54 protein-coding genes and 1 tRNA gene (1 of these 55 only partly in view) are annotated in these 57,671 nt (G+C 61.2%); 8 read left to right on the top strand and 47 right to left on the bottom strand.

Going from position 1 to position 57,671, the window contains the following annotated elements:
* Positions 1-165 carry the 3' portion of a hypothetical protein gene (locus RIN56_10415; GenBank protein ID MDR7867223.1) on the top strand. The gene continues 30 nt to the left of window position 1, outside the view, so the window shows 165 of its 195 coding nt (coding positions 31-195); its start codon lies beyond the left edge, outside the window; its stop codon occupies positions 163-165.
* Positions 166-244: 79 nt separating this feature from the next.
* Here RIN56_10415 and RIN56_10410 read toward each other — a convergent pair whose 3' ends face one another.
* From RIN56_10410 to RIN56_10360, 11 genes are all read right to left on the bottom strand, one after another.
* On the bottom strand, positions 245-1,528 hold the full coding sequence (locus RIN56_10410; protein MDR7867222.1) for an SLC13 family permease: 1,284 nt from the start codon (positions 1,526-1,528) through the stop codon (positions 245-247).
* Between the two features lie 196 nt (positions 1,529-1,724).
* Positions 1,725-2,855 carry a sodium ion-translocating decarboxylase subunit beta gene (locus tag RIN56_10405; protein MDR7867221.1) on the bottom strand — a complete coding sequence of 377 codons (1,131 nt, stop codon included), beginning with the start codon at positions 2,853-2,855 and terminating at the stop codon, positions 1,725-1,727.
* A gap of 27 nt (positions 2,856-2,882) precedes the next feature.
* On the bottom strand, positions 2,883-3,281 hold the full coding sequence (locus tag RIN56_10400; protein MDR7867220.1) for a biotin/lipoyl-containing protein: 399 nt from the start codon (positions 3,279-3,281) through the stop codon (positions 2,883-2,885).
* 28 nt (positions 3,282-3,309) lie between these two features.
* Positions 3,310-3,663, bottom strand: a complete 354-nt coding sequence (locus RIN56_10395; GenBank protein ID MDR7867219.1) for an OadG family protein — start codon at positions 3,661-3,663, stop codon at positions 3,310-3,312.
* A 54-nt stretch (positions 3,664-3,717) separates the two neighbouring features.
* On the bottom strand, positions 3,718-5,247 hold the full coding sequence (locus RIN56_10390; protein MDR7867218.1) for a carboxyl transferase domain-containing protein: 1,530 nt from the start codon (positions 5,245-5,247) through the stop codon (positions 3,718-3,720).
* Between the two features lie 48 nt (positions 5,248-5,295).
* Entirely contained in the window at positions 5,296-5,703 is a 408-nt protein-coding gene (gene mce / locus RIN56_10385) for a methylmalonyl-CoA epimerase (GenBank protein MDR7867217.1), read from the bottom strand.
* Between the two features lie 93 nt (positions 5,704-5,796).
* Complete coding sequence (gene meaB / locus RIN56_10380; protein ID MDR7867216.1) at positions 5,797-6,735, bottom strand: methylmalonyl Co-A mutase-associated GTPase MeaB; 939 nt, start codon at positions 6,733-6,735, stop codon at positions 5,797-5,799.
* Between the two features lie 80 nt (positions 6,736-6,815).
* Positions 6,816-7,208 carry a cobalamin B12-binding domain-containing protein gene (locus tag RIN56_10375; GenBank protein ID MDR7867215.1) on the bottom strand — a complete coding sequence of 131 codons (393 nt, stop codon included), beginning with the start codon at positions 7,206-7,208 and terminating at the stop codon, positions 6,816-6,818.
* 25 nt (positions 7,209-7,233) lie between these two features.
* Positions 7,234-8,880, bottom strand: coding sequence for a methylmalonyl-CoA mutase family protein (locus tag RIN56_10370; GenBank protein MDR7867214.1), 1,647 nt, complete (start codon positions 8,878-8,880; stop codon positions 7,234-7,236).
* A gap of 25 nt (positions 8,881-8,905) precedes the next feature.
* On the bottom strand, positions 8,906-10,414 hold the full coding sequence (locus RIN56_10365) for an acetyl-CoA hydrolase/transferase family protein (GenBank protein ID MDR7867213.1): 1,509 nt from the start codon (positions 10,412-10,414) through the stop codon (positions 8,906-8,908).
* Positions 10,415-10,865: 451 nt separating this feature from the next.
* Positions 10,866-11,495: a redox-sensing transcriptional repressor Rex gene (locus tag RIN56_10360; GenBank protein ID MDR7867212.1), complete on the bottom strand. Its 630-nt coding sequence runs from the start codon at positions 11,493-11,495 to the stop codon at positions 10,866-10,868.
* A 286-nt stretch (positions 11,496-11,781) separates the two neighbouring features.
* Between RIN56_10360 and RIN56_10355 the strand changes: the two genes are divergently transcribed.
* Positions 11,782-12,624, top strand: a complete 843-nt coding sequence (locus tag RIN56_10355) for a methyl-accepting chemotaxis protein (GenBank protein MDR7867211.1) — start codon at positions 11,782-11,784, stop codon at positions 12,622-12,624.
* 185 nt (positions 12,625-12,809) lie between these two features.
* On the opposite strand, the gene RIN56_10350 is transcribed toward RIN56_10355, so the two are convergent.
* From RIN56_10350 to RIN56_10290, 13 genes are all read right to left on the bottom strand, one after another.
* On the bottom strand, positions 12,810-14,537 hold the full coding sequence (locus tag RIN56_10350; protein ID MDR7867210.1) for an NADH-dependent [FeFe] hydrogenase, group A6: 1,728 nt from the start codon (positions 14,535-14,537) through the stop codon (positions 12,810-12,812).
* A gap of 21 nt (positions 14,538-14,558) precedes the next feature.
* The gene (nuoF, locus tag RIN56_10345; GenBank protein ID MDR7867209.1) at positions 14,559-16,349 is read right to left on the bottom strand and encodes an NADH-quinone oxidoreductase subunit NuoF; all 1,791 of its coding nucleotides are present in this window, start codon (positions 16,347-16,349) and stop codon (positions 14,559-14,561) included.
* Between the two features lie 24 nt (positions 16,350-16,373).
* Positions 16,374-16,739 carry a (2Fe-2S) ferredoxin domain-containing protein gene (locus tag RIN56_10340; GenBank protein ID MDR7867208.1) on the bottom strand — a complete coding sequence of 122 codons (366 nt, stop codon included), beginning with the start codon at positions 16,737-16,739 and terminating at the stop codon, positions 16,374-16,376.
* Positions 16,726-17,289, bottom strand: a complete 564-nt coding sequence (locus RIN56_10335; protein ID MDR7867207.1) for an ATP-binding protein — start codon at positions 17,287-17,289, stop codon at positions 16,726-16,728. The genes RIN56_10340 and RIN56_10335 overlap by 14 nt, the downstream gene beginning before the upstream one ends.
* 7 nt (positions 17,290-17,296) lie before the next feature.
* The gene (gene nuoE / locus RIN56_10330; GenBank protein MDR7867206.1) at positions 17,297-17,800 is read right to left on the bottom strand and encodes an NADH-quinone oxidoreductase subunit NuoE; all 504 of its coding nucleotides are present in this window, start codon (positions 17,798-17,800) and stop codon (positions 17,297-17,299) included.
* Positions 17,801-17,858: 58 nt separating this feature from the next.
* Positions 17,859-18,599 carry a PHP domain-containing protein gene (locus RIN56_10325; protein ID MDR7867205.1) on the bottom strand — a complete coding sequence of 247 codons (741 nt, stop codon included), beginning with the start codon at positions 18,597-18,599 and terminating at the stop codon, positions 17,859-17,861.
* Positions 18,599-18,940: a DRTGG domain-containing protein gene (locus RIN56_10320; GenBank protein ID MDR7867204.1), complete on the bottom strand. Its 342-nt coding sequence runs from the start codon at positions 18,938-18,940 to the stop codon at positions 18,599-18,601. Before RIN56_10320 ends, RIN56_10325 begins: the two co-directional genes overlap by 1 nt.
* Positions 18,941-18,953: 13 nt before the next feature.
* On the bottom strand, positions 18,954-20,279 hold the full coding sequence (locus RIN56_10315; GenBank protein MDR7867203.1) for a [Fe-Fe] hydrogenase large subunit C-terminal domain-containing protein: 1,326 nt from the start codon (positions 20,277-20,279) through the stop codon (positions 18,954-18,956).
* Positions 20,280-20,295: 16 nt separating this feature from the next.
* Entirely contained in the window at positions 20,296-20,727 is a 432-nt protein-coding gene (locus RIN56_10310) for an anti-sigma regulatory factor (protein ID MDR7867202.1), read from the bottom strand.
* The gene (locus tag RIN56_10305) at positions 20,717-21,085 is read right to left on the bottom strand and encodes a DRTGG domain-containing protein (protein ID MDR7867201.1); all 369 of its coding nucleotides are present in this window, start codon (positions 21,083-21,085) and stop codon (positions 20,717-20,719) included. Before RIN56_10305 ends, RIN56_10310 begins: the two co-directional genes overlap by 11 nt.
* Before the next feature lie 176 nt (positions 21,086-21,261).
* On the bottom strand, positions 21,262-22,509 hold the full coding sequence (locus tag RIN56_10300; protein MDR7867200.1) for an O-antigen ligase family protein: 1,248 nt from the start codon (positions 22,507-22,509) through the stop codon (positions 21,262-21,264).
* A 59-nt stretch (positions 22,510-22,568) separates the two neighbouring features.
* Positions 22,569-23,852, bottom strand: a complete 1,284-nt coding sequence (locus RIN56_10295) for a folylpolyglutamate synthase/dihydrofolate synthase family protein (protein MDR7867199.1) — start codon at positions 23,850-23,852, stop codon at positions 22,569-22,571.
* Positions 23,853-23,927: 75 nt separating this feature from the next.
* Entirely contained in the window at positions 23,928-26,573 is a 2,646-nt protein-coding gene (locus RIN56_10290) for a valine--tRNA ligase (GenBank protein ID MDR7867198.1), read from the bottom strand.
* Positions 26,574-27,200: 627 nt separating this feature from the next.
* Between RIN56_10290 and RIN56_10285 the strand changes: the two genes are divergently transcribed.
* From RIN56_10285 to RIN56_10270, 4 genes are all read left to right on the top strand, one after another.
* On the top strand, positions 27,201-27,524 hold the full coding sequence (locus RIN56_10285; protein ID MDR7867197.1) for a hypothetical protein: 324 nt from the start codon (positions 27,201-27,203) through the stop codon (positions 27,522-27,524).
* A 78-nt stretch (positions 27,525-27,602) separates the two neighbouring features.
* A complete protein-coding gene (gene fdhF, locus RIN56_10280; protein ID MDR7867196.1) occupies positions 27,603-30,281 on the top strand; it encodes a formate dehydrogenase subunit alpha in 2,679 nt (892 codons plus the stop codon).
* Between the two features lie 33 nt (positions 30,282-30,314).
* Complete coding sequence (locus tag RIN56_10275; GenBank protein MDR7867195.1) at positions 30,315-30,779, top strand: GNAT family N-acetyltransferase; 465 nt, start codon at positions 30,315-30,317, stop codon at positions 30,777-30,779.
* A gap of 288 nt (positions 30,780-31,067) precedes the next feature.
* The gene (locus RIN56_10270) at positions 31,068-31,568 is read left to right on the top strand and encodes a C40 family peptidase (GenBank protein MDR7867194.1); all 501 of its coding nucleotides are present in this window, start codon (positions 31,068-31,070) and stop codon (positions 31,566-31,568) included.
* 187 nt (positions 31,569-31,755) lie between these two features.
* Here the strand turns inward: RIN56_10270 and RIN56_10265 are convergent, their stop codons facing one another.
* The 23 genes from RIN56_10265 to RIN56_10155 all read right to left on the bottom strand — a co-directional run bounded on the left by RIN56_10265 (position 31,756) and on the right by RIN56_10155 (position 55,817).
* Entirely contained in the window at positions 31,756-32,910 is a 1,155-nt protein-coding gene (locus RIN56_10265; protein MDR7867193.1) for an MFS transporter, read from the bottom strand.
* Between the two features lie 58 nt (positions 32,911-32,968).
* The gene (locus RIN56_10260; GenBank protein ID MDR7867192.1) at positions 32,969-33,817 is read right to left on the bottom strand and encodes a UbiA-like polyprenyltransferase; all 849 of its coding nucleotides are present in this window, start codon (positions 33,815-33,817) and stop codon (positions 32,969-32,971) included.
* Positions 33,810-35,270: a menaquinone biosynthesis decarboxylase gene (locus RIN56_10255; GenBank protein ID MDR7867191.1), complete on the bottom strand. Its 1,461-nt coding sequence runs from the start codon at positions 35,268-35,270 to the stop codon at positions 33,810-33,812. The genes RIN56_10260 and RIN56_10255 overlap by 8 nt, the downstream gene beginning before the upstream one ends.
* Positions 35,271-35,443: 173 nt before the next feature.
* The gene (gene tatC / locus RIN56_10250; protein MDR7867190.1) at positions 35,444-36,187 is read right to left on the bottom strand and encodes a twin-arginine translocase subunit TatC; all 744 of its coding nucleotides are present in this window, start codon (positions 36,185-36,187) and stop codon (positions 35,444-35,446) included.
* Positions 36,188-36,196: 9 nt separating this feature from the next.
* A complete protein-coding gene (gene tatA, locus RIN56_10245) occupies positions 36,197-36,448 on the bottom strand; it encodes a twin-arginine translocase TatA/TatE family subunit (GenBank protein ID MDR7867189.1) in 252 nt (83 codons plus the stop codon).
* Positions 36,449-36,590: 142 nt separating this feature from the next.
* Positions 36,591-37,970: an FAD-linked oxidase C-terminal domain-containing protein gene (locus RIN56_10240; protein ID MDR7867188.1), complete on the bottom strand. Its 1,380-nt coding sequence runs from the start codon at positions 37,968-37,970 to the stop codon at positions 36,591-36,593.
* Positions 37,971-38,067: 97 nt separating this feature from the next.
* Positions 38,068-39,723 carry a lactate permease LctP family transporter gene (locus tag RIN56_10235; GenBank protein MDR7867187.1) on the bottom strand — a complete coding sequence of 552 codons (1,656 nt, stop codon included), beginning with the start codon at positions 39,721-39,723 and terminating at the stop codon, positions 38,068-38,070.
* 353 nt (positions 39,724-40,076) lie between these two features.
* Positions 40,077-40,859 (bottom strand): FadR/GntR family transcriptional regulator, encoded by a 783-nt coding sequence (locus RIN56_10230; protein ID MDR7867186.1) that lies wholly within the window; start codon positions 40,857-40,859, stop codon positions 40,077-40,079.
* 14 nt (positions 40,860-40,873) lie between these two features.
* Entirely contained in the window at positions 40,874-41,842 is a 969-nt protein-coding gene (locus tag RIN56_10225; protein ID MDR7867185.1) for a polyprenyl synthetase family protein, read from the bottom strand.
* Positions 41,843-41,918: 76 nt separating this feature from the next.
* Complete coding sequence (locus RIN56_10220; protein MDR7867184.1) at positions 41,919-42,167, bottom strand: 4Fe-4S dicluster domain-containing protein; 249 nt, start codon at positions 42,165-42,167, stop codon at positions 41,919-41,921.
* Between the two features lie 14 nt (positions 42,168-42,181).
* Positions 42,182-42,901 (bottom strand): 2-oxoacid:acceptor oxidoreductase family protein, encoded by a 720-nt coding sequence (locus tag RIN56_10215; GenBank protein ID MDR7867183.1) that lies wholly within the window; start codon positions 42,899-42,901, stop codon positions 42,182-42,184.
* Between the two features lies 1 nt (position 42,902).
* Positions 42,903-43,676 carry a thiamine pyrophosphate-dependent enzyme gene (locus RIN56_10210; GenBank protein ID MDR7867182.1) on the bottom strand — a complete coding sequence of 258 codons (774 nt, stop codon included), beginning with the start codon at positions 43,674-43,676 and terminating at the stop codon, positions 42,903-42,905.
* Positions 43,677-43,694: 18 nt separating this feature from the next.
* Complete coding sequence (locus RIN56_10205; GenBank protein MDR7867181.1) at positions 43,695-44,768, bottom strand: transketolase C-terminal domain-containing protein; 1,074 nt, start codon at positions 44,766-44,768, stop codon at positions 43,695-43,697.
* A 450-nt stretch (positions 44,769-45,218) separates the two neighbouring features.
* On the bottom strand, positions 45,219-46,118 hold the full coding sequence (locus RIN56_10200; protein MDR7867180.1) for a phosphate butyryltransferase: 900 nt from the start codon (positions 46,116-46,118) through the stop codon (positions 45,219-45,221).
* Positions 46,115-46,594, bottom strand: a complete 480-nt coding sequence (locus RIN56_10195) for an AsnC family transcriptional regulator (GenBank protein ID MDR7867179.1) — start codon at positions 46,592-46,594, stop codon at positions 46,115-46,117. The genes RIN56_10200 and RIN56_10195 overlap by 4 nt, the downstream gene beginning before the upstream one ends.
* Positions 46,595-46,600: 6 nt before the next feature.
* On the bottom strand, positions 46,601-47,053 hold the full coding sequence (locus tag RIN56_10190) for an AsnC family transcriptional regulator (protein MDR7867178.1): 453 nt from the start codon (positions 47,051-47,053) through the stop codon (positions 46,601-46,603).
* A 54-nt stretch (positions 47,054-47,107) separates the two neighbouring features.
* Positions 47,108-47,740, bottom strand: a complete 633-nt coding sequence (gene yihA / locus RIN56_10185; GenBank protein ID MDR7867177.1) for a ribosome biogenesis GTP-binding protein YihA/YsxC — start codon at positions 47,738-47,740, stop codon at positions 47,108-47,110.
* Complete coding sequence (lon, locus tag RIN56_10180; protein ID MDR7867176.1) at positions 47,737-50,052, bottom strand: endopeptidase La; 2,316 nt, start codon at positions 50,050-50,052, stop codon at positions 47,737-47,739. The genes yihA and lon overlap by 4 nt, the downstream gene beginning before the upstream one ends.
* 159 nt (positions 50,053-50,211) lie before the next feature.
* Positions 50,212-51,897 carry an ATP-dependent protease LonB gene (lonB, locus tag RIN56_10175; protein MDR7867175.1) on the bottom strand — a complete coding sequence of 562 codons (1,686 nt, stop codon included), beginning with the start codon at positions 51,895-51,897 and terminating at the stop codon, positions 50,212-50,214.
* Positions 51,898-52,230: 333 nt separating this feature from the next.
* A complete protein-coding gene (gene clpX / locus RIN56_10170; GenBank protein ID MDR7867174.1) occupies positions 52,231-53,493 on the bottom strand; it encodes an ATP-dependent protease ATP-binding subunit ClpX in 1,263 nt (420 codons plus the stop codon).
* Between the two features lie 13 nt (positions 53,494-53,506).
* Positions 53,507-54,106 carry an ATP-dependent Clp endopeptidase proteolytic subunit ClpP gene (gene clpP / locus RIN56_10165; protein ID MDR7867173.1) on the bottom strand — a complete coding sequence of 200 codons (600 nt, stop codon included), beginning with the start codon at positions 54,104-54,106 and terminating at the stop codon, positions 53,507-53,509.
* 96 nt (positions 54,107-54,202) lie between these two features.
* Positions 54,203-55,492, bottom strand: a complete 1,290-nt coding sequence (tig, locus tag RIN56_10160; protein MDR7867172.1) for a trigger factor — start codon at positions 55,490-55,492, stop codon at positions 54,203-54,205.
* 250 nt (positions 55,493-55,742) lie between these two features.
* Positions 55,743-55,817, bottom strand: a tRNA-Gly gene (locus RIN56_10155).
* Between the two features lie 168 nt (positions 55,818-55,985).
* On the opposite strand from RIN56_10155, the gene RIN56_10150 reads away from it, so the two are divergent.
* Both RIN56_10150 and RIN56_10145 read left to right on the top strand, forming a co-directional pair.
* A complete protein-coding gene (locus tag RIN56_10150) occupies positions 55,986-57,221 on the top strand; it encodes a radical SAM protein (protein ID MDR7867171.1) in 1,236 nt (411 codons plus the stop codon).
* A gap of 6 nt (positions 57,222-57,227) precedes the next feature.
* On the top strand, positions 57,228-57,617 hold the full coding sequence (locus RIN56_10145) for a hypothetical protein (protein MDR7867170.1): 390 nt from the start codon (positions 57,228-57,230) through the stop codon (positions 57,615-57,617).
* Positions 57,618-57,671 lie beyond the last annotated feature (54 nt).

Genomic DNA, 57,671 nt, shown 5'->3' with positions numbered 1-57,671 from the left:
GCCGCTCCGTGGCAGCTTCCTCTCATCGCCAGGCTCAATAAGGTTTTCTCGCCTATCCCGATAACCGTCACCGCGAACGAGATGATAATCGGGTTTTGCGAAGAGGCGGAAGAACACCATGTTTGGCAGAAGCTGGGGCTAGACCACGACTCTCATTGTGTCTGACGGCCCACGCCCCGTTAAACCACGTTATGCCAAGAAACCGCCGGATAAGTCGCGTCCGGCGGTTTCTTGCTTGTCGCAATTATTTCGGGTAGAACGGCCAGACCATCGGAATAATGATGATCGAGACGATGAAGCACACGACAACAAGACCGGTGCCGGCTTTGACATAGTCCATGAACTTGTAGCCGCCGGGGCCAAGGACGATGGTGTTGGGCGGGGTGCCGACCGGCGTCGAGAAGGCGCAGGAGGCGGCGACCGCGATGGCCATCAGCACGGCGTGCGGGCTGGCGCCCAAGCCCTTGGCGATCGAGATGCCGATCGGGGCGAGCAGCGCGGTGCAGGCCGTGTTGGACATAAACTGAGTCAACCCGGCGGAAAGAACAAAGAGGACGGCGGTAATGAGCAGGGGACTCGGGGAGCCGCCCATCGCACCCACCACGGCGTCGGCAATCATCTTGCCGGCGCCGCTCTTGTCGATAGCGGTGGCGATCGGCATCATGCCGGCGAACAGGAAGATGGTCACCCAGTCGATACCCTGGTAGGCCTGCTTCTCTTTGAGGCAGCCGAGGAGCACGGCCAGGATGGCGCCGATGATGGCGGCGACTTCCAGCGGGAATTGTTTGAGATCGAGGGCCATTACGACGACCACGCCGAGAAGGATGAAGCCGGCGATCCACATTTTCTTCGGATCGGCGGAGCTGGCTTTGGCTTCCTTCGCAGCATCGGCGTCGATGGCGGCGTCCGCGGACAATTCAGCCTTGGGAAGCAGGCGTTTGCCGATAAACATCATGTAAATGATACCGACGACAGTGAGCGGGATGCCGATCCAGGCGAACTCGAAGAAGCCGAAAGGCTTGAAGCCGGCCGCTTTGAGAGCCCCGGCGGCGATGATGTTCGGCGGCGTGCCGACAAGGGTGATGATGCCGCCGAGACCGGCGCCGAACGCCAGCGGCATCAGTTGGCGCGATGCGGGAATCTTGGCCACTTGGCAGATGCCAAGCACGACAGGCAGCAGAGCCGCGGTTGTGCCGGTGTTGGAGGTCACCGACGACAGGACAGCGGCAATCAGCATAGTGCCAAACAGCAGGCCGTTCTCGCTGGTGCCTGTGAAACGGACGACGGTAGCGCCGATTTTCTGCGCCAGGCCGGTATGGAACATGGCGGCGCCGATGACGAACATGCCGGCGAACAGCACAACGGTCGAGTTCGCCAAACCGGAGAAAACGGTATTAACCGGGATTACCCCCAGGAGACCCATCGCGATCGCCCCGGACATGGCCGTGATAGCCAGCGGGACTGCCTCGGTAACGAACAATAGCGCGACTACTCCAAGCACGAGTAACGCTTTCACGGCAGGTGTCATTCTTTTGTCCTCCCCACTTTTTCTCTAATCCAACGGTAAAACCAACGCAATCCGGATTGTGCTTACCCCACCTCCTTAATTACCCGATAGTCTAGCGCATTTGTAACAACGACTGTTTGCAAAATTGAAATAACTGACGGCCGGATACGCAGGCGCTTACACCTGCGTATCTGACCCGGAAACCCGGAAGTAATGGTTATTTCAGCATCGCCAGCATGGTGCCGGCGGCGACGGCGGTGCCTATAACGCCGGCCACATTCGGGCCCATGGCGTGCATCAGCAGGAAGTTGCCCGGGTTGGCCTTCTGACCGACCACCTGGCTGACACGGGCCGCCATCGGCACGGCCGACACGCCGGCGGAGCCGATCAGCGGGTTGACCTTGCCGCCGCTGACGATATAGAACACCTTGCCGAGCAGTACGCCCCCGGCGGTGCCGCCGGCAAAGGCCACAAGGCCGAGGCAGATGATGAGGATGGTTTTGTAGTTGAGGAAGTTCTCCGCCGACATGGTCAGGCCGGTGCCGGTGGCCAGGAAGATGGTGACGATGTTGATGAGAGCGTTCTGCGAGGTGTCCGACAGACGATCGGTAACGCCAGACTCGCGGAAGAGGTTGCCCAGCATCAGCATGCCCATCAGGGCGGCGATCGGCGGCAGGAGCAGGCTGATTACGATAGTGGCGACGACCGGGAAGGCTAACTTTTCGAATTTCGAGACCGGCCGCAGTTGGTCCATGACCACCTCACGCTCTTTCTTGGTCGTAAGGAGCTTCATGATCGGCGGCTGGATAAGCGGCACGAGCGACATGTAGGAGTAGGCCGCGACCGCGATCGCTCCCAACAGGTGCGGCGCCAACTTGACGGAAAGATAGATGGCGGTCGGACCGTCCGCGCCGCCGATAATGCCGATGGCGGCCGCTTCCTGGACATTGAAGCCCAGCAGCATGGCTCCGCCGAGGGAGACGAACACGCCGATCTGGGCGGCGGCGCCCAGCAGCAGCGTCGACGGGTTGGCCAGCATCGGGCCGAAATCGGTCATCGCCCCGACGCCCAGGAAGATCAGGGGCGGGAAGATTTCGTACTGGATACCGTAGCTGATGAGCTGCATAACGCCGTGCTCTTCAAGAAAGCCCGTTTTCGGCAGGTTGGCGAGGACGCAGCCGAAGGCGATGGGCGACAGCAGCAACGGCTCGAAGCCCTTGGCGAACGCCAGGTAGAGCAGGATGAGGCCCACGAGCATCATGATGGCGTTGCCGCCGGTGAAACCTGTGAAGCCGCTATCCGACCAGACGGCCTGGAGCGCGACGGCAAACGCGTTGAATAGTTCCATATCTATGTCCTCCTAATAAGTAACGCTTCAGCCGAGAACGACCATCACATCGCCGGTAGCGACGCTCTGGCCGGCGGAAACGCGCACATCGGCGACTTTGCCGTCGGCGGGAGCCATGATTTCGTTCTGCATTTTCATAGCTTCGAGAATGAGCAGGACATCGCCGCTCTTGACGGCATCGCCGGCTTTGACGTTAACGGACATGATCTTGCCGGGCATGGGGGCGTTGACGGTCCTGGCACCGGCGGCAACGGGCGCGGCAGCAGGAGCAGGCGCGGCTTTGGGAGCGGGCGCAGCGGCGGGAGCGGCTACGGGCGCCGCCTTGGGAGCGGCAGCGGGCGCAGCGCTGGGAGCGGCCGAGCCGCCGACCTTCTCAACGTCGACTTCGTAAGTTTGACCATTTACAGTAATAAGGAATTTTTCCATATTTGCATCCTCCTTAATCTACCCTAACTTAATACATCTTGCTGCGGTTTTGCACCGTTTCGAGTCTGGCAGCCTGGGCCCAGCCCTTGCCGCCCACCGGACGGACGGCCAGTATGCGCGCCGCGCCGAAGCCGGTCGCGGCGACAGCGGCGGCAAGCACGGCGATAAGCTGGTTCTGGTCAGGCTCCGCAGGGGCGGCGGCAACTGCCGCAACCGGAGCTACGGCGGGAGCCGGCTCGGATTTAACTACACTTTTTTTTTGCGTCGGGTCGATTTTCTGTATCAGACGGATGATCAGGCTCAGTCCATACAATACGGCGAACACGACCGCCATGTTGATGAACATGATCAGCAACGGATTGGTTGTTACCGGTTGTCCCATATAATTCACCTCGTTTCTTTTTGCTCGGTCTATTGCGTAAGAAGCTTCAGCGATCTACAGCGGAATGTTGCCGTGTTTCTTGGCGGGACGGGCTTCGCGCTTAGAGGCGAGCATGTTGAGGGCGGTGATGACGCGCGGACGGGTTTCCGCCGGCTCGATGACGATGTCGACGAAGCCGCGTTCCGCCGCTTTATACGGGGTGGCGAAATCTTCGACATACTGGTCGGTCTTGGCTTTGGCGTCGGGGTCGCCCTTGAAGATGATGTTGGCCGCCCCGGCCGGGCCCATGACGGCGATTTCCGCGCTCGGCCAGGCGAGCACCTGATCGGCGCCGAGGTCCTGGGAGCACATCGCCAGATAGGATCCGCCGTACGCCTTGCGGGTGATAACGGTTACCTTGGGCACGGTGGCTTCGGAGTATGCATACAGCATCTTGGCGCCGTGGCGGATGATGCCGCCGTATTCCTGGCCGGTGCCGGGCAGGAAGCCGGGCACGTCGACGAGGTTGACGAGCGCGATGTTGAACGCGTCGCAGAAGCGGATGAAGCGGGCGGATTTGTCGGACGCGTTGACGTCCAGGCAGCCGGCCATAACCGACGGCTGGTTGGCGATGATGCCTACCGTCTGGCCGTCGAAACGGGCAAAGCAGGTGATGATGTTCTGGGCGTAGTGCTCATGCACTTCGTAGAACTCGCCGTTGTCGACGATCATTTTGATAACATCCTTCATGTTGTAAGGCATGTTGGGGTTATCGGGCAGCAGGGTGTTGAGACCGGCGTCCATGCGGTTGGGGTCGTCGCCCGTTTCCATGACAGGGGCGTCCTCGAGGTTGTTGGACGGCAGGAAGCCGAGCAGGTAGCGGATCTGCTGCATGCAATTCTCGTCGTTCTCGGCCGCGAAGTGGGCCACGCCGGATACGGTGTTGTGGGTCATGGCGCCGCCGAGAGCTTCGGCGGTGACTTCTTCCGCGGTGACCGATTTGATGACCTGCGGGCCGGTGATGAACATCTGGCTGGTGTTTTTCACCATGAAGATGAAGTCGGTCAGAGCCGGGGAATACACGGCGCCGCCGGCGCACGGCCCCATGATGACCGAGATCTGGGGGATGACGCCTGAGGCGAGGGTGTTACGGTAGAATATCTTGCCGTAGCCGGCCAGCGCGTCGACCGCTTCCTGGATGCGGGCGCCGCCGGAATCGTTAAGGCCAACGAGGGGCGCGCCCATCTTGACGGCCAGATCCTGCACCTTGCAGATCTTGGCGGCGTGCATTTCGCCGAGCGAGCCGCCGACGACGGTGAAGTCCTGGGCGAACACATACACAAGGCGGCCTTCCACCGTGCCATAGCCGGTCACGACGCCTTCGCCCGGAGCCTCTTCCTTCTCCATGCCGAAGTTGGTGCAGCGGTGATGGACGAACTGGTCAAGTTCCACGAAGGTACCGGGGTCAAGAAGCTTCTCGATGCGCTCGCGGGCGGTCATCTTGCCGCTGGCATGCTGTTTTTCGATCCTCTTGGCGCCGCCGCCCTGTTTGACTTTTTCCTGGCGGGCCTTGAGATCCTGAATCTTTTCTTGAATTGTAGCCATGATACACCTCCAGACAAAATCGTTGCTATTGGGAAAGACTCTTTCCCGCTACTTCCGTTCGGAAATTTCGAGCAGAATACCGCCGGTAGCCTTCGGGTGAATGAAGGCGATGCTGGCGCCGCCGGCGCCGTAACGCGGCTGCTCGTCGATGAGGCGCACGCCTTTGGCCTTGAGATCAGCCAGGGCGTTTTCGATGTTGTCAACCCTGAGAGCAACGTGCTGGATGCCTTCGCCGTTCTTCTCGATGAACTTGGCGATCGGGCCGTCCGGAGAAGTGGACTCCAAGAGTTCCACCTCGCTGTCGCCGCAGGGGATAAAGCAAACTTTAACCTTCTGCTGCTCGACTACTTCTTCGCCGAGCGCGGTCATGCCAAGGGTTTCGGTATAGAACTTCTTGGCCTGTTCGAGATTGTTCACCGCGATCCCGATATGGTCGACTTTGAGTACCTTGAACATACGGTTACCTCCTTGTGTTATGATTTGATATTATTACCTGATAACAATTTTATTCGTCCTGTTCCGTTCTGGCAAACTCATCCAAGGCCGCTGTCACCGCAAAAATTCGCTTATTAGCCGGGAAACGACACTATACGGGTCACTATTCCTAGTTTCGATTTCAGCGACAAATTGGTCGAGCTGGCCGGACGCCGTGATTTTTCCGAGGATGCGGCGATGGATGTTCTCTTCCAGCAGGGCGATAAACTCGTTTCTGGTCCGCTGCTTGCGCCGCTTGGCCAATTCGCCGGACCCGGTCACATACCGGATATGTTCTTCAAGGGTAGCGATAAGTTCGTCTATGCCAACCCCCTGGCTGGCGATCGTCTGTTTGATGGGCGGCCGCCACTCGGCTTTCACCTGATCGAGGTCGAGCATCATTTCGAGCTCGGCCTTGAGGCGTTCGGCCCCATCGCGGTCAGCCTTGTTGATGGCGAAAACGTCGCCGATCTCCAGGATGCCAGCTTTGATTGCCTGAATGTCGTCCCCCTGGCCGGGGACAAGCACGACAACGGTCGTGTCGGCGGCCTTGACGATGTCGACCTCCGACTGGCCCACACCGACCGTCTCGATAAAGATGACGTCCTTGCCGGCGGCGTCCATGATCTTGACCGCATCGGCCGTCTTGCGCGACAGACCGCCAAGGCTGCCCCGCGTCCCCATGCTGCGGATGAACACGCCCTCGTCGAGGGTGAGCTCGTTCATCCTGATGCGGTCGCCGAGGATGGCCCCCCCCGAGAAGGGGCTGGTGGGGTCAACGGCGACAATTCCGACCGTCTTGCCCTGCCGGCGGCACGCTTTGGCCAGTTTATCAGTCAGGGTGCTCTTGCCCGCGCCGGGAGGACCGGTGATACCGATCACGTAGGCTCTGCCGGTGTGCGGGTACAGCTTCTGCATTATCGCTGTCGCGTCTTCATATTCGTTTTCGACCGCGGTGATGGCCCGCGAAAGGGCCAGCCGCGAGCCGGCCAAAAGTTCTGCCACAATATCCACGACTGTTGCACCACCTCAAGCCTGCGCCAAACCGGCCGGGCGGGAGGCCTCCTCCCGCCTGACCGGCGCTGATACAGACTCTATTTCACGTTGGTCTTGATAAACTCGATGATGCTGCCGGTCGGGGTACCGGGAGTAAAGACCGCGGACACGCCGGCTTCTTTCAGGCCGGGGATATCGGCGTCGGGGATTACGCCGCCGCCGATGATAAGAACATCATTCATCCCCTTGTCGCGAATCATCTTGACGACCTTCGGGAACAGGGTATTGTGAGCGCCCGACAGAAGGCTCATGGCTATGACGTTTACGTCTTCCTGCAGAGCGGCTTCGGTGATTTGCTCGGGAGTCTGGCGGAGACCGGTGTAAATTACCTCGAAGCCTGCGTCGCGAAGAGCGCGGGCTACGACTTTGGCGCCACGGTCATGACCGTCGAGACCGGGCTTTGCTACCAATACGCGAATACGTTTTTCCATCGTTCGTCCCTCCTATCTCTTCTCTTTACAGGCTGACATGCGCTTCGTATTCGCCGAACACTTTGCGCATCACGCCGCAGATTTCGCCGAGGCTGGCGTAAACCTTGACCGCATCGACGATAACCGGCATGAGGTTTTTGCTCTCGTCCTTGCAGGCTTCCTCGAGGGCGGCCAGCTTGGCCTTGACGGCGGCGTTGTCGCGCTCGGCCTTGACCTTGGCCAATTTGTTCTTCTGGAACTCGCCGACGGCGGCATCTACGCGCAGCAGTCCCTCGGGAGTTTTCTCCTTGATCTGGAACTGGTTGACGCCGACGATGATGCGCTGCTTGGACTCGACGTCCATCTGCCAGCGGTAGGCGCTCTCCTGGATCTCCTTCTGGATGTAGCCCTTCTCGATTGCCTCGACAGCGCCGCCGAGGTCGTCGATTTTCTTGATGTAGTCCCAGCACTCTTTCTCGATCTTGTCGGTGAGGGCTTCCACGTAGTAGGAGCCGCCCAGCGGGTCGACCACGTCGGCCAGGCCGCTTTCGTAAGCCACGATCTGCTGGGTGCGGAGGGCGATGCGGACCGAATCTTCGGTCGGCAGGGCCAGCGCCTCATCCTTGGAGTTGGTGTGCAGCGACTGGGTGCCGCCCATGACGGCCGCCGCGGTCTGCAGAGCAACGCGCACGATGTTGTTGTCAGGCTGCTGGGCGGTAAGCATCGAGCCGGCGGTCTGGGTGTGCACGCGCAGCATCCAGCTCTTGGGGCTCTGGGCGCCGAAGCGCTCCTTCATAACCTTGGCCCACACGCGGCGGGAAGCGCGGAACTTGGCGACTTCCTCAAGGACGTTGTTGTGAGCGTTCCAGAAGAAGGACAGGCGGCCGGCGAAATCGTCGACATTGAGGCCGGCCTTGATGGCGGCGTCGACGTAAGCTATGCCGTCGGCGATCGTGAAGGCGATCTCCTGCGAAGCAGTGGACCCGGCCTCACGGATGTGGTAGCCGGAAATCGAGATCGTGTTCCACTGGGGAACATGCTTGGAGCAGTATTCGAAGATATTGGTAATCAGCCGCATCGAGGGCTTGGGCGGGAAAATATAGGTGCCGCGGGCGGCGTACTCTTTGAGAATGTCGTTCTGGATGGTGCCGTTGAGCTTGTCGGCGGGCACGCCCTGTTTCTCGGCGACGGCGATGTACATGGCCAGCAGGACGGCGGCCGGCGCGTTGATCGTCATCGAGGTCGATACCTTGCCGAGGTCGATCTGGTCGAACAGGATCTCCATGTCCTTGAGAGTGTCGATGGCCACGCCCACTTTGCCGATTTCACCCTCGGCGATGGCGTCGTCGGAGTCGTAACCGATCTGGGTCGGCAGGTCGAAGGCGCAGGACAGGCCGGTGCCGCCCGACTCGAGCAGGTAGCGGTAGCGTTTGTTCGATTCTTCGGCGGTCGAGAAGCCGGCGTACATACGCATGGTCCAGAACCGGCCGCGGTACATGGTCGGCTGCACGCCGCGGGTGAAGGGATATTCGCCCGGGAAGCCAAGGTCGCGCTCATAATCGAACCCCTCGATGTCAAGCGGGGTATAAAGACGGTTATGGGCGAGATTCTGGCGTTCAGGGTTTTTGGCCGCCGCTTTTTCTACCTTGGCGGTATAATCGGCCATTTTGGCTTTCAGTGATTCATTTGCCATTCTTTTGTCCTCCTTTACTTGATTGCTATTTCACTTTCATAGTCCCGGTGCTCATGAACCGGGTATGCCAGGAAAGGGCTTCGTCGAGAAGGTGCGGGGTGTGGGCCATCCCGGTCGTTTTCTCGGCTCTTTCCAGGTAGTCGAGTAGTAGCGGTTGGTAATCGGGGTGGGCGCACTTGTCGATGATGACCCGGGCCCGCTCTTTCGGGCTCAGGCCGCGCACGTCGGCCACGCCCCGCTCGCTGATGATGACGTCGATATCGTGTTCGGTATGGTCGAAGTGCGAGCACATCGGCACGATCGAGGAAATATCGCCGTTCTTGGCCACCGAGTTTGTGAAGAAGATTGTCAGGTAGCCGTTGCGGGCGAAGTCGCCGCTGCCGCCGATACCGTTCATCATCTTGGTGCCCATGATGTGGGTGGAATTAACATGACCGAAAATGTCGACCTCGATGGCGGTGTTCATCGCAATGATCCCCAGACGGCGGGCCGTTTCCGGACCATTGGCGATTTCCTGCGGCCGGAGGAGGATCTTCTTGCGGTATTCCTTGAGATTGGCGTACAGGCGCTTGAGGCCGTCCGGCGACGGGGTCAGTGCGGTGCCGGAGGCGAAGTCCAGCTTGCCGGCGTCCATCAGATCAAACATGCCGTCCTGGATAACTTCGGTATAAACGGTCAGGTTCCTGTATGGGGATTCGACCATGCCGGCCATTACGGCGTTGGCTACCGAGCCCACGCCCGACTGCAGGGGCAGCAGGTTCTTCGGCAGGCGGCCGTGCTTGATCTCGTTGTTGAAAAACTCGGTCACATGGGCGCTCATCGCCTTGGCGTCGTCGTCGATCGCCGCCAGCGGGCGGGTGACGTCAGGCAGATCGCAGGCCACTATATAGGTTATCTTGCCCGGCCCGGCCTCAATATATGGCGTGCCGATGCGGTCGTCCACTTTGACGATCGGGATGGGGCCGCGGTTGGGGGGATCCTTGGGGACATATACGTCATGCATGCCTTCCAGCTCAAGCGGCTGGGAGGTATTGACCTCGACGATGACGATATCGGCGCTCTGCACGAACGACGCCGAGTTGCCCAGCGAGGTCGTCGGCACGATATGGCCTTCTTCGGTGATGGCGCAAGCTTCGATAATGGCGACGTCAACCTTGCCGCCAAGGAAACCGTAACGGGACATCTGGGCCACATGGGAAAGATGCATATCGATATACTGCACCTGACCGTTGTTGATCTGCTTGCGCAGGGCGTCGTTGGTCTGGTACGGCAGGCGCTTGGCGATGCCGTTCGCATTCGCCAGGGCGCCGTCGAGTTCGCCGCCCACTGAGGCGCCTGTCCACAGATTGATCTTGAAAGGGTCCTTCTTCATCCGCTCGGCCAGCGCCAGCGGCACCGCCTTGGGATATCCGGCCGGCGTGAAACCGCTGGTGCCTATATTCATACCCGGCTTGATGATGGCGGCCGCTTCCTCGGCGGAGACGATCTTGGCGTGCAATTCCTTGCAGCGCACCCTGTCCCTAATGTCGATCATTTTCTGACTCCTCCCCTAATCTTTTATATTATTATTTATAGAATACCCTTGCATTACACCAGGCCCCACGATATGCCGCACGAAAAAAGCACCCGGCCCGTTTCGCTAGCGCGAAACAAACCCTGGTGCAAGTCCACTACATTATCTATTATCGGCAAAATAATAGACCGTAAACCTGGACAGGTTAAAACCGCGCATTTCTAGTTTGGCCGCATCGCCTCCCTGTCCATGCACTGTATAAAATTCACTTCGGAGGCCGGGTAAACCGGCGCAAAATATGTATCCGAGTCATATAATATTGCTTATGTTGGTATATATTCTCTTTGATTGCCCGAATCCCTTTTTATTTATTTAATATTCTTTGAACAAATTTTTCCCGCCCCCCGCCTCTCCGGCGCAAAGCGAAAAGACAACCTGGCTCAGGCCGAGCCCGGTTGTCTCCGATCATCCTTCACTGACGCGACAGGTAATACGATATGCTAGACAGGCCCACCGACAGATCCTCGCTGACCAGGCGGACGTTCTCGGCCACGTTGAGTTTGATGGGCGCGAAATTCCATATCCCCCGCACCCCGGCGGCCACAAGCTTGTCGGCCACCGCCTGGGCGCTCTCTGCCGGCACCGTGATGACGCCGATGTGAATATTGCGCTCGCGGGCCACCTCTTCCAGCCGGTCGAGGCTGAAAATCTCCACCCCGCCGATCAGTTGGCCGATTTTCGCCGGATCCACGTCGAACACCGCCGCCAGATTGAACCCCAGCGAGGCGAAATTGCGATAATTGGCCAGAGCCCACCCCAGATGGCCGACGCCGACGATGGCGATATTCCAGTTGCGGTGGAGACCCAGAATCTCGCCGATATTTCTGATAAGTTCGCGGACGAAGTAACCCACGCCCTTTTTCCCGAACTCGCCGAACGATGCCAGATCCTTGCGTATCTGCTCGGGCGTCACGCCGATGCGGCGACCGAGTTCCTCCGAGGAGATGATCTCCGTTCCCTCCTGCTGAATAAGGCGCAGGGTCCGGAAATATAGTGGCAAACGGTCGATTGTCGCCTTAGAAATCACGATATGCTCCTTCAAGCCTTAGCCCTCCCCACCAGTTCTCCCGGCTCGTCTAATCAATTCCTTCTTAAACAGGTGAACTCCTGCTAGCAGACCTGTCCGACGGCCTCACTTTTGATAATATTTCACAATGTTGCTATACTGTATGCGTTATGATTCACATATTATAACGGAAATTACAGCATTTGTCTACCCAGTGTCCCAAGTCGCCGCCGCCTTCATCCGGAAGGAACGTGTCATTTTCTGTCGAAGATAACAAAAGTACTCAAATCGGATCTTAATGCGGAAAGGCAGGGACAGACTGATGGCTAACGGGCAGGAAATCCTGCAGCATTACGTTCACGCTATGGCCACACTCAACGATAGACAAATGACCGATGTCGGCGTATGCATCTGCGACCTGGACAAAGTATTGTTCTATCGGCCGGCTCGCACCCTCGACCTGAAAGTGGCCCCCGGCGATGCGATCAAACCCGGCAGCGCTCTCTACCGCGCCATCCATGAACAGCGCCGCGTAGTGGTCGTCCAGAGCGACGCCTCCCTTTACGGCGTGCCCTATGTCGGGGTCGGCAGCCCCATCCTCGACGAAAAGAACGCCGTGATCGGCGCCATCACCATCTCCGAATCCACTGGCCGCTACGACGTGCTGAAACAGGCTTCGACCCAGGTGGGGCAAAACATCGAAGCCATCGCCAGCACGGCCGAGGAAATCTCCGCCCAGACCGAGGAAATGGCCGCCGCCAGCCGGACGCTGACGCAAACGCTCACCAACTCCCAGAACCGGGTGAAGGACACCGACCAGGTGCTCGGCCTCATCAAGGCTGTTGCCGGCCAGACAAATCTGCTGGGGCTGAACGCCGCCATCGAAGCCGCCCGGGTCGGCGACCAGGGCCGCGGCTTTGGGGTGGTGGCCGAAGAAATCCGCAAGCTGGCCACCTCGACGGCCGAGTCGGTGAAAAGTATCGAAGAGATGATCAGGGCCATCCAGGAAGACAGCGTCAACTCCCGCCAACAGATGGGGCAGATCGACGCTATGATCTCCCAGATAGCCAGCGCCGTCATCCAGGTCGCCGAAGCCGCCCAGCACCTCAGCGGCATGGCCGGCAACCTGGGCGACCTGGCCGACGGCCTTATAGAAACGAAGTAGCCTGCAATTCTTGCATCAGGCTCTGGCCGTTCAGAAAGTCCCAGATGCAAGGCGCACCGGAAGAGCGCGCCGCGACGCGTACACGGGACGTACGCTAGCAAGCGCTCTGAGGAGCAACGCCGCAGATGGGGCTTTATCAACGGCCAGAAAAAAAACCGGGAGCGAAAGCTCCCGGTTTTTCTTGCTTATCCCTCGCGATGCTGCGCGTGGTAGTGGGTGTGGAGCAGCTTGTGCGACTTCTCGCCCAGCGGTTTGCCGAGCCAGCTGTCGTACAGCTCCTTCACCGCCGGATTCTCGTGCGATTTCCGCAGCGACATGCAGGAGTCGCAGTTGTAAATGGCATCGACGCGCGCCTGGCGGGTCTCCTGGCACACCGGCACGGGCTGTCCGCCGCCGCCGATGCAGCCGCCGGGGCAAGCCATCACTTCGATAAAGTGGTAGTCGGCTTCGCCGGCGCGGATCTTGTCGAGGATGGTGCGGGCGTTCTGCAGCGTATGGGCAACTGCCACCTTCACGTTCAGGTCGCCCACCGGCACGACCGCTTCCTTGATGCCGGTCAAGCCGCGGACTGCCTTGAAGTCGACGCAGCCAAGCTCCTTGCCGGTAACCACTTCGGCCACCGTGCGGAGCGCCGCCTCCATAACGCCGCCGGTGGCGCCGAAGATAACGGCCGCGCCGGTCGAGATGCCGAGCGGAGCGTCGAATTCCTCTTCCGGCAGCTTGTCGAAGCTGAGGCCGGCCTCGCGGATCATGCGGCCGAGTTCGCGGGTGGTCAGAACGTAGTCGACATCCTGGTAGCCGCTGGACTTCATCTCGGGCCGGACCGCTTCCGCCTTCTTGGCTGTGCAGGGCATGATCGAGACGCTGACGATATCCTTGGGATCGATCCCCTGTTTTTCGGGGTAGTACGTCTTGGCCAGCGCGCCGAACATCTGCTGCGGCGATTTGGCGGTGGAGAGATGGTCCAAGAGGTCTGGGTACATCAGCTCGATGAAATTGATCCAGCCGGGGGAGCAGGAGGTGATCATCGGCAGCTTGCCGCCCGTGGTCAGGCGCTGGATGAACTCGTTGCCCTCCTCCAGGATGGTGAGGTCGGCGGTGAAATCGGTATCGAACACCCTGTCGAAGCCTAGGCGGCGCAGGGCCGCGACCATCTTGCCGGTCACGACGCTGCCGGGGCCCATGCCGAGGGCCTCGCCGAGGGCGACGCGCACCGCCGGGGCGGTTTGCACGACAACATGCTTCTTGGGATCGCTGAGCGCGGCCCAGACCAGATCGGTATCGTCCTTCTCGACGATCGCCGCCGTCGGGCAGACGGTGGCGCACTGGCCGCAGTAGGTGCAGGGCGCCTCGTCGAGGCCCGTCATGAAGGCGGGCGCGACGGTGGTGTTAAAGCCGCGGTTGACAAAGCTATATACGTGGACGCCCTGCCGCTCGCTGCACGCGCGGATGCAGCGGCCGCAGAGGATGCACTTGTTCTGGTCGCGTACGAGCGAGGGGTTGTTGGCGTCGAGGGGCAGATCTTTGCGCTCGCCCTGGAAGCGGATCTCGCGGATGCCGAGGTCGGCGGCGATCGACTGCAACTCGCAGTTGAGGTTGCGCTGGCAGGAGAAGCAATCGGGCGGGTGGTTGGCCAGCAGCAGTTCAACAACCATCTGGCGGGCTTCCCGGACCGCGGCGGTGTTGGTGCGGACGACCATACCCTCGTTCACCGGGTAAACGCAGGAGGCAACCAGGCTGCGGGCGCCCTCAACCTCCACCATGCACACGCGGCAGGCCCCTTCCGGCCTGAGCTCGGGGTGGTAACACAGCGTCGGCACCTTGATGCCAACCGACAAAGCGGCTTCGAGGACAGTGGCCGTTTTCGGCACCTGCACCTTCTGGCCGTCAATAGTTATATTGACCATATCCATGGTATCACACTCCTTCTCCCTTTAGCCCTTGATGATGGCCTTGAACGGACACTTGGTCAGGCAGGCGCCGCACTTGATGCAGATCGCCTCGTCGATCGTATGCTGGGACTTGATCTCGCCGCTGATGGCCGCCACCGGGCAGGTCTTGGTGCACAGGCCGCAGCCCTTGCAGGCCTCGGTGATCCTGTAGCCGGCCAGCTTGGTGCACGCCCCGGCCGGGCAGCGCTTCTCTTTAATGTGGGCCTCATATTCGTGCCGGAAATAGCGCAGTGTGCTGAGCACCGGATTGGGGGCCGTCTGACCGAGGCCGCACAGCGCCGAGGTCTTGATATTCTTGGCCATGCTCTCGAGCAGGGCGATATCGCTTTCCTTGCCTTCACCTTCGGTGATGCGGGTAAGAATCTCCAGCATCCGCTTCGTGCCCTCGCGGCAGGGGGTGCATTTGCCGCAGGACTCCGACTGGGTGAAGGTGAGGAAGAACTTGGCCAGGTCGACCATACAGGTCGTCTCGTCCATGACCACCAGGCCGCCGGAGCCCATCATCGCGCCGGCCTGGATGAGGGAATCGTAGTCGACAGGCAGGTCAAGCAACTGTTCGGGGAGACAGCCGCCCGAGGGGCCGCCGATCTGGACGGCTTTATACTTCTTGCCGCCGGGGATGCCTCCGCCGATATCGAAGATGATCTCGCGCATCGTGATGCCCATCGGCACCTCGGCGAGGCCGGTGTGGTTGATACGGCCGGTAAGGGCGAAGACCTTCGTGCCTTTGCTCTTCTCGGTGCCGATGCTGGCGTACCAGTCGGCGCCCTTGGTGATAATCTGCGGCACGTTGGCGAACGTCTCGACATTGTTGATATTGGTCGGCTTGCCCCACAGACCGGAAATGGCCGGGAAGGGCGGACGGGGCCGCGGCATGCCGCGCTTGCCTTCGATCGAGGCCAACAGGGCGGTCTCTTCGCCGCACACGAACGCGCCGGCGCCTTCTTTGATCTTCAGGCGGAAATTGAAGCCCGAGCCGAAGATGTTGTCGCCCAGCAGCCCGAGGTCTTCGGCCTGCTTGATGGCGATTCTCAGGCGTTTGATCGCCAGCGGGTACTCGGCCCGCACATACAGGTAGCCTTCGTCGGCGCCGATGGCGTAACCGCACACGGCCATGCCCTCGATGACGCGGTGGGGGTCGCCTTCCAGGACGCTGCGGTCCATGAACGCGCCCGGATCGCCCTCGTCGGCGTTACAGACGACATATTTCTTATCGCCGGCGGCCTTGCGGGTGAAGTCCCACTTCATACCGGTCGGGAAGCCGCCGCCCCCACGGCCGCGCAGGCCCGACTTCTTCATCTCGTCGACAACCTGCTCGGGAGTCATCGTGGTCAGCGCTTTGCCCAGGGCCTCGTAACCGCCGACGGCGATATACTCTTCGATTATCTCGGGATTGATGTGGCCGCAGTTGGCAAGCACCATCCGCATCTGTTTTTTGTAGAAGCTCAGCTCGCTGTAATTGGGGATGCTCTCGTGGGTGACCGGCTCCTTATACAGCAGGCGCTGTACGATCCGGCCCTTGTAAAGGTGGCTTTCCACCAGCTCGGGCACGTCCTCGGCCTGAACGCGGACATAGAAAGTGCCTTCAGGATATACGATAACCAGCGGGCCCATCTCGCAGAAACCGTGGCAGCCGGTCTCCACGACCATGATCTCCTTGTCGAGGCCCTTCTTGACCAGTTCCTCGCGCAGCGCCGCTTCGACCTTCGACGCTCCCGAGGCGGTACAGCCGGTGCCGGCGCAAATGAGTACGTGAGCTCTCACGTGTTGCATTTTCTTACCTCCCGTTTCCCGTGTCTATTGAGAAATCTTGCCGACGACCAGCTCTTCCACGATCCGGCCGTTGACCACATGCTCACCGACTATCTTGGCGACGGCGGCCGGCGTAACCTTACCGTAGGTTATGCGCGGTTCGTCGGGACGGACGACATCGACCAGGACTTCCTTCTCGCACATACCGATGCAGCCGGTCTGGCGGACGGTCACGTCCTGCAGCTTGCGCTTGGCGATCTCGTCGAGGATGGCGGACATTACTTCCCGCGCCCCGGCGGCGATACCGCACGTGCCCATGCCGACTATGATCTGTATACCGCCTGCGTGGCGCAGCTTGGTCTGCGACTGGAACTGTTCGCGCATGCGCTTTAAGTCCTCAACTGTTTTCATGCTGTACACCTCCGTACAAATTGGCCTCATTGGCCGCTATATACTCGTCGAGCCATACAATTACATCCGGGTGCGACAGGGGCATATCGCCCAATATCTCGGTCAGCTCGCCGGTAGCGAGGGAGAAAACGGCGTTATCCACCAGATGCCGGTAGGTCAGCTCGGTATCCGGATTAGCGATTACCAGCGTTTTCACCGTCGCGGCGAGGTTGCCGAGCGGCGGGCGGTCCAGATGGCTGTGGCGGTAAACCGCCTCCACCGTGGTGCCTTGGCCCACCTCGGAATCGATCTTCAGATACCCACCGCACTGCCTGGTGGACATATCGATCAGCGGTAAACCCAGCCCCACCCTGCGCGTCGTGCGGGTCGTGACAAAGGGGTCGAGAACGCGGCGCCGGGTGTCGGCGTCCATGCCCCGTCCGTTGTCGGACACGCGGATGGTCAGGGTATCCGCACTACTGTCCTCGATAATCTCCAGCAAAACCCGGTTTGCCCCAGCTTCCAGGGAATTCTGGACAAGATCCAAAATATGGAGCGCCAGTTCCCGCATACGGAGCTTAGGAGTAACGGCCGAGAATTTCCGGCACGATCTCCGGCGTCAGCCGCCCGTGGGTATCGTCGTTGACCATCATGACCGGCGACAGGCCGCAGGCGCCGATACAGGCCACCGTCTCCAGGGTGAACTTCAGGTCGGGTGTCGTCTTGCCGGCGGTGACTTTCAGAGTGTCTTCCAGCGCCTTTAAAATGGCCTTGGCGCCACGGACGTGGCAGGCCGTCCCCTGGCATACGCGGATGATATTCTTACCGCGCGGATTGAGGTGGAACTGGGCGTAGAAGGTGGCCACGCCATAAATCTGGCTGGTCGGGATACTCATCTTCTCCCCGATCCTCACGATGACGTCTTTGGGCAGGTAGCCGTAAGCGTCCTGGGCCTCCTGCAGGACGGGGATAAGCGCCCCTTTCGCGCCCTGGTACTTGGCCAGAATCTCGTCCAGCTTCGCCATGTTGCTGGCGCCGCCCTTGCCGCCGCAGCAGCACTTCTGTTCATGATTGCTGTTCATATTTCTCCTCCTTTTATGAAAACTTTCACTTAGTAAGGTAATTTTTTTCCTCCGGCGATCACAACACCACCCCTCGCGAATTCTCGTTGTATAGTGCCTGGCGGATTTCCGCCAGAGTGGGCTCTTCAAGGTTAAAGGCCATTTTCGGGCCGGACAGGAAATCTTCGATGGTATGGGCGTCGGAGGCCGTGACAACCGGCAAGCCGCCGATGGCCGGGAAGCGCTGTGCAGCTTCGGCGCGAGGTGTGCGTCGCGACACCTCCACCGCCGTAAGCGCCAGCCCTGGGGGGATGAAGCCCAACTGGGACAGGACGCTGTAGGCCGGCCGGTCCACATGGCTGGCGATCGCCAGCCCGCCGAGGGCGGTGACCTGCTCGCAGGCCTCGGCCAGGCTCAGGGTGAGCGATGCCAGCAGCATCTCCTCCTTGACCGCCACCAGGTTATCCTCCGCGTCGACCACGAACTGGGCGCCGAACTTGTCGGTATCGTTCATGCGCCCCGAACGGTGCGCGGCGACGACCTTCTCCCAGGCGAACAGCTGCCGCGGTTTCTCGAACAAGGCAATGAAATGAACTTCCTCTTTCGTCTCCACCTCCATGCCCGGCAGCACGGTCACGTCGGTGCCCTTGGCGGCCGCCAGCGCGGCAGTGACATTGTCGCCGGCGTTATGGTCGGTGATGGCTACGATGTCGATGCCGTTCTGCGCCGCGTGCCACACTATGTTGCGCGGCGTCATCTCGACCGCTGCGCAGGGCGACAGGAGCGTGTGAACATGCAGATCGGCCACGAAACGGCGCATCACTGCCCCTTGACGCCGCTACGGTATAGTTGTCCGACCAGCTCGAAACTGGTCAGAGAGGTCGTCAGCAGTACAATCCCTTCCGCCTCGGCCTTGGCCACCGTCTCCGGCTCCGGGACGGCCCCGCCGGCGACGACCACCGCCGCCAGACCGGCCAGGGAAGCAACCGCCACAACGTTCTGGTGCCCCTGCATCGTGACCCACACGCTGCCCGGGGCAGCGAAACCCATCACATTGCTCAGCAGATCGGAAACATAGCCGCCCGTCACCTCGGCCGCTAACTTGTCCTGGCCGGCAACGACGGTGAGCGGCAGGGAACCGACGAGATCGTTGACCGTCACTAGGCAATCCCTCCTAATTCTCTTCCCGTTCCTCCAACGAAGGCGGCAGCTTGGCCGCCAGCCCCACCATCTCCTGGGCGAGGTCGCGGACCCGTTCGCGCAGCTTGAAGATGCAGTCGGTCTCGACAGCTTCCCCCTGCACGATATCCTCGGCCAGCGCCTTGCAGTTCGGCGAGCCGCACGAACCGCAGTCCAGTCCCGGAAGCTTGTTGAGCGTCTTTTCCATCTGCTCCACCTTATACATCGCCTTGAAGATATCCTCGTCAAGGCGCATGATCGGCCGCGGCTCGATCGTGCGGTCGTACTCGGTCAGCGAGGAATCGGGGTGATATTTGGCCGGCGCGGCGCCGTGCGCCTCGTCCTCGGCGCGCATCTTCGCCAGCCGCTGATGCATGCGGTGCTCGGCCACGAAGCGGTTTTCCACCGTCAGCGGGCCGCCGATGCAGCCGCCGGAGCAAGCCAGCGCCTCGATGAAATCGACTTTTATCTTGCCGAGAGCCACCTGTTCCAGCACCTCGCTGACATTGTGGATCTCGTCGATAACCATACTGTTCCCCGCCGCCGCGGCCGACGTCTCGCCGCCGCTTAAAGCCCAGCCGACGCCGCGGGCCGTGGCTCGCTGGCAGTTGGCGTCGCGGGGAACGACCGCCACCGCCTTCAAGAGCTCGCCGTAAATCTGCGATATGCCGATGGCGCCGGTAACGCTTGACTTCTCCGCCCCCAGCGGCTGCTTGAACGCCGTCATCTTCGCCGGGCAGGGGGTGATGAACCACACGCCGATATCCTCCGGCGCGATGCCCAGTTCCCGGCAGCGGGTGCTGCGAACCAGGCGGGCGGCCACCTCCACCGGCGCTTCCAGGGGGATGAGATTATCGATCAGCTCGGGAAACTTTACCTGAACCAGCCGCACCACCGCCGGACAGGCGGAGGAAATCGCCGGCTTCTTCGCGTCCCGGCGCTTCAGATATTCCACGGTCGCGTCGGAAACGATCTCGGCGCCGAGCGCCACCTCGAACACCTCGTCGAAGCCGAGGTGCATCAAGGCGCACAACACCACATTCGCCGGCACGTCGGCGGAAAACTGGGAATACAGCGCAGGCGCGGGCAGCGCCACGTTGTACTTGTAATCCTTCAGGTCGTCGAGGCTGTCGGTCACGGCCGTCTTGGCCCGGTTGGCGCACCGGCGGATGCACTCGCCACAGTCGATGCAGCGAGCCTCGGTTATCTTCGCCTTGCCGCCGCGTATGCGGATCGCCTCGGTGGGACAGCGCTTGATACAGTTGACGCAACCTTTACACCGCTCAGGCGTGAGCCTGACCGAGTGGAAATACTCCGACATCCGTTACACCACACAATCAGCTATGGCGGATCAGGATAGAAATCTTCGTTCCTTCCCCCGCCACCGAATTGATGGAAAACTCGTCCGAACAGCGCACCATGTTGGGGAGGCCCATACCGGCGCCAAAGCCCATCTCGCGGATATGGTCGGGGGCGGTGGAGTACCCCTCCTGCATCGCCAGATCGATATCGGCGATGCCCGGTCCCTCGTCTGCAATCACCAGCTCGGTGCGGTCGGGATAAATCGACGCCTTGAGGACGCCGCTGTACGCATGGATAATGACATTCATCTCTGCTTCATAGGAACTGATGGCGATGCGCCTGATAACATCCGAGCGCACGCCGATCTGCTGCAGAATCCGCTTAATTTTGCTCGACGCCTCGCCGGCGGTGTCGAAATCGCCGCCCTTCAGGGCGTAATCGAGCACGATACCCTGTTCAGGATTCACAAGCCGTCACCAGCTCCGAGCAGCCTTTGATGCCATAGTTGTAGAGCATCCCGCACGACTCGAACATCGGCAGGCTGGTCACCATCACCGGGATGCCTTTGCTTTCGGCCATCTGGATTACATCCTGTCCCGGCCGCTTCCCGCGCACCAGCACGATCCCTACCAGGTCGCCCATCTCGGCGGTGCGGATGATCTGAATATTCGTCAGTCCCGTCAGCAGCAGCGTCTTCTCCTTGCTATGCACCAGCACGTCGCTCATCAGGTCGGCGCCGCATGCCGACTTCACCTCGCCGTCGAGGCACTCTGCGCCGCAAATTACCTCTGCTTGCAGTATCTTCTGGACATCGGCCAGTTTCACGACAAACCCCCTTCTCGGGCTGAATTGTTCCAAATTTCACATTCTTTGCGACAAAAAATTAAGGCCGCATAGGCCTTCATAACCGATTCCCCATATCCATATTTCACATTTCTATATATTCCCCGCGTCCGCCTTTACTCCTGCCGAAGCGGGAGATTTTTTTATCAATAAGCCCGTTATTTCGTGTTATTTTTTGTCGGATAGCCATTGAGATGGACAACCACCGTCAAGGCGTTCAGCAGCCAGAAAAGCATCGCTATCTGGGGGTTGAAAAGTATGTAGTCGGTAAGGCCGCCCACCGCCAGCCCGATCACAGCCGCCAGCACCCCCAGCATCAGCCCGCTCACCCAGCGGTTGGCGGCGTTCTCGGCCATCGCCAGCGCCAGCCGCGCGTGGCCGATCATCAGCGCCAGGAAAACCAGCAGTCCGGGGACGCCGATCTCGGCGGCGAGGTGGAGATACATGTTGTGGGCGTGGTAGATGATCGTGTCCGGGTCGTTGATAAAAAAGTCGTAGGCGGGATAAACAAGCGAGTATGCGCCCCAGCCGATGCCGAACAGCGGTCGGTCGGCAATCATGGCGAGGGTGCTCTCCCACAGGGCGATCCTCAGCATCGCCGAAGTGTCCGTGGGGTTGACGATCGACATCAGCCGCTCCATCAGCACGTCATGCCCGGCCACAACCACCACCGGCACGAACAGCAGCAGCCAGAAGGTCTTGCGGCTATAAAGCACCCCGTAGGCGGCCACTACCGCCAGCACACTCAGCCACGCCCCCCGCGAGTAAGTAAACACCAGGCAGACGAGCAGCGCGACGATAAGCGCCAGATAAGCCATTTTGCAGCGCCGGTCCTCGGCGTTCAGGCCCAGTCCGGCGGCCAGCGCCGCGATGATCACCAGGAACCCGGCCAGCAGGTTGGGATTCTGCAGGGTGGAAAAAACCCTCATCTTGAGCAGGGGGAACTGTTCGCCGTCCACCCACTCGAACGCCGAGATATCCACCCCCTGGACATACTGGTACAGGCCGTAGACGACGACAAGGCCGGCGGACGCCAAAATCGCCTGCACCAGGCGTTTAAGCTGATCGAGGCTGTGGAAATTGTTCACGACCAGATAATAAAGGAGAATATAGCGACCCATGAGGTGATAGTAATTGTAAAAGCTCAGCCAGCGGTCGGGGGCGGCCAGAATCGAGGCCGCCGACAGGGCCACGAGCAGGGCGATGGCGCCGTCGAACGGCGTCGGTTTGAAATCGAGATGCCTGTCGGCGGCCATCCTCGCCACCCACAGCAGGACGCCGAGGGCGAGAAACACACTGACGGCGTTGAGAGAGAGCGGCAAAAAAAAGGCGACCGCGACGATGCAGTGCTCGGTCAGGTAATTCAGTTGGTAGTGCGTCGCGGCGCAGGAATAACTGATTCGCATCGTTTCACCTGATGGCACAAAGTAACTTCAATTATTATAGACCACCTAGCGCGGTTTGTCTATAAAATGACGTAAGCCCGCGCCGGGCCGACGAGGTAAAGCGACCCGGCAACGCACACCAGGCCGTCCGGCCCGGCCATTTCCCGCGCCAGGTCGACCCCTTCGGCCACCGTTGCCACCGCCGCGGACCGCTCTGCCACCAGGCCGCGCAGCACCGCGGCCGGCTCGGCCGCCCGGTCGGACTGGGGCTTGACGGCCACGACGCTGTCGGCGGCGCGGACAAGGGCCGCGGTAACGCCGGCGATATCCTTGTCGGCGAGGATGCCGAGCACGAAAACCACCGGCCGGCCGGGGAAAACCTCGTCCAGCGCAGCCCTGAGAACAGCGGCGCCCGCCGGGTTATGAGCGCCGTCGATTACCGTCGGCGGTCTGCCGGGCACCACCTCGAAGCGGCCCGGCCAGTTGACGGCGGCCAGGCCGTCTCTGACAGCGGCGGGAGAAATGCGATTCTCCCCCTCGGCCAGGACCAGCGCCGCCATGATCGCCACAGCCGCGTTCTCGGCCTGATGGCGGCCGAGCAGGGAGACTGCGAAGCGACCCAGGTCGCCGTGGCGGCGGCTGACAAACGCCACCTGCTGCCGCCAGCCATCCATCCCGGCCGCTTCGGCGTAGAAATCGCGGCCCAGCACCGCCAGCGGCGCCCCCTTGGCATCGGCCTCGCGCCTGATGACGTCGAGCGCCTCGCCGCGGGCGGCGGTCACCGCCGGCACACCCGGCTTGATTATGCCCGCTTTGTGGGCGGCAATCTCAGCAACCGTATCGCCGCAGCGGTCGGTGTGCTCCAGGGCGACATTGGTGATAACCGACACGGCCGGCGTTATCACGTTGGTCGAATCGAGCAGGCCGCCCAGGCCGACCTCGATTACCGCGTATTCCACGCCCGCGGCCGCGAAATAATGGAAAGCGGCCGCGGTCAGCACCTCGAACTCGGTCGGGTGCTCCCAGCCCTCCGCCACCATGGCGTCCACGAAGCCGCGGGTATGGCCGAGCGCCGCCGCCAGCTCCTCGCGGCCTATCGGCTCGCCGCCCACAACGAACCGTTCGGTGTAGTCGCTCAGATGGGGCGACGTGTATAGGCCGGCGCGGATGCCCGCGGCGCGGAGGATGGCGGCCAGCATCGCCGCCGTCGAGCCCTTGCCGTTTGTGCCGGTCACATGGACGGTCCTGTAGCACCGCTCGGGATTGCCCATCAGCGCTAGCAGCTTCTCGATCCTCCCCAGGCCGAAATTCATCCCGAACTTGCCCAGTGTGGCGAGATACGCCAGCGCCTGTTCGTAGGTCATACGGTCACATCCTCCAGGTATTGTAGCCAGTTAGGAAATAATAATGTATATTGGGGGCTACGGCCTTTTCAGCTCCTATATCTTCGCCAGATACTCCAGCCGCTCGCTGATGGCCGCGAGCTTCTCGCGGTACTCGCGCTCCTTGGCCCGCTCCTTCTCGATAACCTCGGCCGGCGCCTTGGCCACGAAGCTCTCGTTGGCCAGCTTGCCGGCCACGCGGGCGACCTCCTTCTCGAGGCTCTCCCGTTCCTTGCCGAGGCGGGCCGTCTCCTTCTCCACGTCGATCAGGCCGCGGAGCGGCAAATAAACCTCCACCCCGCTCACCACCGCCGTCATCGCGTTCTCCGGCTTAGCGGCCGTCGCCAGCGGCAGCACCGTCACCGGTTCGGCGGCGGCCAGCGTGCGCACATACTGGGCGTTGGCGGCCAGCACCGCCTGCTGCTCGGCGGCGGCCAGCAAAATGACCTCGCTCTTCTTGCCTGGCGGCACGTTGACCTCGGCCCGCATATTGCGGATAGCCTTGATGGTCTCCATAATTGTGCCCATATTCGCCTCGGCGGCATCATCCGCCAGCCCGGCCGGCGGCGCCGGCCACGCCGCCCTGACGATGCTCTCGCCCTCGTGGGGCAGGTGCTGCCAGATAGCCTCGCTGATGAACGGCATGAAGGGATGGAGCAACTTGAGAGTATTCCCCAGCACGTACCACAGCACATACTGAGCGGTGCCCCTGGCGGCGGCGGCCTCCTTGTCATAGAGGCGCGCCTTGGCGGTCTCGATGTACCAGTCGCAATACTCGTTCCAGATGAACTCGTACAGGCTGCGGGCCGCCTCGCCCAGCTCGAATCTCTCCAGGTTGGCGGTCACCTCGGCCGCGGTGCGGGCATAGCGGCTCAGTATCCAGCGGTCGGCCAGCGTGTAAGCGCCGGGCGCCTTGGCCGGATCGAAGCCCTCCAGGTTCATCAGCACGAACCGCGAAGCGTTCCAGATCTTATTGGCGAAGTTGCGGCTCGACTCCACCCGCTCCCAGTAAAAGCGCATATCGTTGCCGGGCGTGTTGCCGGTCATGAGCGTGAACCTGAGCGTGTCGGCGCCGTACTTCTCGATAACGTCGAGAGGATCGATGCCGTTGCCGAGCGACTTCGACATCTTGCGGCCCTCGCCGTCGCGCACCAGGCCGTGGATGAAAACGTGCTCGAAGGGAATGTTATCCATGAACTCCAGACCCATGAAAATCATCCGCGCCACCCAGAAGAAGATGATGTCGTAGCCGGTCACCAGCACACTCGTCGGGTAGAAATACCCCAGCTCGCGCGTCTTTTTCGGCCAGCCCATCGTCGAGAACGGCCACAGCGCCGAACTGAACCAGGTGTCGAGGACGTCGGGGTCCTGTTCCGCCTTGCCGCCGCACTTCGGGCAGACGGTGATATCCTCGCGGGAGACGATCGTCTCGCCGCACCCTTCGCAGTACCAGGCGGGGATGCGGTGGCCCCACCAGATCTGGCGGGAGATGCACCAGTCGCGGATGTTCTCCAGCCAGTTGATATACACGCGGGTGAACCTTTCCGGCACGAACTTGATCCGCCCCGAGGTAACCGCCGCGATCGCCGGCTCGGCCAGCGGCTGCATGCGCACGAACCACTGCTTGGAAACCAGCGGCTCGACCACCGTCGCGCAGCGCTGGCAGTGGCCGACAGCGTGCATATGCTCATCGATCTTGACGAGATTGCCCAGCTCCTTGAGATCGCTGATCAGCGCCTTGCGGCACTCGTAGCGGTCCAGGCCGGCGTACTTGCCCGCCTCGGCCGTCATCGTGCCGTCGGGGGCGATGACGACCACCTGCGGCAGTTGGTGGCGAAGGCCCATGTCGAAGTCGTTGGGGTCGTGGGCCGGCGTCACCTTCACCGCCCCGGTGCCGAACGACGGGTCGACGTACTCGTCGGCCACGATCGGCAGGCGGCGGCCGACGACCGGCAGGATGAGATACTGGCCGATAAGATGGCGGTAGCGCTTATCCTCGGGATGGACGGCCACCGCGGTATCGCCGAGGATGGTCTCCGGCCGGGTGGTGGCCACGGTCACATATTCGTCCGGGCGCCCCTCCAGCGGGTAGCGGACATGATAAAGGTTGCCCGGTTTCTCCTCGTGCTCCACCTCGATATCGCTCAGCGCGGTGTTGCAGCGCGGGCACCAGTTGGTGATGCGGTTGCCCTGGTAGATAAGCCCCTTCTCGTACAGCGACACGAAAACCTCGCGCACCGCCGCCGAGCAGCCCTCGTCCATCGTAAACCGCTCCCGCTGCCAGTCGCACGACGCGCCCAGGCGCTTGAGCTGATTGATGATGCGGCCGCCGTATTCGTGCTTCCACTCCCACACCCGGTCGATGAACGCCTCCCGTCCCAGGTCGTAGCGGCTCACCCCCTCCTTGGCCAGCACCTCCTCCACCTTGATCTGGGTGGCGATGCCGGCGTGATCGGAGCCGGGCATCCACAGCGCCTCGTAGCCCTGCATGCGCCGGAAACGGATGAGCACATCCTGGAGGGTGTTGTCGAGGGCGTGGCCCATGTGCAGCTGGCCGGTGACGTTGGGGGGCGGGATGACGATGCTGTAAGGCTTCTTGCCCGTATCCGGCTCGGCGTGGAACAGGCCATTGTCCTCCCAGTGCTTATACCATTTTTCTTCGACTTCCTTCGGGTCATAAACTGTAGGGATATTTTTCTCCATAGTTGCGTTCCTCCTTAAAGGGAGCCGGCTGCCGGCTCGCACACTTCTTTTAGAATAACCTTTTGAGCAAATAAAAAAGCCTCCGTCCGCAAGGACGAAAGCTTCCGCCTCCGTGGTACCACCTTTTTTCCCGGCGCAAAACAGCGCCGGCTCGCGCGGCCGATAACGGGGCCTCCCGGCAGCGCCTACCGCTCTTCGGCGCCGCGGCTCGGGGACGACTTCCACCGCCCGCGCCGCGGGGCCTCGCAGCCGATGGGCCCCTTCTCTGCGCCGGCCGGTCCGGTGTACTCCTTCCCGTCCTCGCTTGTATCGGTGTCAACTTATATAGATAAAATATACCCTGCCACCATGCCGTTGTCAAGTTTTGGCGCGAGTGGACGGCCGGCCTTCCATGGTAAAATTATGCAAACGTGCCAATAATCTGGTATAATTTGTAGAAAGAATACTCAGGGAGGTGCGGTAATGTATTTTTGGAACATCCATGCCCTGGCGGAAGAACTTCGGCGAGGCAGCCTCACCGAGAAGCAGAAAATGCTCTATCTAATCTGTTATTTATGTATAGTTTTTTTTCATACAATAAACGGTCAGTTCCCAAGTACAACGCTGAAAATATTCGGCTTTTTCTTCTTGGCGGCCATCCAGGCCGTCACCGCCACCGTCTGCTTTCAAGCCAACAGCCGTGGCGACGGCAAGAATTTCCTCGAACGCTACATCTGCCTGCAAGTGCCCTTGACCATCCGTTTCTGGGTCATATGCATCCCGGCCTCATTCCTTGTCGGCGTTGTAGTCTTTTTTATTAACATGCCGGAAAGCGTTTTACTCGCTGTAATGTTATTAATAGGTCTTGGCATCCTGTGGGCCTATATCGCTTATCTCCGCTCCTTGATCGTCAAAGTCGCCGCCCCGCCGGCCGACGGCGACCTCACGGCCGCGCCGCCGGCAAGCGTCTGACCCCCCGCAGGTTTTTTCCCGGAAACGGCGAATAATAGCTGGATATGTTGGACCAAATACCTGCAAGGAGCGTAGCTGATGGATAAAATCACCCTCACAATCGACGGCCGCCAGATCAGCGTCCCGCCCGGCACCACCGTGCTCGGGGCCGCCCGCTTGCTCGGCATCGATATCCCCACCCTCTGCCACCTCGCCGACCTCACCCCCGAAGGCTGCTGCCGCGTCTGCCTCGTCGAGATCGCTGGCCTGCGCAGCCTCACCACCGCCTGTACCCATCCGGCGGCCGAGGGCATGGTCGTCCGCACCGATACCCCCGATATCCGCGAAGCCCGCCAGATGGTCGTCGAAATGCTGCTCGCCAACCATCCCGCCGACTGTCTCACCTGCCAGAGCAATCTGCGCTGCGAGCTGCAGCGCCTCGCCCTCGACCTGGGGGTGCGCGACATCCGCTTCCGCGGCGAACGCCGCCATTACGAGCTTGACGACAGCAACCCCTTCATCATCCGCGACAACGAGAAATGCGTCCTGTGCGGCCGCTGCGTGCGGGTCTGCAAAGAAATCCAGTGCTGCAACGTCCTCGAATGGACGGAGCGCGGCTTTGTCAGCAAAGTCACCCCCGCCTTCGACAGCGGCATGGACCAGTCGAGCTGCGTCTTCTGCGGCACCTGCGTCTCCGCCTGCCCCACCGGGGCGCTCACCGAAAAACCGCTGTACGGCACCGGGCTGCCCGACAAAAAGATCAAGACAACCTGCCCCTTCTGCGGCGTCGGCTGCAACTTCGACCTCAACGTCAAGAACGGCAAAATAATCGGCGTCACCTCCAACGAAACCAGCGTCGTCAACGGCCGACTGCTGTGCGTCAAAGGCCGCTTCGGCACCGACTACGTCCACAGTCCCGACCGTCTGACAAGCCCGCTCGTCAAAAAGGACGGCGAATTTGTCGAAACCACCTGGGACGAAGCCCTCGGCCTTGTCGCCGAAAAGCTGGCCGGCATCAAAGCCGCCCACGGCCCCGACGCTATCGCCGCCCTCAGCTCGGCCCGCTGCACCAACGAAGAAAACTACCTGCTGCAGAAATTCATGCGCGCGGCGGTCGGCACCAACAATGTCGACCACTGCGCCCGTACCTGACACAGCCCCACCGTGGCCGGTCTGGCCACATCCTTCGGCTCCGGCGCCATGACAAACTCCATCGGCGAAATCCCTGACAATCAGGTGATGTTCGTCATCGGCGCCAACCCCCCGGAAGCCCACCCCATCATCGGCGCCAAAATGCGCCAGGCCCTCGCCAAAGGCGCCAAACTCATCGTCGCCGACCCGCGCAAAACCGAGCTGGCCGCCGCCGCCCACGTCTGGCTGCGCCTCCGGCCCGGCACCGACGTCGCCCTCATCAACGGCCTCCTCCACATCATCATCAAAAACGGCTGGCACGACGCCGCCTTCATCGGCAAATGCACCACCGGCTTTGAAGCCGTCGCCGCCGTCGCCGAAAAATACCCGCCCGACCATGTCGAAAAAATCACCGGCGTGCCTGCGCACCTTCTTTACGAGGCCGCCAAACTTTACGCCACCGCCGAGCGGGCCGGCATCTTCTACACCCTCGGCATCACCGAGCACACCTCGGGCACCGACAACGTCATGAGCCTCGCCAACCTGGCCATGCTCACCGGCAACGTCGGCAAACCGGCCGCCGGCGTCAACCCCCTCCGCGGCCAAAATAACGTCCAGGGCGCCTGCGACATGGGCGCGCTCCCCAACGTCCTCCCCGGCTACCAGCAAGTCAAATGGCCCGACATCCGCCAAAAATTCGCCGCCGCCTGGGGCGCTGCCGTGCCGGAAAAGCCCGGCCACACCCTGCCCGACATGTTCGACGCCGCCGTCCGCGGCGACCTCAAAGCAATGTTCATCATGGGCGAAGACCCCGTCCTCTCCGACGCCAACGCCCATCATGTGAGAAAAGGGCTCGAAAGCCTCGACTTCCTCGTCTGCCAGAACCTCTTCCTCACCGAAACCGCCAAACTGGCCGACGTCGTCCTGCCAGCCGCCAGCTTCGCCGAAAAGGAAGGCACCTTCACCAACACCGAGCGCCGCGTCCAGCGCGTCCGCCAGGCCATCGAGCCCATCGGCGGCAGCCGCCCCGACTGGCGGATAATCTGCGAGCTCGCCACCCGCTTCGGCTATCCGATGGACTACGGCGCGCCGGCAGAAATCATGGCCGAGATCGCCGCCCTCACCCCCTCCTACGCCGGCGTCACCTACCCCCGCCTCGAAGAAAACGGCCTGCAGTGGCCGGTGCCCGCCGCCGACCACCCCGGCACGCAGTTCCTCCACCAGGACGGGCAGTTCACCTGCGGCCTCGGCTACTTCCAGCCCATCGACTACGAGCCCCCCGCCGAGGTGCCTGACGACGAATACCCCCTCCTCCTCACCACCGGCCGCATCCTCTACCACTACAATGTCTCCACCCACCGCCACGCCAAGCACCTCACCGCCCACCGCCCGGAAGAGCGGGTCATGGTCCACCCCGAAGACGCCGCCGCCCTCGGCCTGGCCGAAGGCGACACCGCCACAGTCTCCTCCCGCCGGGGCAGCGTGCGCGCCAAAACGTGGGTCACCGACGCCGTGCCGCCCGGAGTGGTGTGGATGTCCTTCCACTTCCCCGACACCCCCACCAACGAGATCACCAGCGGCGCGTACGACAAGGTCACAAAGACCTACGAATACAAAGTCTGCGCCGTGAGGGTTACGGGCGCCTAAAGAATCCATCTGCGGCAAAAAAGGAGCTTTTCCATGCCTGCTATTATCTCCATCACCGCGGCCAGACATCTCGATGCCATCCGCGAATTGTTCGGCGAATACGCCGCCTCCCTCCCCTTCGCCCTCGACTTCCAAGGCTTCGCAGACGAGCTCGCGTCCCTGCCCGGCAAATACGCCCCGCCGGACGGCGCCCTGCTCCTGCTGACCGACCGCGCGGGGGCGGCCGGCTGCGTCGCGCTCAGGCCGCTGGCGGGCGGCGTCTGCGAGATGAAACGCCTCTACGTCCGGCCCGCCTGCCGCGGCAAAGGCTACGGCAGACTGCTCGCCGAGGCGATAATCGTCGAGGCCCGCCGCCGGGGCTACCGCAGCATGCGCCTCGACACCGTCCCCGGCATGGATGCCGCCATCGCCATGTACACCGCCCTCGGCTTCGAACCCATCGAGCCTTACTGCCATAACCCCATACCCGGAACGCTTTTCCTGGAACTGATCCTCTGACGCACAGGCCCGCACCTCAAAGTGCGGGCCTCAGACTGGTGAGAAAGGCCCATCTGCGGCGTTGCTCCTCAGAGCGCTTGCTTGCGTACGTCCCAAAGTACGCGGCGCGGCGCGCTCTTCCGGTGCGCCTTGCATCTGGACCTTTCTCACCAGTCTGACTTTGTCTATAAGCGGATGCCCGCACCTCATGGTGCGGGCTGCTTTATGCTTGCAGGTAAATTTAGCCATATCGGCGAAATAAGTCAGTATATCGCTGTTTTTGTCATCAAGTGGGAAAGGAGGGGTATGGTGAAAAAAGCGTTTGCCATAATGATCGCGGCCGTTTTCCTGACCGCCGGCTCCCCTGTCGCCGGCGCGGCTCAGCCTCTGCCCGCCGCCGTCCCCGCACCCGCCGCCGCCAAGCCCGCCCTGCCCCCCAAGCCGCCCAAAGGCAAGGATATCGTCGCCACCGCCCAGAAATACAAAGGCGTGCCCTACAAGTACGGCGGCGCCTCACCCAAAGGCTTCGACTGCTCCGGCTTCGTCATGTTCGTCTATAACGAGCACGGCAAAAAGCTACCCCGCTCCGCCGACAAACAGTACGAAACCGGCAAAGCCGTAAAGCCCAAAGACCTCGCCCCCGGCGACCTCGTCTTCTTCACTACCACCGAAAAAGGCGCCTCCCATGTCGGCATCTTCGTCGGGGACGGCAAATTCATCCACGCCTCGTCGAGCAAAGGCGTCATAGTATCGTCGCTGGGGGATATATATTGGAAGCCCCGCTACCTAGGCGCCCGCCGGATCCTATAACTCGGCGGTTGATAAGCCCCCATCTGCGGCGTTGCTCCTCAAAGCGCTTGCTTGCGTACATGCGAGTACGCGGCGCGGCGCGCTTTTCCGGTGCGCCTTGCATCTAGGGGCTTCTGAACCGCCTTTAGCTTTAGCTGCATAGCGCCGAAAAAGTTTCAAGGCCCGTACAATGTACGGGCCTCGCTTATTATTCCTTCCTTGGAGTTACGGCAAATGACACCGCCGCGCCGAGCAGGCCTATCAGGCCGACCGCCCAGAAGCCCCAGTCCAGCCCGGCCGTCTGGCTCAGTTCGCCGACCGCGAGCGGCCCCACGAACATCCCCATCCCGTACGCGGCCTGGAAAAAGCCCATCGCCGTAGCCTTGCGGCCGGGATCGATATCGCGGAGGCAGAGCACCATCAGCAGCGGGTAGACCACCCCGCGTCCGAAGCCGCCGATAAACTGGAGAAGAAAAAGCGCCGGCAGGCCGGATACCGCGGGAACAAGCGCGCACGAGGCAGTCATCATCAGCAGGCCGGCGACCGTCTGGGCGCGTTCGCTGAAATGCTTCAGAAACAAGGTGCCGCTGAACATCGAGGCCAGCATCCCCGGCAGCATATAGACCGTCGGCAGCAGCCCGATCTCGGCGTAGCTCGCGCCGAGGTTCTTGGCGACGAGCGGCACAAAACCGAACGACGTCGCATAAGACATCGCCTGGACGATGAAGCCGATGATCGACGCCAGGCCAAGGCCGCGGTCACGGGCGATCGCCGCCGCCTCCGCCAGCCGCAGCGGCGCCGCCGACCTGAGCTCGTCCGGTTCGCGGATGGCCAGGCACAAAACCAGCGCCCCCACCCCGACCACGGCGGCCAGCAGGAAGGTCTGCTCCTGGCCGTAGTATTCGGCGACGGCCCCGCCGATCAGCATCGCCACCATCTCGCCGCAGATGACGACCGCCGAAACCAGGCCCATCGCTTTAGCCGCCTCCGTCTGGGAGTAATAGCTGGCGAACAGCACCGACTGGACGACCCACACCGTCGCCGCCACCCCCGACAGCATCCGGAAAATCAGCAGCGCGACAGCGTCGCGGATCAGCCACATGCCGAAGGCGCTGACGATGCAGAGCGCCGCGCCGGCCACCAGGAAAACACGCCGCCTGCCCAGCCGGTCGGCCGCGATGCCGAGCGGCAGCCGGAGAGCCATCTGCGTGAAGCCGTACGAGCCGAGGATGACACCGATCATCTGGTAGCTGGCGCCGAGATCCTTGGCATATGTAGGCACGATGGGCAGGTAGGCAAAAAGGGAAAACCAGTGGAGCCAAATAGACGCGCCGAGGATGACCCCGCGCCGCATTGTCGGCATTTTCGATCCCCTCTCCGGGAAACCCCGTCTTGCGCCGCCTCCCGGCCGGCCGGTGGCGCTACAGGCTGAGGCTCAGCACCGTGAACAGGAAAATCGCCATCCCCACCAGCCCGTTGCGCAGGAAATATCTCTGGGTAACGCGGCTGAGATCTTCGGCGGTCACAATGCTGTGCTGGTAGACGAGCACGCCCGCCGCTACCGCCACCCCGGCGTAGTACCAGGGGCCGAGACCGGCCAGCCACCCCGCCGCGGCGAAAGCGGCCACGCTCGCGACATGCATCAGCCGGGCCAGCCGCAGGGCGCCGGCCACGCCGAACCTCACCGGCATGGAATGCAGCCCGTGGGCCTTATCGAAGGCCACATCCTGGCAGCCGTAAATGACATCGAACGCCGCGATCCACACGCCCACCGCCGCCGCCAGCAGCATCACCGGCGCGGTCAGTTCGCCGCGGACGGCGATCCAGCCCCCCACCGGCGCGCCGGCAAGGGCCACCCCCAGCACCAGGTGGCAGGTCCACGAAAACCGCTTCATGTAAGGATAGACGACAAAAGGCACGACCGCCAGCGGCCACAGCGTGCGGGCCAGCGGATGGAGCTGATAGGCGGCGTAAATAAAGACCGCCAGGCTGACGGCGATAAACAGCGCCGCCTCCCAGCGCTTCACGGCGCCGGTTACCATCGGCCGGGCGGTGAAGCGGGGATGAAGCCTGTCGAATTTCAGATCGATGAGATTGTTGAGCGCCAGCGCCGCGCTGCGGGCGCCCACCATCGCCACCGTTATCCAGAAAAGATCGCCGCCGCCGGGAAAGCCGCCGGCGGCGAGGAAAGCGCCCATATACGCGAACGGCAGCGCGAACACCGAGTGGGAAAAAGCGATATTGTCGAGGTGAGATTTCAGCTTACCCAAGGCCAAGATCCTTCCATATCCCGTCGATCCGGCTCTTCACTGCCGGCGTCATAACTATTTCGTCCGGCCACTCCCGCGTATTGCCCTCCTCCGGCCATGTCTTGGTCGCGTCGATCCCCATCTTCGTCCCCCAGTGGGGCATGGGCGAAGAGTGGTCGAGGGCGTCCAGCGGTCCGTCGGCCAGCACGATATCGCGGCGGGCGTCGATATTGTTGAAAACCCGCCACCAAACCTCGTTCATATCCTGCACATTCACATGGGCATCCACAACGATGATCATCTTCGTAAACATCATCTGACCGAGGCCCCACACGGCGTGCATCACCTTCTTGGCGTGCTGCGGGTAGCTCTTCTTGATGGCCAGCACCGCGCAGTTGTGGAAAACGCCCTCCAGCGGCAGGTTGATGTCGACGACCTCCGGCAGCACCTGCTGAAGCAGCGGCAGGAATATCCGCTCGGTCGCCTTGGCCATGAAGCAGTCCTCCATCGGCGGCTTGCCGACGATGGTGGCCGGATAAATCGGATTCTTGCGGTGGGTTATGCAGGTGAGGTGAAAAACGGGATAATCGTCGGCGAGCGAATAATAACCGGTATGGTCGCCGAACGGCCCCTCCCGTCTGATTTCGTCAATCATGACATAGCCTTCGAGCACGATCTCCGCCGTCGCCGGCACCTCGATATCCACCGTCTCGCACTTCACCAGCTCCACCGGTTTGCGGCGCAGGAAGCCGGCGAAAATCATCTCGTCGATATTCGGCGGCAACGGCGCGGTTGCGGCGTAAGTCACCGCCGGATCGCCGCCGATGGCCACCGCCACCTCGATACGGTCCTTGCCAAGCTCGCGGTGGGCGCGGTAATTGTCGGCGCCGCCCTTGTGCACATGCCAGTGCATCCCGGTCGTCGTCTCGTCGTACACCTGCATGCGATACATGCCCACATTGCGCTTGCCGGTGCGCGGGTTCTTCGTAAACACCAGCGGCAGCGTGATGAACGGGCCGGCGTCACCCGGCCAGCACTTCAGCACCGGAAACTTGGCCAACGAAGGCTTGTCCTTGATGATGACCTCTTTGCAGGGGCCGGTCTTTACATACTTCGGGAAATTGATCGCCCGCTTGGCGGCGGGAATGAGCTTAATAAGGTCGAGCTTGCTCTGCAGGGAAACGTACGGCAGCTTTAACAGGTCACGGATCTCGCCGGCGATATCGTCCACCTTGTCCACACCGAGGGCCAGCGCCATCCGCTCCATGCTGCCGAAAGCATTCATCAGCACCGGGACATCGTAGCCCTTCACATTCTCGAACAACAGGGCGACATTTTTTTCGCCGCTCAGCTTCGACACCCGGTCGGTTATCTCGGTTATCTCCAGCTCGCAGTCCACCGGCTGGCGAATGCGCTTCAACCAGCCGCGGGCTTCAAGAGCGGCGATGAATTCGCGCAAATCGTTATATGCCAATTAAAACTCCCCCGGTCTTTCGGTCTTTAATGCGTCGCGGCCGTTCAGCAGTGCCCAGATGCAAGGCAGGTCGAGGAAGCGCCGCGCCGCGTACTCGGAACGTACGCAAGCAAGCTCCCGCAGACCTACCGCCGCAGATGGGCACTTATCAACGGCCGCCCAAGTACCGCCGCCTACTTCCGCAGCACATGCTTAACGATAATAATACTGATCTCGTACAAAACCATCAGCGGCACCGCGATCATCGTCTGCGAAAAAACATCCGGAGTCGGCGAAACGACCGCGCCCACCACGAACGACAGCACGACGACCATCTTCCGCTTGGCCACCAGGAAGCCCGAACCGATGACGCCCAGCTTGGCGGCCACGATGATAAACAGCGGCAGCTCGAACACGAAGCCGAAAGGCAGCATGAAAGAAATCACGAACGACAGATACTGGCCGATGGAAAACATCGGCTGCAAATCTTCGGTGGCGAAACCGATAAAGAACCCGATGGCCGCCGGCAGCACGAGGAAATAAGAAAAGGCCAGGCCGGCAAAAAACAGCACCAGCGACGCGGGAACGAGATACAGCGAGGCTGTCCGCTCCTGCTTTGTCAGGGCCGGCACCACAAATGCCCACAGCTGATAAAAGACCACCGGCAGGGACACCAGAAAACCGGCGAAGAAGGACACCTTCAGATAAGTGAAGAAGGCCTCCGCCGGATTCATATAGTATAACTTGCCGGCCGGGGCGGTGATGATATGCACAAGCTCGACGGCAAAAAAATAACAGGCGGTGCTGGCTGCCAGCACGACAACGACGCAAACGATCAGCCGCTTCCTCAGTTCCTGCAGATGGTCGACTAGCGACATCTCGCTGCTGGGGACCTGCTCCCCCTGTTCGCTTTCAATTTCCCGGGGCGTATCAGACATTGGTTATCCTCACTTCGTCTCGTCCTGTTTCTTGGTGTCGGCGGGTTTCTCTTCCGGTTTCTCTTCCGGCTTCTTCTCAACCGGCTTGGCCTCGATGGTAATCGGTTCCTCCTTCGCGGCGCCTTCGCCAGACATCGCCCGGCGGAATTCGCCCAAACCCTTGCCCAGCGCCTTGCCCACCTCGGGCAACTTACCAGGTCCGAAAACGATGAGAGCGATAACAAGAATCAGGGCCAGTTCCGGCATGCCCAAGTTGAACACAGCACCACATCCCCTTAAACTACTTTAACTATAATTATACTGAACCGCGCGACAAAAGTACAGGCCGTGATTGTGCCACCCGCGCCCCCGCAAAAGACAGGCGGTGCGCATCCGGCGAAGGCCGCGCACCGCCTGTGATTTTTTAGTGGGCCTCGCCCACCAGTTTCCCCGGATTGAGGATGTTGTTGGGGTCGAGAGCCTGCTTGATGCCCCGCATCACCGCCATGCCCTCGGCGCCGAACTGGTCGGGCATATACTTCAGTTTTCCCAATCCAATGCCGTGCTCGCCCGACAGCGTGCCGCCGAGCTTCAGCGCGGTCTTGAAAATCTCGTCCATGGCGGTGTACACCCGCTCCATCTCCGCCGCGTCGCGCAGATCGGTCACGATGGTGGGGTGGAGGTTGCCGTCGCCGGCGTGGCCGAACGTGCCGATCTCCACCTTGTTGCGGGCGGCGATCTCGGTCACGATCCGCACCATATCGGGCACCTTGTCGCGGGGTACGGTGGCGTCCTCGCAGAAAGTCGACGGCCTGAGCTTGGCCAGCGACGGCAGCGCCGCCCGTCTTGCCGCCCATATCTGGTCGCGCTCCTGGGCGCTCTTCGCCACGCGGACCTCGCCGCCGTTGTCGCGCAGGATCTTCTCCATCTTGGCGGCGTCCGCCTCGACCGTATCGGCGTCGCCGTCGACCTCGGCCAGGATGATCGCCTCGGCCTCCACCGGCAGCCCCAGCTTCGCAAAACTCTCCACCGTGCGGATGGTGTAATTGTCCATGATCTCCAGCGTCGCCGGGATGATCTTGTGGCTGATTATATCGGCGATCGACTTGCCGGCGCCGTTAAGATCGGCAAAAGTGGCGATCATGCTGCGGCGGCTGGCGGGCGCGGGCACGAGCCGCACTGTGATCTTCGTCAGCACCCCCAGCGTCCCCTCCGACCCGGTGAACAGCATCACCATATCGTAACCGGGCGCCTTCACGTTGCCGCCGCCGTATTCGACGACCGAGCCGTCGGCCAGCGCCACCTCGACGCCGGTCACGTAGTGCTTGGTAACGCCGTACTTGAGACCCCGCAGGCCGCCGGAGTTCTCGGCCACCGTACCGCCGATGCTGGCGGTGGTTACCGTTCCCGGATCGGGCGGGTAGATAAGACCGTATTTTTCTACGGCAGCGTTCAGCTCGGACACGATAACCCCGGGCTCAACCACCGCCGTCCAGTTTTCGGGGTCGACGGAAAGAATCTTGTTCATGCGGGCAGTCGAAAGCACCACGCCCCCCTGGGCTGGCACCGACCCGGCGCTCAGGTTTGTTCCCGCGCCGCGGGTATAGACCGGGAACTTCTCCCGGTTGGCAAGCTTGAGGATAGCGGCCACTTCTTCCTTGTTGCCCGGCTGCACCACCGCCTCCGGCAGGTTGAAAAAGCCGGGGGTGGCGTCATAACCGTAGCAGATCAGGTCTTCCTTCTCCGTCGCCACCCACTGGGGGCCGACGATCGCCTTCAGCTCCTGAATATTGTTTGCGTTCATTGTCAATTCTCTCCTCCGCGCATTGTCTGACGGGAGTTAATTCGGGGGAAAGGGGTGGCGGGCGTCAAAACCCGCCACCTATTTCCGCTCGTTTACGCTACGGCAGCATGAAGCGCAGCGCGTAAGCCTGGAGATACGTGAGAACGCCCATGAAGAGAACCATCGCGACACTGTGGGCCAGCGTGAAGCGGAAAATCGTGCCCTCTTCGCCGACCAGGCCGGTAGCGGCGGTCGCAACCGAGATTGACTGCGGGGAGATCATCTTGCCGCACACGCCGCCGGACGAGTTGGCCGCGACGGTGAGGTTGGGATCGACGCCGATCTGCTCGGCAGCCGTCTTCTGCATCGAACCGAACAGGGCGTTCGAGGAGGTGTCGGAACCGGTCAGGAACACGCCCAGCCAGCCGAGAATCGGGGCGAAGAACGGGAACGCCTTGCCGGTGGCGGTGAAGGCTAGGCCGAGGGTCGAGCTCATGCCCGAGTAGTTCATGATATAGGCGAGGCCGAGGATCATGGCGATGGTGCCGATCGGGTACATCAACTGCTTGATGGTGCGGCCGAAGCAGTTGATCGCGCGGCCGAAGCCGTAGTTGGGAATGATCAGCACCGACAGGATGCCGGACAGCAGGATGGCGGAGCCGGCGGCGGACAGGAAGTTGATGCCGTAGGCCGCGCCGTACGGGGTGGCCTTTGCCACCACGGGGGCGGCCTTGATTACCATGTTATTCAGACCGGGCCAGGCGAAGGGCAGCAGGCCGAGGCCTTTCTCCCAACCGAGCAGGACCTTCTTGAAGCCGATGAACTTGTCGTCGGCCCACAGGAAGACGAGAACGGCCAGAATCAGGTACGGGCCCCAGGCGCGGACGACTTCGCCGGCCGAGTACTTCAGTTGGACTTTGCCGGTGGCGGCGGGTTTCTCATCCGGGAAGTGCCAGATGTTGTCCGGCTTCCACACCTTGAGGAACAGGCCCAGGCCGGCGATGGTAACGACGGCCGACGTGATATCGGGCAGATAGGGATTGACGAAGTTAGCGGTGAAGAACTGGGTCGCGGCGAAACAAATACCGGCGACAAGCACGGCGGGCAGCACTTCCATCGAGCGTTTCCAGCCGCACATGGTGACAACCAGCCACAGCGGCACGATGATCGACAGGAAGGGCAGCTGGCGGCCGACGATCTGCGAGATATGCATCATATCGAGGCCGGTTACCTGGGCGGCGACCACGATGGGAATACCGATGGCGCCGAAAGCGACCGGGGCGGTGTTGGCGATCAGGCAGATACCGGCGGCATATACGGGGTTGAAGCCCAGGCCCACCAGCATGGCGGCGGTGATAGCCACCGGCGTGCCGAAACCGGCCGTGCCCTCGATGAACGAACCGAACGCGAAGGCGATGAACAGCGCCTGCAGGCGTCGGTCCTCGGTGATCGAGGCCAGCGAATTTTTGATAATCTCGAACTCGCCCGATTCGACCGTCATGTTATACACCCAAATAGCGGTGACAACGATCCAGACGATCGGGAAGATGCCGAACAGGGCGCCGAGGAAGGTAGAATTGAGCGCGAGACCGACCGGCATACCCCATACGGCGATGGCGATAACAACCGCTGAAGCAACGCCCACGAAAGCAGCGTGATGGCCCTTCGCCCGCCTTACGCCCAGCATGTACAGAAGGATAAAGAGCGGAATGGCCGCAATAAGCGCCGAAAGACCGATATTACCCAGCGGATCATAAATTTGAGTCCATTTCATCGCATACACCCCTTACATTTTTTTAATCTACATTACCCGACAAGTTCCCCTCCCACTTATCTTGCGCATCACTCCCCTCAAACGGTCTATTGGTCAGGCCAATAATGGGTAATCGGCCGGCAACCCTTGGAAAATAAATCGGGAATATTGCATAATTCTGAAAGCGGACCGCGGTTCACCGTCGGAATATTCGACAACCGCGCGCCAAACCCCTTATAGCTAATTGATATATCGTTATAATCTCTCATTATGCCCATTCGGGCGTCCTTGCGGATATGTGAATCTTGTAACATTCCCATTATTCTGAAAAGTCGGCCCCAAGAAAAAGGCTTCTTTCTTCACCAACTGCGGGGTTATGAAGGGAAGCCGAAATCTTTTCTTATCTTGTGTTCCGAAGGAATATCGCGGAAATTTTTCAGCGAAGTGATGCCGCCGTCGCGCAGCTCGCGCATGGCATCCTCCACCATCGTCAGGTGCTCGCGCATCCGCAGGCGGGCCAGGCTGGGATTATGGTCGGAGATCGCCTCGTAGATTTCGAAATGAGCGTTATAAAGCACCGCCGGCATATTCTCGATCAGGAAAAGCTTCTGCCGCGACGAGCGGAAAGACTTGTTCATAAGGTCGGAGATGGTATTCATGACCTTGATGAGAATCGGGTTATTCGCGGCCTTGGCGATCGCGAAATGGAAGCTCGCGTCGGCGGTGTCGCCGACTTCGCCGCGCCGGAGTTCTTCCTTCATGCCGAGGATCGAGCGGTGGATATCCTCCAGATCCTCGTGCGTGGCCCTCAGGGCCGCAAGGGCGGCCGTCTCCACCTCGAGGATCTTGCGCACCTCAAGGAGCTGCATGATGTCGTCGATCTCCATCTGCAGGATGAAGGAAAGCGGCTCAAGCATCCCCTCGAAGGACACCTGGCGGACGAAACTGCCTTCGCCCGGACGGATGGCGATGATGCCCATCATCTCAAGAGCGCTGAACGCTTCGCGCACCGACGCCCTGCTCACATTGAGCTTCTCCGACAGTTCGCGCTCCGACAGCAGCTTATCGCCCGGCTGGAGTTTGCCGTCGACGATCAGTTTCTTGATCTGACCGATGATCTCCTCGTAGACTTTCTTCGTCTTAACCGGCCTAAACATGCTTCCTCCGTGCGCTAGTATTTGCGGAGCCCTACGAAATCCGCTATATTCCACAGCGATTTCCGCACCTCCGCCGGCAGCGATGCCGGCAGCACGCGGCGCGCGGTCGCCAGATAATCGCTCACCTGGCGGTAGCAGTATTCCACGGCGTCGGTCGTATGAACGACGGCGATACCCTTTTGCACGAGCGCGTCCGTCATGTCGCGGGCTTCGATTATCTGGCGCAGCTCCCCTGCTTGGGGGCTATTCTGCAGGGCATATATTATAGGCAGTGTCAAGACACCCTGGCGGAGATCGTTCCCCGCCGGTTTACCGATCTGTTCCGACGAAGCGGTAACATCGAGAAGGTCGTCAGTAATCTGAAAAGCCATCCCGATGGCGTAACCGTAATACCGCAGGGCTTCGACCTCTGCGGGCGGCAGGCCGGCGGTGAGGGCGCCGAGCTCGCAGCTGGCGGCGATAAAGCCGGCCGTTTTATTGTCGATACGGGTAAGGTAATCCTCCATCGATTGCCGGGGGTTGAACAGATCGCGGGCCTGGCTGATCTCCCCCTCGCAGATCGAGCAAATCGTCTCCGTAAGTATCTGGAGGGCGCGACTGCCGCCATGGGCGGAAATGAGGGAAAATGCCTTGGCGAAAAGATAATCTCCCGCCAGCACGGTTATGTGGTTGCCCCAGCGGGCGTTGGCTGTCGCCAGTCCCCTTCGCGTCGCAGCATTATCGATGACATCGTCGTGTACCAGCGTCGCCATGTGGATAAGCTCGATGGCGGCGGCTACAGGCACGATCCCCGAGGGATCCTGACGGCCGCACTTGGCGCAGAGGATATACAGGGCGGGCCGCAGGCGTTTGCCGCCCGCCCTGAGCAAATGGCTGCCGATATCGGTTACTAGATCGACCCTGGACCGGATTATAGAAGCCAGTTCCTGTTCTACAGCTGCTAGTTCGGTCTGTGCCAGTTCAAAAAGGGCGTGTTGTTTCACCGTCGATTCTCCTGACCAACCTCAAAATCTGCTTCTATAATACACTATCCTTCCCCGGTCAGTCCATAGGCGGCAATTATTTCTTCTTTTCGACCCGGATAGCGCAGTCGGGGCAAACCGTCTGGCAGATGCCGCAGACGATGCATTTTTCCATGTCGGCCTCGACGCGGGGCGTGCCGTACACACCGAGCCCCTCGGACCAGCTTATGCACTTCACCGGGCACTTCTCGATGCACAGGCCGCAGCCCTTACACAGCCCGGCGAAGACCGCCCACATACCCTTGTTGCTTTCAAGAACAGCCGACTCCCAGTTAACTTTTGCCACTTTCGTACCCCTCCTTACATCGCGCTCTTGATGAGTTCGTAGCCGCGGTCGAGCGCCTTGAAGTTCATATCGCGCAGCTTGGGATCGGCCTTGAACTTATCGCCGAGCTTGGTTTCCAGCGCCTTCTTGATGCTGTCCATGGGCAACACTTCCGTGGCGGCGATAATCGCGCCGAGGATGATGATGTTGAAAACCCGCGGATGCAGCTCGTTCTTGGCCAGATCGTTGGCGGGGCAGGCAATGACCTTCTTGACGTTGGTCGGGAGATCGGCGGGATCGACGCCGGGGCCGGGTCTGGTAAACGAACAGGTCTTGGGCTCGCCGGCGATCATATCCTGCTGCATATCGGCGTTGGCCGCGTCCGCCGTCGGGCAGGGCGGGGTCACGTCGAAATACTGCATGCCGACGATATTGTCGTTGACCTCGGCTTCCTGAACGAGAGAATTATCGTAGATATACACCGTGTTTTTGCCGGCGTGCATCTTGGTCCTTTTTACCGCACGCGGGCTGAGCGGGATAAGGATATCCGCCTCCACGAACTTGGGCGCGCCGATCGCGCCGTCGGAAATCTGCACGAAAGCGATCGAAACGCCGCCCCGCTGCTCGACGCCGAAGTTGGGGATATACAGGGCGTTTTTGCCTTCCTCGTTGGCCGCCTCGGCCAAAATCTCGGCAATCGACTGAACGCCTTGCCCGCCTTCACCGGCCAGGGCTATTTTCACGACTTTTGCCATCTTATTTGCCCTCCTTCGCCTGCGGGGTCCTGAGTTCGCCGACCTTGAAGTACTGGGCCATATCCTTCTCCACGAACTCCCAGGTCTGTTTGGCGTTGGTGCGCCAGTTCGTCGGGCAGGACGACAGGCATTCCACGAACGAAATGCCGTTGCCGGCCATCTGATTCTCCAGGGCCTTCTTGATGAAACCTTTCAACTGGCGGACGTTGGCGATCGTGCCGCGGGCGACATACGCGCCCTCGGGAGCCACGGCAGCCACCATTTCCGGACCCTTGGTCGGGTAACCCGTCTGCTCGACATCGCGGCCGTAAGGCGACGTCTCAGTCTTCATGCCAGGCAGGGTTGTCGGCGCCATCTGGCCGCCGGTCATCCCATAGTTGCAGTTGTTGCACAGGATTATCGTGATCTTCTCGCCCCGCACCGCGGCGTTGAAAAGATGCTGCGAGCCGATGGCATAGCCGCCGCCGTCGCCCATATAAGCAATGCCGATTATATCGGTGTTGGCGCGCTTCATGCCGGTGATAACCGGCGTCGTGCGGCCGTGGTGGGTCTGCACGCTGTCGCAGGCGAAGAAATCCCACGACAGGAGCGAACAGCCGATATCGCAGCCGAAAACGATCTTATCCTGGATGCCCAGCTCATCGATGACCTCGCCCACCGCCTTGAGAATAATCCCGTGGCCGCAGCCGGGACAGAATTTATGCGGTTTTGTCTCTTCATTCCAGCTCTTGGGCATAGCCGGCTGAAGAACGTTGTTCTCTTTCAACTCTTGCATGCTATCTTCCCCCTGCCATCACAGTTTGTTGTATTCTTCCACGAGTTCTTCGGTGGTGATGCCGATCCCCGGACGGAGCATCGGGACGATCTCGGCCTTGCCGCCGCACATCGCGACCTGCACCATCTTAAGAAGCTGGCCATAAGCGGACTCGGCCACAACCACCTTCTTGGCGTTCTTGACCGCGTCGGCGAGCTGTTTTTCCGGGAAGGGACGAACAGTAATGGGGCGGAAGAGACCGACCTTTTTGCCCTGGGCCCTCAGCTCGTCGACGGCGCCGATGGCGGCGCGGGCGACGACGCCGTGGCACACGAACACCACGTCGGCGTCCTGGCAGTCCTTTTCAGACCACTCGACCACCTTGGGGGCCATGGCGTCCCAGTCGCGCTGGTTGGCCATAACGACCTCGTAAAGCTCCTCCTCGGTATTGTAAGTGTTGCGGAGGTGCTTGAACTGTTTGCCGGGTTTGACCTCGCCGACCATCGGCTCGGTCGGGACAAGTTTCACGCCCTTGGCCGCGGCCTCGTAAATGGTCAACGGCTCGCGCATCTTGGCCTGGTAGCCGTCGCCGAGCACAAAGGAGGGGAAACGGTATGTCCAGGCGGCGTTGAACGCCTTGATCGTATAATCGAACAGCTCCTGGTGAGTCGCCGTCGAATAAACGATGCGGTGGCCTTCGCCGTTGCCGCCGAAACAGGTGAGCGTCGTCTCCTGCTGGGCGTAGATTACGGTAGCCGTCGACGGGCCGCCCCGCTGCTGGATCACGTACACCGCCGGCAGGCGCATCATTTCGGCCATCACACAGGATTCCTGCATCAGCACATTGCCCGGTCCGGCGGTCGCGGTGAACGCTTTGCGGCCGGTCATGACGCCGCCGAGCATCGTGAAGCCGGCGGAAATCTCGTCCTCTGTCTGGAGAAAGCGCTTGCCGTATTTGGGCGCCAGCCTCGTCCAGTAATGCATAATCTCGTTCTGGGGGGTGATCGGGTACCCGTACATGATATCGACCTTCGCTGCCACGGCAGCCCAGGCAACAACCTCGTTGCCTGTCATGAATACTCTCTGTTCACCTTGCAGAGAAACTTCGGCCATAAAACAGCCACCTCCTGAAAATAATATGACCTCCGGACGCTGAAATAACCTGCCTGTCCCGCCGCGTTTCGCCACACCCTGCCGTGCGCCCTCTCTCGGGCCGGCGACGCGCCGCGGGCCGCCGTGTTCCCCGGCCCGCCGTCAAGCGGATAACAGGCGCAAGAGCGCAGTCCGTCACGCGGGCTGCGATCAGAACTGCGACCTTTCCTCCGGGGCAATAGCGCGGTTAAACCAGCCGCTCCGTATACAAAGGCGGGAATCCCGAACCTTCATAATCATTCGTTAGTTTTTACCAACACCGGGCCTTAAATACGTCCTTGGCAGCGCCACCCCCGCGGCAGCTGAATTTTTCAGCGGACAGGTGGTCTGACCAGTATTTTTACATACACGTATTCTATCACCGCGGGCAAATTCCTCCTGCCGCTGGATAAAAATGCAAAGTTACTTATTTCACTTCGCCGTAACGGCCCCCAGAGCGATCGACAGCATCTTCGATTCGGCGCTGTCGGCCCGCGAAGTCACGATAACCGGCTTGGCGGCGCCCATCACCAGCCCGGCGATGCGGGCGCGGGCGAAATAGACCATCGACTTGCCGAGCATGTTGCCGGCCTCGATGTCGGGCACCATCAGAATATCGGCCCTGCCGGCCACCTGGCTCACGATTCCCTTGTGGCGGGCCGCCTCTTCGCTGATCGCGTTGTCGAGCGCCAACGGACCGTCGACGATCGCCCCTTTAATCTGGCCCCGCTCGGCCATTTTCGCCAGCGCGGCCGCCTCCAGCGTCGCCGGCATGCCGGCGTCCACCGTCTCCACCGCCGCCAGCACGGCCACCCTCACCGGGTCGACCCCCAAGGCTCCCGCCAGGGTGACGGCGTTGCCGATGATAGCCGCCTTGTCGGCCAGCGTCGGGCTGACATTCATCGCCGCGTCGGTCACAAACAGCAGTCTGTCCCAGCCGGCGAGTTCGATGACGAACACATGGCTGAGGAGCGAGCCGGTGCGCAGGCCTAGCTCCTTATCAAGCAGAGCGCGCAGGAAATCGCCTGTGCCGATAAGCCCCTTCATCAGCATATCGGCCTGGCCGCTGCCCGCCATCGCCGCCGCCCGCCGCGCCGCCTGGCGGACGTCGGGCTCGTGGATTACCTCCACATCGGCGAGGTTCACCCCCGTGGAACCCGCCAGGGACTTCAGCTTGGCCTGATCGCCGATCAGTACGAACTCGGCGATCCCCCGCGCCCGCGCATCGCGCACCGCCTCCAGCACCGCCTCGTCGTGCGCCGCCGCCACCGCCACCCGGCGGGGCGGCAAGCCGCGGGCCGCCGCCAGCAGTTCGTCGAACCCCCTGATCATATATCTCCCTCCCCGAAATAGCGCATACTCGTCTTCTTCCACTCCTTGGTGGAGAAAAGCATGACAAAATCGCCCAGACCGAGTTCGGCCGCCAGCGCGGCCGCCATCCGGGAGCATTCCTCGCGGGTATGGCCGTGAAGCATGATATAAAAATTATAGGGCCAGCCGTCCCGCGGCACGCGGGCGTAGCAATGCGTCACCGCCGCGCTGGCGGTCATCGCCGCCGCCGCCGCCTCGAGCCTGCCCGCCGGCACCTGCCAGGCGCACAGCGCGTTGGCGGCATAACCGATCTCGCGGTGCCTCAGCACCGCCCCCATCCGCCGCATCTCGCCTCTCGCCCGGTAGCCCGCGAGCCTTGCCAGCAGCTCCTCTTCGCCGATGCCCAGCCGCTCGGCCACCGCCTTGTACGGCTCAGGCACCAGCGGCAGATCGTCCTGCAGCGCGGCGATAATCTTCCTGTCAAGTTCGTCCAGCATCCTCACCTACTCCAGCGTAAAACGCACATTAACCTTGAATTTCTTCGTCGCCGGCAGATTAAGCAGCCGCTTTATGCCCGGCAGACCGCCGACGGCGGCCAGCACCCGCTCCTGAGCGGCCATATTCGGGCTGAGAAGCGCGAACCACAGATTATAGGCCCCCTCGCGCTCGTAGTTATGGGTCACGCCGGGATAGGCGTTCACCGCCGCGGCCACCGCCGGCAAATCGTCCGGCTCGACCGCCAGCGCCACCAGCGTGCTCACATAACCCAGCCGGGCCGAGTCGAAAAACGGGCCGATGCGGCGGATAAAACCGTTTTCCCGCAGGAACCGCAGGCGTTCGATAACCGTCGCCTCGTCGGCGCCGAGGCGCTCGGCCAGGACCGCGAACGGACGGGAAACCAGCGGAATATCGCTCTGGATGATATTCAGCAGTTGCTTGTCGAAGTCGTTAAGCATGGCGCCTCCCGAAATTAACAAGGGGCAGACTGGTCAGACTGCCCCCGTATGCATTCATTTTAGCAAAATCTGGCTGATTACGTCAAGGAGCTCGCTCCGCCCCGTTCCGTCCGTCGCCGAGTAGGCGATGACATTCGCGCCTTCCGGCAGCGCCAGGCCGGCGCGGATAACAGCCACATTCTTCTTCGCCGCCTGGCGGGAAAGCTTGTCCGTCTTGGTAGCCACCACCTGCACCGGCCGGCCGAGCTCGGCCAGCCGCCGGTAAGCGTCCTTGTCGCTGTCCATCGGCGGGTGGCGGCTGTCGACCAGTTGGCAGACCAGCCTCAGCCGCGGCGACGCGGCCAGAAACTCGTCGATGAACTTCGTCCACTGGCGGCGCGTCGCCCGGCCGGTGCGGGCGTAGCCGTAGCCCGGCAGGTCGACCAGCAGGAACTGGCGCCGCTCCTCCTCGCTGTACTTGAGGGCCACGGAATAAAAATTGATCGTCTGCGTCTTGCCGGGAGTGGCGCTGATCCGGGCGAGGCCGCCGTGGCGGCAGAGGGAATTGATCAGCGACGACTTGCCCACATTCGAGCGGCCGATAAAAGCCACCTCGGCAAAGTCCCCCTCCGGGTACTGGTCGGCCCGCACGGCGGACGCCAGGTAGCGGGCGCCCACAACATTCGGCGTCGCCGCCGTCGTGCTCATTTGTCCGCCAGCGCGGCCTCGAGCACCTCGTCCATTTGCTCCACCAGGACGAACTCCAGACTGCGCTTCACATTCACCGGAATATCATCCATATCGCGCTTGTTCTCCTTGGGGAGGACGATTTTCCGTATGCCCACCCTGTGGGCGGCCAACACCTTCTCCTTGATGCCGCCTACAGGCAAAACGCGGCCGCGCAGCGTGATCTCGCCCGTCATGGCGATATCGTTCTTCACCGGCCGGCCGGTCAGGGCGGAGGCGATCGCCGTCGCCATCGTGATGCCGGCCGACGGGCCGTCCTTGGGAATGGCTCCCTCCGGCAGGTGGATATGGATATCCGTCTTCTCGTAGAAACCGGGTTCGATACCAAGTTCCTCGGCACGGCTGCGGATATAGCTGAAGCCCGCCTGGGCCGACTCCTGCATAACGCCGCCGAGCTGGCCGGTGAGGGTCAACTTGCCCTTGCCCTTCATCGTCGAAACCTCGACCGCCAGCACGTCGCCGCCCACCTCGGTCCAGGCCAGGCCAGTGGCCACCCCCACCTGGAGGTTGCGCTCCGTCTTGTTGTGGCGGTACTTGGGGGCCCCCAGGAATGTGTGCAGATTCTGGGCGGTGATCTTCACCACCGTCCGTTTCTCCTGCACTATCTGGCGGGCCGCCTTGCGGCACAGATTGGCGATATTGCGTTCGAGATTGCGCACCCCGGCCTCGCGGGTATAATCGCGGATGACCTTCTGAATGGTGCCCTCGGAGAAAATAATCTGCTTATCTGTCAGGCCGTGGTCGCGGACCTGCTTGGGTATCAGGTAGCGGACAGCGATCTGGACCTTCTCCTCCTCGGTATAGCCGGCGATGGTGATCGTCTCCATGCGGTCTAAAAGCGGCCGGGGGATATTGTGCATCACATTGGCCGTCACCACCCACAGCACCCGCGACAGATCGAACGGCACCTCGACATAGTGATCGCTGAACGTGTTGTTCTGTTCCGGGTCGAGGACCTCCAGCAGAGCGGCCGACGGGTCGCCGCGGAAATCCGAGCTCATCTTGTCGATCTCGTCCAGCAGGAAAACGGGGTTCTTCGAGCCCGCGGTGCGCATCCCCTGGATAACCCGCCCCGGCAGCGCCCCCACATACGTGCGCCGGTGGCCGCGGACCTCGGCCTCGTCGCGCACGCCGCCCAGCGACACGCGCACGAACTTGCGCTCCATCGCACGGGCGATCGAACGGGCCAGCGACGTCTTGCCGACACCGGGCGGCCCCACTAGGCAAAGGATGGGCCCTTTCATCTTCTCGGTCAGTTTGCGGATCGACAAATATTCGAGGATGCGTTCCTTGACCTTCTCCAGACCGTAGTGGTCCTCGTCGAGAATCTTCTCGGCGATGCCGATATCGAGGCGGTCGGTCGTCTCCTTAGCCCACGGCAGCGCCAGCAGCCAGTCGAGATACGTGCGGATGACGGCGCTCTCGGCCACCATCGGCGGCATCTTCTCCAGCCGCTCGATCTCCTTCGTTATCTTCTCCGCAACCTCTTTGGGCAGCTCCTGCTCCTTCATCCGCTGGCGGTACTCGTCCGCCTCGGCCATCCGGTCGTCCTTGTCGCCCAGCTCCTTCTGGATCGCCTTGAGCTGCTCGCGCAGGTAGTACTCCTTCTGGGTCTTCTCCATCTGCTTGCGGACACGGACGTTGATCTTTTTCTCCAGCTCGAGGATTTCCATCTCGCGGCCGAGGATATCGCACAGCCTCTCCAGCCGCTCCTTCACATCCACGGCGTCCAGCAGCACCTGCTTATCCTCGATCTTCAGCGCAAGGTGGCTGGCGATAAGGTCGGTCAGCCGTCCCGGCTCCTCAACCATCACCACCGACACCAGCGTCTCCGGCGGAATCTTCTTGCTCAGCTTCACCCACTGCTCGAACTGGCTGATCGCCGTGCGGGTGAGCGCCTCCACCTCCGGCGTCTTGGGCTCGGCCTCGTCGTATTCGCGGATCTCCGCCATGTAAAACGGCTCAAGCTCGGCGTAGCGGACGATCTCCGCCCGGTGAAGCCCCTCCACCAGCACGCGGATAGTGCCGCCAGGCAGTTTAAGCAGCTGCTTGATCTCGGCCACCGTGCCGACACTGAATATGTCCTCCGGCAGCGGCTTATCGTTCTGAGCGTCGCGCTGGCTGGCCAGCATTATCAGCCGGTCGTGAACCATCGCCTCCTCCAGCGCGCCGATCGACTTCTCGCGGCCGACATCGAGGTGAATAATCATATATGGAAAAACGAGAATGCCCCGGAGCGGCAGTAACGGCATCTTTCTCAGCTGTTTGGACAATTGTTTCGCCTCCTTCCGATTCGCATGGCAGTGTTAGTTTCAACGTCGCTATTTATAAATATTCTCAGGCCGTAGGGAAAAATCCTCCAATGAAAAATACTGTCGCTGCTGCGCGATATAATTCAAAAAGAGCCGATGTTGCCATCGGCTCCCCTATCCCTACATCTTTATCCCCGCGGCGGTAAGATAATCGTGCTTCGGCGTCAGCACCTCCAGCCGGCAAAGATCGCCCACCTTAACCAGCGCGCTTTTGAACACCTCGTCGATCGTCTCCGCCGCCACCACCTCCACCCCGATCGTCTTATAAAGCTCCTGCCAGTTCTCCTTCGGGATGATCACCCGCCGCGCCCCCGCCTGCTTGGCGGCCGCGATCTTGGCGCTCACCCCGCCCACCGGCTTCACGAGGCCGCGGATAGAAATCTCGCCCGTCATCGCCACCGTGTTATCGATGGGGATATTGTTCACCGCCGAATAAATGGCCGTGGCCGCCGTCACCCCGGCCGAAGGGCCGTCCACCGGCCCGCCGCCGGGAAAATTGACGTGGATGTCGTACTTGTGGTAATCAATGCCGAACCGGCTCCACAAAACGGTAAGTACATTATCCAGCGACCCCTTGGCCATGCTCTTGCGGCGCATCGTCCGGCCGGGCACGCCGATCTCCTCCTCGTCCACCACCCCCGTCACCGTCAGCTTGCCGCTGCCCAGCGGGTTCGGCACCGCCGAAACCTCGATCTCCATCAGCGTGCCGACATTCGCGCCGTACACCGCCAGGCCGTTAGCGAACCCCACCTGGGGCTTGGCGCCGATCTTCCGCTCCGGCTGCGGGTTATACTGGCCGAAATTCACCACCCACTCCACATCGCCGGCGGTGATATTCTTCTTGCCGTCATTGAGGGCCACGCCAGCCACGATCTGCACGATATTGACCGCCTCGCGGCCGTTGTTCGCATAGCGCTTGATGACCTCCACCGCCCCGTCTTCGATGGATAGCTCGACCTTGCGGACGGCGTTGCGGGCGATCAGGGAAACCTCGTCAGCCAGCAGCGGCCGGAAGAAAATCTCCACACACCGCGACCTTATTGCCGGCGGGATATCCTGAGGCATGCGGGTGGTCGCGCCGATGAGGCGGAAATCGGCCGGCAGGCCGTTCTGGAAAATATCATGGATATGGGACGGTATGTTGGTATCCTCGGTGCTATAGTACGAACTCTCCAGAAACACCTTGCGGTCTTCCAGCACCTTCAGCAGCTTGTTCATCTGGATATGGTGCAATTCGCCGATCTCGTCGATGAACAGCAGGCCGCCGTGAGCCTTGGTCACCGCCCCGGGCTTGGGCTGGGGAATGCCGGCGATGCCGAGCGGTCCCGCCCCCTGGTAGATCGGGTCGTGCACCGTGCCGATCAGCGGGTCGGCGATGCCGCGCTCGTCGAAGCGGGCCGTCGTCGCATCCATCTCGATGAACTTGGCGGCCGCGCCAAAAGGCGACAGCGAGTTACGCTTGGCCTCCTCCAGCACCAGCCTGGCGGCCGCCGTCTTGCCGACGCCGGGCGGCCCGTACATGATCACATGCTGGGGATTCGGTCCGCACAGCGCCGCGCGGAGCGCCTTGAGCCCCTCCGCCTGGCCGACGATCTCCCCGAAGCTGGCCGGGCGGGTCTTCTCCGCCAGCGGCTCGGTCAGGGAAATCTCCCGCAGCCGCTGCAGCTTCTCCATCTCCTTCTTGGATTCCCGCTCCACGGCGACCCTGTTGCCCTGCTGGGAGCGGAGGAGATTCCAGAAGTACATGCCGATAACGACGGCGAAGAAAAACTGAATCACGGTGATGATGTTGACGGCGTAGTCCATACACTCCGAACCTCCTTCCCCTTGGGTTCCCGGCCGTTGATAAGCCCCCATCTGCGGCGTTGCACCTGCGGGCGCTTGCTAGCGTACGGCCGAGTACGCGGCCGGACGCTCGCGCCATCCATGGCGCGTCCGGCACTAGGCCCATCCGGGGCCGTCGTCGCGGCGCGTCCTCTGTGCGCCTTGCATCTGGAGGCTTCTGAACGGCCTTTTGCTTTGTATGTTTTCGTACTCTTAGTATAGGCAACGGCGTCTATTTTATCCCGGCAAAAACGGACATGACAGACGACGGAAAAACAAAAAACCGGGGGATTTCTCCCCCGGCTGTCTTGACGGTTAAGCCGATTCTTCCTTCTTCTTCGCCTTGCGGTCTATCGTCACCAGGATGGGCTCTTCCTTGCTCAGCACCACCTCGCCGGTCACGATGCACTTGGCCACGTCGCCGCGCGACGGCACCTCGTACATCACATTGCGCATGATGCCCTCGATGATCGAGCGCAGGCCGCGGGCCCCTGTCTTGCGCTTCAGCGCCTCGTGGGCGATCGAGCGCAGGGCCTCCTCCTTGAACTCCAGCTGCACGTTGTCGAGATCGAGGAACTTCTGGTACTGCTTCACCAGCGCGTTCTTCGGCTCGACCAGGATACGCACAAGCGCCTCCTCGTCCAGGGCGTCCAGAGTCACGATCACCGGCAGGCGGCCGACGAACTCGGGAATAAGCCCGAACTTCAGCAGATCCTCCGGGAGAATCTGCCGCAGAATCTCGCCCACCTTCTTCTCCTCGCGCGTCTTGATATCGGCGCCGAAACCAAGCTGCTTCTTGCCGGTGCGCGAGCTGATGATCTTATCCACGCCGTCGAACGCCCCGCCGCAGATGAACAGGATATTCGTCGTGTCGATCTGGATAAACTCCTGGTGGGGATGCTTGCGCCCGCCCTGAGGCGGCACGCTCGCCACCGTGCCCTCGAGGATCTTCAGCAGCGCCTGCTGCACGCCCTCGCCCGACACATCGCGGGTGATCGACGGATTCTCCGACTTGCGGGCGATCTTGTCGATCTCGTCGATATACACGATCCCCTTCTCCGCCTTCTCCACATCGTAATCGGCGGCCTGGATGAGCTTGAGGAGGATATTCTCCACATCCTCGCCCACATAGCCCGCCTCGGTCAGTGAAGTGGCGTCGGCGATCGCAAACGGCACATTAAGAATCTTGGCCAGCGTCTGGGCCAGCAGCGTCTTGCCGCTGCCAGTCGGGCCGAGCATCACGATATTAGACTTCTGCAGCTCGACATCTTCCAGCTTCGAGCCGAGATTGATCCGCTTATAGTGGTTGTAAACAGCCACCGCCAGCGTCTTCTTGGCGTCGTCCTGGCCGATGACGTACTGGTCGAGAATATCCTTGATATCCTTGGGCTTGGGGATATCGCGAAGCTCAAGTTCGACGTCCTCGCTCAGTTCTTCTTCTATGATCTCGTTGCACAGCTCGATACACTCGTCGCAGATATACACCCCGGGGCCGGCGACGAGTTTCTTGACCTGTTCCTGCAGCTTGCCGCAGAACGAGCACTTTAATTGTCCCCTGTCATCACCAAACTTAAGCATCTTTTTCACCTCATTACTTGGGAATTTCCTTGCGGCGCTGGGTCATAACGGCGTCAATGATGCCGTACTCCTTGGCCTCCTCGCTCGACATGAAGAAATCCCTTTCCATATCGCGCTGAATTTTCTCCAGCGACTGCCCGGTGTGGCGCACGAGAATCTCGTTGCCGATCTCCCGCATCCGCAGAATCTCCCGGGCGTGAATCTCGATATCGGTAGCCTGGCCCTGAGCGCCGCCATGAGGCTGGTGGATCATGATACGCGAGAACGGCAGGGCGAAACGCTTGCCCGGCGCCCCGGCCGCCAGCAGCAGCGAACCCATGCTCGCCGCCTGGCCAATGCAGATCGTCGACACATCGGGCTTGACATGCTGCATCGTGTCATAGATCGCCAGGCCGGCGGTAACCACGCCGCCGGGACTGTTGATATACAGGTGGATATCCTTGTCAGGGTCTTCAGACTCCAGGAAAAGCAACTGAGCGATGATAACATTTGCTACCGAATCGTCGATCGGCCCGCCGATAAAGATAATCCTGTCCTTGAGAAGACGGGAGTAAATATCGTAGGCGCGCTCGCCGCGGTTGGACTGCTCGACAACTATGGGAACGAAGTTCATTAATTATACACCTCGGTACCGGTATTTTTCAACCTATAATATTTATCGTCAGATACATTCAATATCTATAATATTATCTTAGCGGATTGTTTGCTATTATTCCGCCGCCGCACTGTCGATGATCACCTGGGCGGCCTTCTTGCGGAAAACCGTTCTCCTCAGGGCTTCCATGCGGCCCTCGGCGAAAATAATCTTGCGCACTTCATCCACCGGCGCCTGATAGCTGGCAGCCATCGCGGCCACCTCTTTTTCCATATCCTCGCCAGTGATCTCGATATTCTCGGCTTTGGCGATCGCCTCAAGCATAAGATCGGTCTTGACGCTTTCCACCGCCGGCTCGCGGTAATTGGCGCGCAGCATGGCGAAATCCGTCTTCGTAGCCTCCATATACTTAGCCAGACTCATCCCGCGGTTCTGGAGGTTGACATCCATCTCCCGCAGCATGCTGTCGATCTCGTTCTCGATTACCTCTTCGGGGAGATCGACGGTGCAATTGTTGACCGCCGCCTTGATGACATTGCCGCGGTACTCGCGGTCGGCCTTGTTCTCAGCCGCCTTTTTTAAATTATTCTCTATATCGGCCTTTAATTCCTCTACACTGTCAAAGTCGCTGACTTCCTTGACGAATTCGGCGTCCACGGCAGGTATCTCCCGGCGCTTGACATCGTTGACCTTCACCGTGAACTCGGCCGACTTGCCGGCCAGCTCAGGCGCCATGTACTCGGCCGGGAAATCCACCTTCACAACGCGTTCCTCGCCGGCCTTGGCGCCCAGGAGCTGATCCTCGAATCCGGGGATGAAACTGCCGGAGCCGATTTCCAGCGGGTAACCCTTGCCCTCGCCGCCCTTGAACGGCACTCCGTCGATGAAGCCCTCGAAATCGATAATCGCAAAATCGCCCTGCGCCAGGGCGGCTCCCTCGGCAACCACCATCTTGGCATGGCGCATGCGGAGATTCTCGATCTGCTTATCAACTTCCGCCGGGTCGACCGTCACCGCCGGCTTCTCCACCTTGAGACCTTTATACTCGCCAAGCTCGATAACCGGTTTGACGACAAACGTCGCCTTGAACACCAGCGGCTTATCTTCCTCGAACGTGACAACCTCGATTTCCGGGCGGGTCACCGGCTCGATATCCTGCTCCTCAAGAGCCTTCATATAAGCCGGCGTCGCCAGCAGCTCGAACGCCTCGTCCAGGAGCGCCGTCTTGCCCAGGCGCATCTCCAGAACCTTACGGGGCGCCTTGCCCTTGCGGAAACCGGGAATATTAACCTTAGCGGCCAATTTATGATAAGCCTTATCAACCGCCTTCGCCACCTCGGACTGCGGCACCTCAAGCTCCAGGACCATCTTATGGGCGTCGATCTTTTCTGCAGAAACCTTCATAGATTCGTGTTGCCTCCTTATTTAATTATGATTCAGGCTTAGTATTACCAGCGGTGCGATTTATTCCGCCAAATATGCCATGAATTATATGATAACATAATAATTGCCTAAAAATCAAGTAATTACAGCCGTTGATAAGCGCCCCTCCGGGCTCTTCGGCTCGGCCTAAGCCGATACCGCCGTTCACAGCCGGCCGCAGCGAAAATCAATAGCCGAAAACCCCCGGATGTAAAATCCGGGGGTTTCCTCGTGGAGCGGAAAACGAGATTCGAACTCGCGACCCTCGCCTTGGCAAGGCGATGCTCTACCACTGAGCTACTTCCGCATGTGTCGGGAACAAGGGTTATTATAGCGGATTTTTTCCCGCCTGTCAACATAACCGCCGCGAGAAAATTATCCCTTTTAGCCGCCCGCCTCTCCCCCCACCTCCTATAGGCACCAAGAGAAAACCGGTAGCATATTATGTACCAAACGCGCAAAAGGGGGAATTCTGTTGTTCTACCGGCTACAGGAATACTGCCGGCTGGTCGCCGGCGCCCGCCGCGGCGCCGTCTACAACCTGCAAACAGGCAAAGTCCTGTCGATCAACCAGGGTGCCCTTCAGCTCCTCCTCGCCTGCCAGCAAAGCCCCCTGGAGGACGTCCTGGACATACACGCCCCCGAAGACAAAGCCTTTGTCGACTTTCTCCACCGCCTCGTCGAAATGGGCCTGGGGTCGTTCTACCTCGACAAACCGGCCGCCGTCAGTACAGCGCCCCCGGCCGCCGAACCACCCAAACTCAACTTCCTGTGGCTCGAGCTCACCTCCAACTGCAACAACAGATGCCTCCACTGCTACGCCACCAGCGGACCCTGCGCCGACAGCGACGCCGTGCCCCATTCGCGGTGGCTTTCCCTCATCGCCGAAGCCCGCGCCGCCGGCGCCGCCGCCATCCAGTTCATCGGCGGCGAGCCCCTCCTCTACCCCCGCTGGCGGGAGCTTGTAAAAAAAGCCCGCGCCGAAAACTTCGACTTCATCGAAATCTTCACAAATGCCACCCTCATCGACGACGACTGCGTCGCCTTCTGCAAACAGCACGGCGTCAACATCGCCACAACCATCTACGCCGACAGCGCCGCCGTCCACGACCGCGTCACCCTGAACCCCGGCAGCTTCGCAAAAACGACGGCCGCCATCGACAAAATCCTCGCCGCCAAAGTGCCCCTGCGCATCGCCTCCATAATCATGAAAGCCAACGAAAACGAAGCCAAAAACATCATGGACCTGTGCGCCAAACTCGGCGTCGAAGTCACTCCTCCCGACGTCGTCCGCCCCACCGGGCGCGGCGACGACAAGGACCTCCTCCCCGCAGCCTACGCCAAAACACCCATCCGGCCGCCCTTCTACACCGACCCCGACAGCTTCGCCAAAGCGCAGCGCTGCCACACCTGCCTCGCCGGCAAAATCGCCGTCACCGCCGGCGGCGACGTCATCCCCTGCATCTTCGCCCGCAGCGAAATCTGCGGCAATATACTCGCCTCGCCCCTCGCCGACGTACTTAACGGTCAGCGTCTCCAGCAATGCTGGCACACCACCAAGGACAAAGTCGAAAAATGCAAAGACTGCGAATACCGTTACGCCTGCACCGACTGCCGGCCGCTGGCCCAGGGGTCGGACTCCGCCAAGCGCTGGTTGGCCTGCTCGGTGGATTGCCCGTATAATCCCTACACTGGAAAATGGGAGGAATGAACCTACATGGCTGACGAAAAACTCAATCGTCCCAAATGGGAAAGCCCGGAAATGACCGACTGGGATGACGACTGGAGCGAATACGATGACGACCGGCAGCAGCTCATCGGCTGCCCGCCCACCGGCACACCCTGCTTCCCCAACTGCCGGCCGCGCTGCAACCCCGTCTGCGCCCCGCCGGGCTGCAACCCCAACTGCCGTCCCTTCTGCAACCCCACCACCTGTTTCCCCGTATGCCGGCCCCGTTTCTGCAACCCCCGCTTCTGCAACCCGCGCTGCAATCCAGGCTGCAACCCGCGCTTCTGCTTCCCCGTCACCGGCTGCAACCCCCGCTGCCAGCCGCGCTGCAACCCGATCTGCTCCCCCCCCTGCGCTCCTATGTGTTTCCCCCGTTAAATACGCCATAGTCCCCTGTGTAAAGAGCCGCACACCAATTGTGCGGCTCTTCCC

The organism is Sporomusaceae bacterium (genome assembly GCA_031460455.1).
Taxonomy (GTDB): Bacteria; Bacillota; Negativicutes; order Sporomusales; family UBA7701; genus Anaeroselena.
This window is presented reverse-complemented; position numbering and strand designations above follow the sequence as displayed.

Coding starts and splice junctions, on each gene's coding strand:
- RIN56_10410 (MDR7867222.1), bottom strand. CDS start 1,528: ATGACACCTGCCGTGAAAGCGTTACTCGTGCTTGGAGTAGTCGCGCTA.
- RIN56_10405 (MDR7867221.1), bottom strand. CDS start 2,855: ATGGAACTATTCAACGCGTTTGCCGTCGCGCTCCAGGCCGTCTGGTCG.
- RIN56_10400 (MDR7867220.1), bottom strand. CDS start 3,281: ATGGAAAAATTCCTTATTACTGTAAATGGTCAAACTTACGAAGTCGAC.
- RIN56_10395 (MDR7867219.1), bottom strand. CDS start 3,663: ATGGGACAACCGGTAACAACCAATCCGTTGCTGATCATGTTCATCAAC.
- RIN56_10390 (MDR7867218.1), bottom strand. CDS start 5,247: ATGGCTACAATTCAAGAAAAGATTCAGGATCTCAAGGCCCGCCAGGAA.
- mce (MDR7867217.1), bottom strand. CDS start 5,703: ATGTTCAAGGTACTCAAAGTCGACCATATCGGGATCGCGGTGAACAAT.
- RIN56_10375 (MDR7867215.1), bottom strand. CDS start 7,208: ATGGAAAAACGTATTCGCGTATTGGTAGCAAAGCCCGGTCTCGACGGT.
- RIN56_10370 (MDR7867214.1), bottom strand. CDS start 8,880: ATGGCAAATGAATCACTGAAAGCCAAAATGGCCGATTATACCGCCAAG.
- RIN56_10365 (MDR7867213.1), bottom strand. CDS start 10,414: ATGATCGACATTAGGGACAGGGTGCGCTGCAAGGAATTGCACGCCAAG.
- RIN56_10355 (MDR7867211.1), top strand. CDS start 11,782: ATGGCTAACGGGCAGGAAATCCTGCAGCATTACGTTCACGCTATGGCC.
- RIN56_10350 (MDR7867210.1), bottom strand. CDS start 14,537: ATGGATATGGTCAATATAACTATTGACGGCCAGAAGGTGCAGGTGCCG.
- nuoF (MDR7867209.1), bottom strand. CDS start 16,349: ATGCAACACGTGAGAGCTCACGTACTCATTTGCGCCGGCACCGGCTGT.
- RIN56_10340 (MDR7867208.1), bottom strand. CDS start 16,739: ATGAAAACAGTTGAGGACTTAAAGCGCATGCGCGAACAGTTCCAGTCG.
- RIN56_10335 (MDR7867207.1), bottom strand. CDS start 17,289: ATGCGGGAACTGGCGCTCCATATTTTGGATCTTGTCCAGAATTCCCTG.
- nuoE (MDR7867206.1), bottom strand. CDS start 17,800: ATGAACAGCAATCATGAACAGAAGTGCTGCTGCGGCGGCAAGGGCGGC.
- RIN56_10325 (MDR7867205.1), bottom strand. CDS start 18,599: ATGCGCCGTTTCGTGGCCGATCTGCATGTTCACACGCTCCTGTCGCCC.
- RIN56_10315 (MDR7867203.1), bottom strand. CDS start 20,279: ATGTCGGAGTATTTCCACTCGGTCAGGCTCACGCCTGAGCGGTGTAAA.
- RIN56_10300 (MDR7867200.1), bottom strand. CDS start 22,509: ATGCGAATCAGTTATTCCTGCGCCGCGACGCACTACCAACTGAATTAC.
- RIN56_10295 (MDR7867199.1), bottom strand. CDS start 23,852: ATGACCTACGAACAGGCGCTGGCGTATCTCGCCACACTGGGCAAGTTC.
- RIN56_10290 (MDR7867198.1), bottom strand. CDS start 26,573: ATGGAGAAAAATATCCCTACAGTTTATGACCCGAAGGAAGTCGAAGAA.
- RIN56_10275 (MDR7867195.1), top strand. CDS start 30,315: ATGCCTGCTATTATCTCCATCACCGCGGCCAGACATCTCGATGCCATC.
- RIN56_10265 (MDR7867193.1), bottom strand. CDS start 32,910: ATGCCGACAATGCGGCGCGGGGTCATCCTCGGCGCGTCTATTTGGCTC.
- tatC (MDR7867190.1), bottom strand. CDS start 36,187: ATGTCTGATACGCCCCGGGAAATTGAAAGCGAACAGGGGGAGCAGGTC.
- RIN56_10240 (MDR7867188.1), bottom strand. CDS start 37,970: ATGAACGCAAACAATATTCAGGAGCTGAAGGCGATCGTCGGCCCCCAG.
- RIN56_10235 (MDR7867187.1), bottom strand. CDS start 39,723: ATGAAATGGACTCAAATTTATGATCCGCTGGGTAATATCGGTCTTTCG.
- RIN56_10230 (MDR7867186.1), bottom strand. CDS start 40,859: ATGTTTAGGCCGGTTAAGACGAAGAAAGTCTACGAGGAGATCATCGGT.
- RIN56_10215 (MDR7867183.1), bottom strand. CDS start 42,901: ATGGCAAAAGTCGTGAAAATAGCCCTGGCCGGTGAAGGCGGGCAAGGC.
- RIN56_10210 (MDR7867182.1), bottom strand. CDS start 43,676: ATGCAAGAGTTGAAAGAGAACAACGTTCTTCAGCCGGCTATGCCCAAG.
- RIN56_10205 (MDR7867181.1), bottom strand. CDS start 44,768: ATGGCCGAAGTTTCTCTGCAAGGTGAACAGAGAGTATTCATGACAGGC.
- RIN56_10200 (MDR7867180.1), bottom strand. CDS start 46,118: ATGATCAGGGGGTTCGACGAACTGCTGGCGGCGGCCCGCGGCTTGCCG.
- RIN56_10195 (MDR7867179.1), bottom strand. CDS start 46,594: ATGCTGGACGAACTTGACAGGAAGATTATCGCCGCGCTGCAGGACGAT.
- RIN56_10190 (MDR7867178.1), bottom strand. CDS start 47,053: ATGCTTAACGACTTCGACAAGCAACTGCTGAATATCATCCAGAGCGAT.
- yihA (MDR7867177.1), bottom strand. CDS start 47,740: ATGAGCACGACGGCGGCGACGCCGAATGTTGTGGGCGCCCGCTACCTG.
- lonB (MDR7867175.1), bottom strand. CDS start 51,897: ATGGACTACGCCGTCAACATCATCACCGTGATTCAGTTTTTCTTCGCC.
- clpX (MDR7867174.1), bottom strand. CDS start 53,493: ATGCTTAAGTTTGGTGATGACAGGGGACAATTAAAGTGCTCGTTCTGC.
- clpP (MDR7867173.1), bottom strand. CDS start 54,106: ATGAACTTCGTTCCCATAGTTGTCGAGCAGTCCAACCGCGGCGAGCGC.
- tig (MDR7867172.1), bottom strand. CDS start 55,492: ATGAAGGTTTCTGCAGAAAAGATCGACGCCCATAAGATGGTCCTGGAG.
- RIN56_10145 (MDR7867170.1), top strand. CDS start 57,228: ATGGCTGACGAAAAACTCAATCGTCCCAAATGGGAAAGCCCGGAAATG.